Origin of the sequence: Microbacterium sp. Mcb102, from assembly GCF_024519805.1 — a bacterium.
GTDB lineage: Bacteria > Actinomycetota > Actinomycetes > Actinomycetales > Microbacteriaceae > Microbacterium.
On the sequence record NZ_JALJRG010000001.1, the window covers coordinates 235,901 to 293,267 of the forward strand.

The following is a 57,367-nucleotide window of genomic DNA, read 5'->3' on the forward strand; positions in this document are numbered from 1 at the left end:
TATCGTGCGGATCTGCGGGGTTATCGTTCCGCGGTGGATGTGTTGTATCTGCAGTCTTTGAGGATGGCGGAGCATTTGCCGGTGGCGAATCGGGGTCAGGTGCGGACGTTGCCTCCGGGGGCGGAGCGGGTGGAGGTGGGGTCGCCTGTTTCCGGTCCGGTGTCGTTGTTGTATGTGGGCGGCATCGGTGATGCCTATTACCGGATGCATGAGGCTTTTCGGGGTGTGGGTCTGGCCGCTGATGCGCGTCTGGTGGTGTGTACGCGTGAGTCGGAGTGGCGGGATGTCGAGGCCGGGTACGCGAGTGTGAGGGGGCCGGAGTCGCAGGTGGTGCATCGGTCGGGGGAGCAGCTGGACGAGTTGTATGCGGATGCGCATCTCGGGGTGCTGTTCATGGAGCCGGTCGCGTATCGCGATTTCGTGTTGCCGTTCAAGTTGTTCGAGTACGTGGGGCGGGGTAAGCCGGTCGTGGCGACCGAGGGGACGTTGGTCGGCGATTTCGTGACGGAGCATGGGATCGGCTGGGCGGTGCCGTATCGGGCGGAGTCGTTGGCGGAGCTTCTGGATCGGTTGGATGCTGATCCGGAGGAACTGCATGCGATGCAGGAGCGGGTGCGGGTGTTGCGGGAGTCGCATTCCTGGGAAGCGCGCGCGCAACAGGTCGCAGACGATCTCACCCACCCGGCCGGGGGAACGACGGGACGGGCCCGCTGATGTCTCCGCTGATGATCTTCCACGTCCCGTATCCGTTGAACCCCGGTGCCACGAGTGCGAGCGGTATCCGACCAGTCCGCATGAAGCAGGCCTTCGAAGCCATCGGTTTCGAGGTGTTGGTCGTCTCGGGCTACTCACGCGAAAGACGGCGGCGCATCGCGGAGGTCAAACGCAGGATTCGTGCGGGGGACCAGCCGGCATTCGTGTACAGCGAATCCTCCACGATGCCCTCGGCGCTGACCGACCCGCGCCATATTCCGCTTCGTCCGTTCATGGACGAGCGTTTTCTGCGATGGTGCCGCACTCGCGGGATGCGGGTCGGTCTGTACTACCGGGACGTCTACTGGCGTTTCCCCGAGTATGTGCAGAACGTCGGACGCCTCCTTTCCACTGCGACCAAGACCCTCTATCGTGCGGATCTGCGGGGTTATCGTTCCGCGGTGGATGTGTTGTATCTGCAGTCTTTGAGGATGGCGGAGCATTTGCCGGTGGCGAATCGGGGTCAGGTGCGGACGTTGCCTCCGGGGGCGGAGCGGGTGGAGGTGGGGTCGCCTGTTTCCGGTCCGGTGTCGTTGTTGTATGTGGGCGGCATCGGTGATGCCTATTACCGGATGCATGAGGCTTTTCGGGGTGTGGGTCTGGCCGCTGATGCGCGTCTGGTGGTGTGTACGCGTGAGTCGGAGTGGCGGGATGTCGAGGCCGGGTACGCGAGTGTGAGGGGGCCGGAGTCGCAGGTGGTGCATCGGTCGGGGGAGCAGCTGGACGAGTTGTATGCGGATGCGCATCTCGGGGTGCTGTTCATGGAGCCGGTCGCGTATCGCGATTTCGTGTTGCCGTTCAAGTTGTTCGAGTACGTGGGGCGGGGTAAGCCGGTCGTGGCGACCGAGGGGACGTTGGTCGGCGATTTCGTGACGGAGCATGGGATCGGCTGGGCGGTGCCGTATCGGGCGGAGTCGTTGGCGGAGCTTCTGGATCGGTTGGATGCTGATCCGGAGGAACTGCATGCGATGCAGGAGCGGGTGCGGGTGTTGCGGGAGTCGCATTCCTGGGAAGCGCGCGCGCAACAGGTCGCAGACGATCTCACCCACCACGTCGCCTAGGATCGACCTGTGAGAGTGCTGGCCGTCACCCCGTGGTTCCCGAGCGAAGTCCGACCGGGCCTCGGCCTCTTCAATCTTCGCGACGCTGAGATGCTCGCGCTCGATCATGAGGTCACGGTCCTTCATCTCCACGACCCGTCGTTGGGCGGCGACGCCGGCGAATGGGACGCATCTCCCGGCATTCATGTCGTGCGCATCCCCTACCACTACACCCGTCCCTGGACGATTCCGCGTGCGCTGCGGACGCTGCGTCGGTTGGCAGCGGGTGCGGATGTCGTGCACACGATGGCTTTTCCTGCGCTGCTACCGGTTCAGCTCGCGTCGTTGCCCAAGCCCTGGGTGCACACCGAGCATTGGTCGGGACTGCTGAAAGAGCCGACCACCGTGCGCGGGCGGGTCGGCCATGCAGTGCTGCGCAGAGGTCTTCGTCGTCCTGACACGGTCGTCGCTGTCGGACACCGATTAGCCCAGATCATCGAGGCCATCAGGCGCGAGCCGGTGCCGGTGATCGAGAACTTCGTTCGGATCGCAGAGCCCGACCGCATCGCCGAGCAATGGGACGCGAGCTCGGGGGGTCCGCTGCGAATGGTGGCGGTGGGGGGTCTGGTGCCGTGGAAGGGGCCGATCCAGGCCGTCGAAGCGCTCGCGGCTCTCCGATCTCGTGGGTTCGACGCCCGTTTCGAATGGGCAGGCGTTGGTCGACTGCATGACGCGGTCGAAACGCGGGCGGCGGAGCTGGGCGTCAGCGATCACATGCGTCTCCTCGGCCATGTTTCGCCGGAGGCCCTGGCCGCCGTGCTCCCGAGGGCGCATCTTTTCGTGATGGCGAGCGAGTACGAGACTTTCGGGATCGCTTACGCGGAAGCACTCGGGCACGGTCTCTCCGTCATCGCGAGCGGTAGCGGAGGTCACCTGGCTTTCCTGCCCGACGAGGCCTCTCGCGTCGTCGAAGAGCGTACGGGGCTTTCGCTCGCCGGTGCGGTTGCCGACCTCCTGGGAGACCCCGACCGCTGGACGCCTTCACAGATCTATGACTACGCCAGGCAGAGGTTCTCGCCTGAGGAGCGTCGCAGTTCGTATCGCGAGATCTATCAGCAGCTTGGCTGACGCCGCCCATCCGGTGCACGACAGGCGGGAGAATCAGCTCACGCTCGTCACCCGGTGACTGAAGGCAGCCAGGACGCACGCACCGAGACGCCCGTCGGCTCGCACCAGCCGTCGAGGATGCGGACGCCCGATGGTGTACGTTCGCCAGCCGAGATCGACGCGAGCAATCCGCGGATTCGGCCTGCGGCGTCATCTCCGTCCACCTCGCACCAGTCGAGCGCGTAGTCGCGGAGCGCGTGCCGATCCATACCGGGTGCGTCGGCGACGAAGCGTCGGATATCTTCGGCGTCCTCCAGCGGCGGATAGATGCTGTCGTTCGCGAGGAACGGGTAGTGGGATGGTTCGCCGGCCAGGCGCAGCTTCGCCGCCGGGATACCCAGTGCGGACGCCTCCCAGGCCACGCCGCTCGCATGCTGGATCATGAAGGGCGCGCCGCCCAGGAGCAGCTCCACCGTCGGCTGGGCGCTGAGGGTCCAGTCGTGAGGCAGCATCTGCGACAGCGACGAGCGGTCCGAGCGAGGGTGCGGCGCGACGACGAGGCGCCCCACGTCGGCCGCCGCAACCAGGTCGATGATGCGGCGGATCATGGCCGGCGGGTTCGGGGACAGCGCCAGGACTCCGGGACGATCGGTGGCGAGGGTGGGCAGTCCGCGATCGAGGATGTTCGTCGAGGGGTTCCCGGCGACATCGAGCGCAGACCGGTCGACGCCGTACTGCGTGACGTAGTGGGCGGCCTCGGCCACTCCGCGAAGCGCGGCGAAAGCTGTCGGGAGGTCGCTGTACTGAGGGTTGTCTCCCGCCGGAGCATGCGGAACATAGACGACAGGCACGCCTTGACTCTGCGCGGCGAAGACCAGACTGCGTACCGACGGCTCATGCTGCGTCGCGACGACCAGGGCGTCGAACCCGGTGAGATCCGCGGCAAGGTAGGAGGACAGTCGATAGGTCGTCAACGCGACCTGGTTGCGCCACGAGCCGATCGCATCGTCACGGCCGATCTCCTCGAGGATCCGCGAGCCCCACTCGGTGACGGTGCGAGCGGCCCGCCGGGAGCTGAGCATGCTCGCCCCCCATGCGCGGTATGACTCCAGCCGGACGTCGAGGCCCGGCTGCCCGGCGAACACGGGCGCGAGAGTGCGCGCCTGGTTGTGAGTCGTCGTGACCACGAGGTTGCGGCCGTACCGGGTCACCTTCAGTCGCTGCCAGGGCCGCGCGATGCGAGCGGCGAAAGGCCGTCCGTGTGATCCGGCGGGCCACGTCGCCGCGAGGTCGAGCTTCGGCAGCAGGCACCAGCGAATCGCTGCGGGGTCCATCGAGTGCACGTTTCTCCTCTTGGCTGTCTGGTCTCCACGAACGACTCTAGCCACGATGCCCGAGTGCCTCTCATCCTGCACTCGAAGCGGTAGGCTCTCAGCAAGCAGAGCGCGGGTCGTGGTCCTCCGACGGGTACTTTCACGCCCGCGCTGAGAAGCAGGGAGCCGGGTTCGCGTGGGAGAGCTGGTACGACGGTGGAGGTTGTTGCAGCGGCTGTTGCGCACGCGCTATTGGACGTGGAAGACGACCCGCTGGATCGCCGACCGCGGAACGAACGTCCGTGTGAATGCGCGGAGCAACTTCTCACCGCACACCCACCTCGGGAACAATGTCCACTTCAACGGCATGTCGGTTCGTGGCAGTGGCCGCGTGGACATCGGTGACAACTTCCACTCCGGACCCGAGTGCATCATCATGAGCGACATGCACAACTATGAGGGCGGCGCCCTGCCGTACGACGCTACTGTTGTTCAACGCCCGGTGAGCATCGGCCGAAACGTCTGGTTCGGTGCGAGGGTGATAGTCCTGGGCGGCGTGACGATCGGGGACGGCGCGATCATCCAGGCGGGAAGCGTCGTGGTGTCGGACATCCCGGAGATGGCCATCGCCGGGGGGCACCCGGCGCGGGTGTTCAGTCACCGTGACGAAGAACACTACCGCGCTCTCGACGCCGAGCGGCGCTACTCGTAGCCGGGGCGCCCGGCAACGAGAGGGTAGGATCGGGGAAAGAGATGAGCACCCACACCCCCCAATCCTTCGACGACACCTGGCTCGTGGTCGCGCTGTACAACGAAGCTGAGGTCATCGAAGACGTCGTCCGTTCTGCGCGCGAGCGCTTCCCCAACATCGTGTGCGTCGACGACGGGAGCGCAGACGAATCTGCCGCTCGTGCGCTCGCCGGCGGTGCGATCGTGGTCCGACACCCGATCAATCTAGGACAGGGAGCCGCGCTCCAAACGGGGTTGCAGTTCGCGTTGTCGCAACCGGGAGCGGAGTATTTCGTCACCTTCGACGCAGATGGTCAGCATCGGGTCGATGATGCGACGCGTATGGTCGAGCGGCTGCGCTCCGAGCCACTCGACATCATCATCGGCTCCCGCTTCCTGGACAAGCGGACCGAACTCGGCTGGCTCAAGCGCGTCGTTCTGCGCACGGCGGTCTTTTTCGAGCGGTTCTCGACCGGGGTCAAGCTGACGGATGCGCACAATGGCCTCCGTGCCCTGAACCGTACCGCTGCGTCGCGCATCACCATCACGCAGAACAGGATGGCGCACGCGAGCGAGATCATCGCGCAGGTCGGTCGAGCAGGGCTGCGCTACGACGAGCAACCGGTGCAGATCGTCTACACCGACTATTCGCGAGCGAAAGGCCAGTCGCTGTGGAACTCCGTCAACATCCTCAGTGAGCTGTTCATCAAGTAGGGACCCATGGATCAGTTCGTCATCAAGGCGCTCCTCATCGGAGCCTTCGTCATCTTCGCGTTCGTTCTCCTCCGGCCGAGCGGATCGGCGCGGGGGCAGGCCCTGAGAACGATCGCTCTGCTGCTTCTCCTGGTGGCGGCGGTCGTGGCAATCGCCTTCCCGCAGGTCCTCAGCGTGCTGGCCGCCAGTGTCGGGGTGGGGAGAGGCACCGACCTCGTGCTCTACGGCCTCCTGGTCGTCTTCGTCGGCAACTCCCTCGCAGCGGCGCGTCGACGGCGTGCACACGACGTGCAGATTACCGAGCTGGCTCGTCAGATCGCGCTTCAAGACCCGCTGTATCCTGCCGGCCGCCAACGCTGAGTCGTCGCGTTCTGCGATACGATTTGGCCGTGCTTCTGACCATCGGGATTCCTACTTACAACCGCGCAGAGGACGTCAGGAAGACGGTCACGGAGATTCTGGCGCATCCGGACGCCGATCTGGTGGAGATCATCGTCATCGACGATGGCGGGACGGACGGCACCTTCGAGAAGCTCTCAGCGGACTCCGGGATCGCGGAGAGAGTCCGTGTGCTCGAGAATCCCGAGAACCTCGGGTACGCCGGAACGTTCGCCCGCCTCTTCCGCGAGTGCACGACGGAGTACCTCATGCTGACGGCCGACGATGACCGTGTGCTGATGGAGAACCTGCGGCCTCTGCTCGAGTACCTCCGCCGGGAGAAGCCTGTGTTCGCCTCGCCACAGTTCCTTCGGGAATCACGTGTGTCGCGCGGGCGGACGAGCACAGGTCCCATTTCGCCCAGCGAGTTCCTGCCGGCCTCCGCACACGCTCCGGGGCTGGTGTACCGGGTCGAGGAATGTCTTCCAGCCTTGGACGAGTTGTCGGAGCGCGTCGACGCCGAAGAGGTCGACGCGCTCGTCTATCCGCAGGTGCAGGTCGTGATGCGACTTCTGATCGACGGCGGGCGCTGCGAGTGGCTGGCGCTGCCGACCGTCGCCGAGGACGCCTATCGGCCCTCGGGCATCCGGGACGCGTCGGGGGGTGCGTACTGGTCGCTCGAGTCGCGCTGGAAGCAGCTGAAGTCGTACGACGTGCTGCTGTCGCGTTGGGCCGAAGATGACACGACCGGGCGCGCGCGGGAGATGCTCGCGGCGCAGCGGAGCCGTGCGTTCCATCTGATCGCGAGCGCCATCCGAATCGAGGATCCGGTCCTGGGCGACGCATTCGACGCGGGAGCTCGACAGCGCTATCGGCGAACCCTGCGCAGCACGATCGCCGCTCTGCCGATCGTGGCCCCGGCGATACGGTGGATCGGAGGCTCGAGGCGCCGTCCGTGACCGACGCCGCCCTCGGCGGCCATGGACGCCGATCACCTCGACCTTGACGATGCCCCGCGAATCGAGTCTCCGCTCGCACGCGCCACGATGACCGCGCTGGCCGAAGCTCCCAGCCAGACGCCGATACGATGGACGGCATGGATCTTCTCGTCGTCGGGTCGGGTTTCTTCGGCCTCACCATCGCTGAGCGCGCCGCTGAAGCCGGCCGCAAGGTAACCGTCATCGACCGCCGCCCTCACATCGGCGGCAACGCCTACAGCGAGGCGGAGCCCGAGACCGGCATCGAGGTCCACCGCTACGGTGCGCACCTCTTCCACACCTCGAACGCGACGGTGTGGGAGTACGTCAACCGCTTCACCAGCTTCACGAACTACGTCCACCGCGTCTACACGACGCACAAGGGCACGGTCTTCCCGATGCCGGTTAACCTCGGCACGATCAATCAGTTCTTCCAGTCGGCGTACACGCCCGACCAGGCGCGTGCACTGGTCAAGGAGCAAGCGGGCGAGTTCGATGCCAAGACGGCCGCGAACTTCGAGGAGAAGGGCATCGCCCTCGTCGGGCGCCCCCTCTTCGAGGCCTTCTTCCGCGACTACACCGCGAAGCAGTGGCAGACCGATCCGCAGAAGCTCTCGGGCGACATCATCAGCCGCCTGCCCGTGCGTTACACGTACGACAACCGCTACTTCAACGACACCTGGGAGGGCCTTCCCACCGACGGCTACACCGCGTGGCTGGAGCGCATGGCGGACCACCCCAACATCGAGGTCAAGCTCGGCGTCGACTACTTCGACGACGCGCAGCCGCTCAGCAAGACGGCGACCGTCGGTCAGCTCCCGGTCGTCTACACCGGACCGGTCGACCGCTACTTCGACTACACCGAGGGGGCGCTGAGCTGGCGGACGCTCGACTTCGAGCAGGAAGTGCTGAACGTGGGCGACTTCCAGGGCACGAGCGTCATGAACTACCCGGACATGGATGTGCCGTACACCCGCATCCACGAGTTCAAGCACTTCCACCCGGAGCGCAAGGACGTCTACGCGCAGGACAAGACGGTGATCATGCGCGAGTTCTCGCGTTTCGCCGAGCGCGAGGACGAGCCGTACTACCCGGTGAACACCCCGGCCGACCGGGAAGGGCTGCTGGCCTACCGCGAACTCGCCAAGGGGGAGAAGGCGGTCCATTTCGGCGGCCGGCTCGGTACGTACCAGTACCTCGACATGCACATGGCCATCGGCTCGGCGCTGTCGCTCTGGAACAACACTCTCTCCTAGACTCGACATCGTGAGTCACGCTGCTGTCGGGGCGCCCGGGACGCCCCGGCGCTATCTGCATTCGTTGTGGCTGCTGTCCGCCCGCGACCTGAAGGTCCGGTACGCGACGAGCTCCCTCGGCTACCTGTGGTCGATCCTCGATCCGCTCGTCATGAGCGCGATCTACTGGTTCGTCTTCACGCAGGTCTTCAACAGGAGCGTCGGCGAAGATCCGTACATCGTCTTCCTCATCGTCGCGTTGCTGCCCTGGGTGTGGTTCAACACCTCGGTGTCCGACTTCACCCGGGCGTTCAAGAAGGATGCGCGGCTCGTGCGGTCCACGGCGATCCCGCGCTCGATCTGGGTGAACCGCATCGTGCTCAGCAAGGGGATCGAGTTCCTGCTCTCGATTCCGGTGCTCGTCCTCTTCGCCGTGTTCAGCGGCGCTCATGTGAACTGGATGCTGCTCTGGTTCCCGGTCGCGGTACTCCTGCAGATCATGCTGCTGGTCGGACTCGGGCTCCTGGTCGCCCCGCTCTGCGTGCTGTACTCGGATCTCGAGCGCACCACCGCGCTGATTCTCCGCGCCCTGTTCTACGCGTCGCCGGTCATCTACAGCTTCCGTGATCTCCCGGCGCCCTTCGACACCATCGGGGCGTTCAACCCGCTCGCGGGCATCTTCACGCTCTACCGGGTCGGTTTCTTCCCCGACCTGTGGCAGACCGCGCCGGTGGTCATCAGCGCCGTGATGTGTGTCGTCATCCTCGCTCTCGGTCTGTGGACCTTCCGAAGCCTCGAACGACCTGTGCTGAAGGAGCTGTGATGTCGGCGGCGATCGAAGTGCAGGGTCTCGGAGTCCGGTTCCGCCGGAACCGGAGGGGCCGACGCAGTTTCAAGGACCTCTTCTCCGGTTCCTCGCGACGTTCGCGTCCCGGTGAGTTCTGGGCGCTCCGTGATGTGTCCTTCACCGTGCAACCCGGGGAATCGATCGGCGTGGTGGGACGCAACGGGCAGGGCAAATCCACGCTGCTCCGCCTGGTCGCCAAGGTTCTGCTCCCCGACGAGGGGACCGTCTCGGTGAACGGCGGCGTCGCCCCCCTGATCGAGATCACCGGCGGATTCGTGGGCGACCTCACCGTGCGTGAGAACGTGCGGCTGACGGCCGGCTTGCACGGGATGTCCCGCGACGAGGTATCCCGTCGCTACGACGACATCATCGCGTTCGCGGAGCTCGCCGGCTTCGAGGAGACGCCCTACAAGCACCTCTCGAACGGGATGAAGGTCCGGCTCGCGTTCTCCGTCGTGTCCCAGCTCGACGAACCGATCCTGCTGGTGGACGAGGTGCTCGCCGTCGGCGACAAGGCCTTCCGCGACAAGTGCTACAAGCGCATCGACGAGCTGCTGGCCGAGGGACGGACGCTGTTCTTCGTCAGTCACAACGAGCGCGATCTCCGACGGTTCTGCACCCGCGGACTCTACCTCGACAAGGGCGCGCTGGCGCTGGATGCGCCGATCGCCGAGGTGCTGGACCGCTACAACGCCGACTACGCGGTGTAGCGATCAGCGCTTCGACGAGCTGATCGACGGTCCGCTCAGAGACCCACCAGGCTCCGGAGGGCGGTGACGGACTTCCGTGCCGCATCCACGGCAGCGGGGACACCGGAATCGTTCGTGATCGCCGCCTGGAGCTGTGTGAGACGCTGGGCGTAGTCCGTCACACCGTCGTACCACTTCGAGGCGATGGATGAAGGCGCCTGCGCATCCGACAGTCGCTGCGCGTCCTGCTGCAGGGTGTCGACGACGGGGAGGGCGTCCTGCCCGCTGGCGCCCGCGATGATGTCGAGCCCGCGGGGTGCGGAGTTCAGCCACCCGCTCACCTGCCCCCGGAACACCTCGACGGTGGGGTCGGTCGCCGGGGGAGGCGTGAGGGCCGGTGTCGGCTCCGGCTCGGGAGCGGCGGTGGTCGTCGGCATGGCCGTCGGCGTCGTCGTCGGAGTCGGAGTCGTCGACTCCGACGGCGTCGGCGATGCGGACTCAGACGGCGCGGGGGAGTCGCCCCGCGGCAGGAGGAAGAACAGCAGCAGGCCCACGATCGCGAGGGCGGCGACGGAAAGACCGACGATGAGCCAGATCCGTCCGGTCCGCTTCGGCTGCGGCGGCAGAGGCGCCCAGCGCAGCTCCGGCTGCGGTTCGTCCATCGTCACGCCTCCAGCGGCGGCATCGGCTGCCAGCTGCGGTCCCGGCCGGCCTTGCCGCCGTCACGGATGCCGCGGAAGAGGTTGCTCGTGCCGCGCACGGTCCGCTCGACGAACACGAGCCGGATGAGTTCCTTGAAGAACGTCGCCGCGGTACCGAGGCCGAAGAGCACCGGGTTGTAGACGCCGTGGAAGCGGTAGTACTGCTTGATGAATCCACGGTTGCGCATGATGTAGTAGCGGTACGCGTTGCTGGACGCGTTCATGTGGCGGATGCCCATGTCCCACTGCTTGATCTCACGGGTGCGCCGCAGCACGAACTCGTCGACGATCACCGCGGTCGTCAGGCGAGAGGCCAGCCACCCGTACATCTGGTCGTCCCAGTAGATGAAGAACCGCGGGTCGGGCAGGCCGATCTGCTGCACGATCGAGCGATGGATGAACATGCCCTCGAAGCATCCGCTGTTCATCTCCTTGTAGCCCGTCTCGTCGAAGCCGGACGGGGCGAACGGAATGGGGATGCCCATGCGCTCGGCGATGCGGTACTGCCAGTAGAACTCGCTGCCGTCGTAGTCGAAGCGGCGTCCCTGGATGCTCTTGAACCGGCTGCTCCAGGCGCCCATCTTCGCGAGTCCCTCGGTGAGGACCTCGACGTCGTCGTCCATCATCCAGATCCACTCGGAGCCGAGCTCGTACGCGGTGCGCATGCCTTCACTGAAGCCGCCGGAGCCGCCGGTGTTCTTCTCGAGCCGTCGATACACGATCTCGGTGCCGATGTCCTCTCGGAACGACTCGACGACGTCGGTGGTGTCGTCTGCCGAGGCGTTGTCGATGATGACGACGTGGCCGGGCTTGGGGTCCATCGCCGTGATGCTCGTGAGCAGACCCGAGAGCAGGTGAGAGCGGTTGAAGGTGACGATGACGATCGTCGCCGCCGCCGGGTCGAATGCAGCGGGCGCCGCGGTCATGCCTTCTCCTCGAAGATCTGCTGCCAGGATTGGGGAGAGACGATATCGGGCAGCGCCTCGCGGTACTGCTTCTGCAGCTCCGGCCACCGCCGACGGAGTTCGGCATGCAGCTTCACCGTGTCACGCAGCATCCGGCGATACTTCGCGCGATCACGCGTGTAGATATTCTTGCCGGAGCCGTCGGCGGCACTCACCAGTGCGCTGTCGAACGCCGGGACGCGCCACCAGTGCGCGTCTTCCTTGCCGAACTCGACCTCGGGCTGGGCGATGTTCGCCGGCGACGGTCGGTGCAGGAAATGAGCGGTCAGCGTCTTGAGCGTGAACCACCGGAGCCGTAGCCCCTTGGGGCTGTCGAATTCGTTCTTCGGGAGCTGCTTGTACACCTGACGGCCGTGGCGCGAGTGCAGCACCTTGGTCGGGTCGCGGTGCACGACGGTCTCGGGATACTCGGCGGCGAGAGCGCGGGCCGCCGGCATCGCCGTCGCCAGGTTGTGGCGCATGTGCTCGGGGCCGGAGAGTACGTCACGCAGTGCCTGAGCCCGTAGCGCCACCGGGTAGTACTGCATCATCATGAGGTGCTTGAGGTCGACCCGGCGGCTGTGCAAGAGCAGACGCCCGCCGCGCGGGACGTTCGAGTGCAGCAGGCCGGCCACGATGCGGTTGCGTGCGTGGAAGTACGCCTGCCAGTCGATCGAGTCGTCCTTGTTCACCCACGACACGTGCCACAGTGCGACACCGGGCATCGACACGGTCGGGAATCCTGCCTCGCCCGCCCGGAGGCAGAACTCGGCATCGTCCCACTTGATGAAGGCGGGAAGCGAGAGGCCGACCTTGCGGATCGCGTCGAGGGGGATGAGGCACATCCACCAGCCGTTGTAGTCGGCGTCCATCCGCATGTGCAGGAGGCTCGACTGTCGCAGGTTCGACACCCCGAAGTCGTGCGGCATCTTCTCCTGGTAGAGGTTGCGCCACATGAAGGGTCCCTCGTCGACGACCTCGGCCCACCCGTGCAGCTTCGGGCGGTCGAGCAGGTCGAACATGTGACCGCCGACCAGCACCGGGTTGGTCGCGTACTGGCCAAAGACGATGGATCGGCGCAGTGATTCCGGCTCCAGGCGCACATCATCGTCGAGAAGCTGCACGAAGTCACTCTCCGGGCGCTGCAGGGTTTCGTGCATCGCCCGCGCGAAGCCGCCGGAGCCGCCGAGGTTGTCCTGTCGGATGACCTGGAGCGTGTCACCGAGCTGTGCGGCGACGTCGTCGTAGCCGTCCTGCTCCGCGACGAGCTGTGTGCCCTGATCGATGAGGAAAACGCGATCCACGAACTCGAGCGCGTCGGGCGACGACGCCAGAGCCCGCAGCGTCTCCACGCAGTAGTCCGGCTTGTTGTAGGTGGTGATGCCGAGGGATGCCTTGCCGGTGCGTGTCGGCGCCTGCTGCGTCGTCCATTCCGCGCCTTCGAGGACCGCGGGCTTCTCGTCGGCCACGATGTCGAACCAAATCCAGCCGCCGTCGCTGTACTGGGTGAGGTCGAGGTCGAACGAGGTCGAAGCCTCGCCCGTCACCTCGCGGGTCGCCACGCGCTGGCGGATGCCAGACCCGTTCGAGCGGTAGACGAGGATGGTCGCGGGACCCGTGGTGCGCACCGTGAGCTGCACCTCTCGAACGCTCGTCCAGTGCTGCCAGTACGACGCGGGGAAGGCGTTGAAATACGTCCCCAGCGACACGCGACGGCCGGCGACGATCCGGGCGCGGTGTCGCCCGAGGATGTTGCCCAGGTGCGCGCGATTGGACACGCGGACGGGTTCGTCCTCGATGACCGACCACGTCTCGGGGTCGGCGTAGAGCGGAAGAAGATCGGGGTCGCGATCAAGTGGGAAGACGACGTTCTGAAGGACGTGGGCCACTGGGGGTTCTCCGATGTTGATGCCGCAGGCCGCCGTCAGAGACAGCGCGGGATTCGACGAGCAGTGAGTAGCCTACCGTCGATGACCTTCGCATCTGCGGAGAGCCGTACTGTGCCGCTCCCTACGCGCTGGGTAGACTGACCGCGATGAAGGTACTGATCACCGGCGGTGCCGGCTACATTGGCTCAACCGTCGCGACGGCATGCATCGAGGCCGGAATCGACGTCGTCATCCTCGACGACCTCTCCACGGGGCTTCGATCCTTCGGCGAGGGCCGCAACCTCTACGTCGGCGACATCGCCGACGGGTCGGTGGTGGAGGCGCTGCTCGCGGATCATCCGGACATCGACGCCGTGATCCACTGTGCTGCCCGCATTGTGGTGCCGGAGTCGGTCGCCGACCCGCTCGGGTACTACGACGCCAACGTGGGCAAGACGATCGCGCTGCTGCGGCGTCTGCGCGACGCCGGCATCCCGCGCATCGTGTTCAGCTCCTCGGCATCCGTCTATGCCGGTGAGACGGGCGACGGCGTGGACGAGGGCGGCGCGCTCGCGCCGTCGAGCCCGTACGCCAAGACCAAGGCGATGGTCGAGCAGATCCTCGATGACGCCGCGACGGCGGGGGACTTCCGCGCGATCGCGCTGCGCTACTTCAACCCGATCGGTGCCGACCCGCGGCTGCGGACGGGCTTGCAGAACCCGACGCCGTCGCACGCGCTGGGAAAGATCATGCAGGCGCGCGTGGCGGGGGAGGCCTTCACCATCACGGGCACGGATTGGCCGACCCGCGACGGCTCCGGTCTTCGCGACTACATCCACGTCTGGGACCTCGCTCTCGCGCATGTCGCGGCCGTGCAGAAGTTCGATGAGGTCGCCACGCCGGACGACCCCTACCAGGTGATCAACCTCGGCACGGGAGACGGCGTGACGGTGCGCGAACTAGTCGCGGCATTCGAGCGGGTGACGGGCGAGCCGCTTCCGGTGACGGAGACCGACCGCCGCCCCGGCGATCAGGCCGGTGCGTTCGCGATCGTGGACCGCGCTGCGGCGGTGCTCCAGTGGCACGCCGAACGGTCGGTCGACGACGGGGTCCGCGACGCGATCGCCTGGGCGCAGAAACTGCGCGCCACGCTCTGACACCGCGCCACTCTCTGACGCCGCGCGGGGCGATTGCCTCGGCTATTCCAGCGAACGCAGAGTCGAGATCGCGCCCGTGTGGGCAGCGTCGATGTTCTCGCGCCAGGAGCGCGACTGCCCTGCGCGCAGCGCACACAGCACGAGCATGAACCACCCGGCTCCGACCAGCGTGAAGCTCTCGAACATCGAGTCGACGGCGAGAGTGACGAGGATGATCGGCGTCCACGCGTAGACCACGGACCGCCGGACGCTCGCGACCAGCCAGGATCGGATCAGTGCGACCCCGCCGAGGAGCAGGAAGAGCACCAGCCCTGCGGCCCCGAGCTGGAGCAGCACGTCGAAGAACGCGTTCAGCGCGCTCTGGTGATGGTCGTCGAGTTGGAAGTTGATGTAGGTGAACGGGTACTCGCCGCGCGCCCAGTCGCCGAACCACCCCCAGCCCTGGATCGGCTTGAGGGCGACGAAGTCGAGGATCGTGTTCCAGAGCGACGCGCGCATCGAGAAGTCCGATCCGGCATCGAGCAGGGCGATGATCTGATGGCGCAAAGCGAACGCGATCGTCAGTGCGAGCGCCACCAGGACGCCGAGCATCCACTGCACGAGGTTTCGCCGCGCCGGCGACGTGTGCCGCACGATGGTGAGGGCGAGCGTCACGATGCCGACCGCCACCGCGAGCACGAGCACGGTGGGGGAGGCCGACAGGAACGCCAGGGACCCGGCGAGGCCGACCGAGACCACCGCGAGGGGAGCGTTCACCGACTGCGTCCGCCACTCGATCACGAAGGTGATCAGGGCGATCACCGCGACGAATCCGAGCATGTTGCGGCTGCCGAACAGGCCCTGCACCGGGCCGCCGGCGGCGAGGTCGCCCTGGATCGCGAGGAAGGTGAAGGGCACGTCGAGCAGGATGCCGGAGAGGATCTCCACCCCGAGGGAGAGGGCCAACAGTGCACGCAGGGTGTCGCCGATGGCGCGCACGGTCTGCAGTGTGTCGCGGATATGGCCGATGGTGATCGCGAGGAATGCGTACCCGAACAGCGACATCCATCCGAAGAACGTGTCCGAGCGGTCCGTCGTCCACACCATGCTCACCAGCGCCCAGCCCAGGAAGGCGAAAAGCGACGAGGGAGCGATGCGCAGCGGGGAGAGCTCGTCGCGGCGCACCCAGAGGATCGCGGCGCCGAGCACGCACAGCACCGCGATGATCGTGGCCAGGGTGACCGTCGAGGTCATCCGTCCGATCGCGTACGAACCGAAGATGGCGGTGAGCGCCGTGAGCGTGAAGGCTCGCGCGAGCTCCACGGAGCCGAGCAGGCGGACCAACGGCCGGACCGGTGTCACGGAACCCGCCGTTGCCGCGTGCCGCGTTCGAAGACCAGGTCGCGTTCCCCGACGCCCACCAGCGGCACCGACTTCAGCTTGAAGGACAGGAGCACCAGGAGCATCCACCCCCAGAGCATGATCGGCGTCGACTCCGAGAAGCCCTGGACCAGCAGCACCACAGTGAACAGGCTCGGAAGCAGGGTCAGTGGAGAGAAGGGACGTCGGGCGTGGAGATCCCAGCGGGGCCGGTCGACCGCGAAGAACCAGGAGCGCCACAGCAGGCTCAGGTACGCGATTCCCATCAGGATCACGCCCAGCACGCCGAGCTGGAACAGCACGTCGAGCCACATGTTGTGCGCGTGGAACACGGTGATGCCGTGATCCACGATCCAGTGGTCGAAGGCCGGGTCCGTCGGGATCCACGGGCTGGAGAACCCGTTGCCGAACAGCGGGTGCTCCCGCACCCGCTCGAGCACCTTCGACCAGATCAGGTCGGAGCGGCCGGTGAGGTCGGAGCTGCGCCCGACGAGACCGAGCAGCGGCTCGCGCAGCAGCCAGACCACGGCGGCGGCCAGTGCCGTGCCGCCGATGGCCGTCACGTAGATCCGCGTGCGGGCGCCCGGCGTGCGGGCACGGCGCATGAGCAGCGCCACGACGAGCACCAGCGCGGCGGCTGCTGCGCACGCGAGGGCGGTGACCGACGACGTACGCAAGAGGAAGTACGCCGCGAGCAGCATCCACAGGGCGAGCGTCGTGCGCCAGCGGGCGCGAGCGGCGAACAGCACGCCGAAGGTGATGATCGCGAACAGCGAGATGATCGCCAACAGGTTCGCGTTGCCGACGATGCCCTGGATCCGTCCGCCGTCGAAGAGGTTGTCCCTGACCCAGTACCACTGCGGGTCGATCTCCCCCTCCGGCACGGTCGCGAAGTTCGGCAGCAGCGGCCCGTGCAGGACGAGTGAGACCCACAGCTCGATCGCCAGCGAGAGCCCGAGGATCCACTTGAAGGCGGACGAGAGGGCCCGGATGATCTCGTGCCAGGTGAGCACGTGGGCGATGAACAGCCCGTTCACGGTGACGGCCGCCAGCAGCACCCAGGTGATCAGCGTCGGTCCTCGCCATTGGGACCACGCGACCGAGACCAGGGCGAGTGTCGCGTATCCCATCGCCGTCCACGGCAGGCGACGCCAGCGGAACGGCTGCGGGCGGTTCCGGGCGAGCATCGGGATACCGATGCCGAGCGTCGCGAGAGTGAAGACGACGAGGGTGACGGCGGCGCCCTCCATGCCGATGAGGTTGTACACCGCGGTGTGCGCGAAGGTCACGATGAGCACGAGGATCACATAACCGCGCAGCAGAAGGTGCCCCGTCGACTCGCGCTCCGGCGCCGAGGGCGGGGCTGTCACCGGGTGCTTGGTGTACTGGGCCATCGCGTTCAGGCTACCGCGCCGCGCTCGGCGCGTGCCTGAACGCCGCAGCGCGGCTCTACGCTGGTGGCATGCTGCTGAGCCTCACGAACGCACCCCGCGACTACGCCTGGGGATCCGACTCCCTCCTCGCCGGACTCGAAGGGCGCACGCCGACCGGTGCCCCCGAGGCGGAGGTGTGGTTCGGGGATCATCCCGGCGATCCCGCGGACGTCGCGGGTGGCGGTACCCTCGATCAGATCACCGGCGGCACGCTCCCGTACCTGTTGAAGCTGCTCGCCGCGGGCGGGCCGCTCTCGATCCAGGTGCATCCGACGATCGCGCAGGCGCGCGACGGCTGGGCGAGGGAGAGCGGGCTCGCCGCAGACGACCCGCAGCGCAACTATCGCGACGACAACCACAAACCCGAACTCATCGTGGCTCTCAGCGAGCGGTTCGAATCGCTGAGCGGCCTGCGCCCGGTGAAGGACACGCTCGCTCTGCTGGACCTGCTGGACGACAGCGACGGCGTCGCACAGCTCCGCGCCCGTCTCGGGGGCGGAGCCGATGAGCTGCGGGATGCCATCGGGTGGTTGCTCGGAGGCGACGTGCAGCGAGAGGTCGACGAGATCATCGCCGCGGTGGTGCGGGCAGCGGAGCGAACCGACACGGGGGAGTGGGGCACGACGCTGAGTGCCATCGCGGGCGTGGCGGCGAACTACCCGGGCGATCCTGGGGTGGTCGTGGCGCTGCTGATGAACCATGTCGTGCTGCGACGAGGAGAGGGCGTGTTCCTGCGCGCCGGCCTTCTGCATGCCTACCTCTCGGGTCTCGGCGTCGAGATCATGGCGGCGAGCGACAACGTGCTTCGCGGCGGGCTGACTCCCAAGCGCATCGACGTCCCCGAGCTGCTGGCGATCCTCGACCCGACGCCCGGTGAGGTCCCGGTGCTGCGGCCGGCGGAGGGCGACGCGGTCACGGTCTATCCGGTTCCCGTACCCGACTTCGCGCTCAGCAGGGTCACGGTGGAGGGCGCTCCGATCACGGTCGAGGTCTCGGGACCGACGATGGTGCTCGCGACCGCAGGGGCCATCACGGTCACCTCTTCGTCCGGCGAGGAAGTGCAGGTCCCCGTGGGAAGCGTGGCTTTCGCGGGCGGCGACGAGAGCATGCTCACCGTGTCCGGCGAGGGCGAGGCGTTCGTGGCCGGACCGGGGCGCTGAACGCCGCGCGCTCGCCGCGCCGCGACACGCCGATGGATCGTCATGAACCTTCAAGACCGTATTGAGGGTTTACGATCCGCGACTTGACCGGAGCGAATGACACGGGTGTAATTAGTCATGCGCACGGCCCGCCGGGGGGCGGAGACAGGGTTGGAGATCGAGATGACGGGATACCGTTCCGACGTACCGGAGAATTGGTTCGTCGATCCGATCAACCTCGGTGTTCCCGGGGTGCGACGCACGGACGCCGCCGACGACGACAACGCCCTCGCCTGGCAGGCCGACGCCCTCTGCTCGCAGACGGATCCTGAGGCCTTCTTCCCGGAGAAGGGCGGATCGACCAGAGACGCCAAGCGGATCTGCACCACCTGCGACGTGCGTGGCGAATGCCTCCAGTACGCGCTCAACAACGATGAGCGCTTCGGCATCTGGGGCGGACTCTCCGAGCGCGAGCGCCGCAAGCTCAAGCGTCGCGCCAGCTGATCGGCGTCGCGCCAGCTGATCGGCTGAGCCGGTCGCCGCGGGCTGCGGCCGCATCGCTTCGCAGGCGCGCCGCGTCCACTGCTCCAGGGCAGGTCTTGACACGCATAGGCTGACGACGTCATGCCAGCCCGAGTTCACGCAATCATCGTCGCGCGCCCCGGATCCTCGTCCCGCGCGCAACTCCTCCGCACTCTCGAAGCCGTTCGCTCCCAGACCTCGCCCGCCGAGGCGGTGACGCTCGTCATGTGCGGCGATGCATCTTCCCTGCGCGAGAGCGAAGCCGTCGCGGCCGTCGTCGAGGGGATCATCGAAGCTCGCACGACGACCTCGTTCGCTGAGGCGGTGGAGCTCGCGCGTCCCCGTGTGAACGCAGGCTCCGCGATCTGGCTGCTCGCGCAGGACACGGCTCCGCATCCGCGGGCGCTGGAGCGGCTCCGGGGAACGCTCGAGCGTTCGCCCTCCGCGGCGATCGTCGCGCCCAAGCTCGTCGCGACCGACAACGATCGGGAGATCGTCTCACTCGGTGTCAGCATGACGACGTTCGGTCGCTCGGTCGAACTCGCGGCAGGGGAACTCGACCAGGGACAGCACGACCGCATGGACGACGCGCTCGGTTCCGACGTGCGCGGCGTCCTCATCCGCGGAGAGGTCCGCGACGCGCTGCGACCCGATCCCGCGCTCGCCGGCGCCGACGAAGGCCTCGATCTGGGCGTCCGTGCGCGCCTGGGCGGCGGTCGGCTCGTGCTCTCACCGAGTGCGCGGGTCTCCGCGGCGCCGGGCGGTCCCGCCGCGCTGCCCTCCGGCCGATCCCGTCGCGCCTACGTCACCCGGCTGGCGCAGTTGCACCGGCGACTCGCATACGCCCCCGCGGGCGCGGTGCCGCTGCACTGGCTCAGTCTGCTCCCGCTCGCGCTGTGGCGCTCCATCACGCATCTCGTCGGCAAGCGGCCGGAAGCGGTGCTCCCCGAGTGGGGGGCGGCCCTCACCGCGATGCTGCGCGTCGGTGCGGTCGCGCGGTCCCGCTCGCGCATCCGCGCCTTCCGCTCTTCCACCTGGGCGGGCATCGCGCCGTTGCGGGTGACGTCGTCCGATCTGCGCCGGCGTCTCGATGACGGGCATGGCAGTGAAGGCGGTGCCGTCAGCGAACTCCGTTTCTTCTCCGGCGGCGGTGCCTGGGCCGTGCTCGCGGCGCTCGTCGTGAGCATCGCCTCCTTCACGACCCTGCTCGCGTGGCCGGCCCTCGGCGGCGGCGCGCTCCTGCCGCTGCGTCAGACCGTCTCGGCGCTCTGGAGCGATGCGGCGTGGGGCGCTCGCGGCACGGGGATCGGCCTCGTCGGCCCGGCAGACCCGTTCGCCGCGGTCGTGGCTGTGCTCGGCTCTCTGTGGCCGGCCGGACCGTCGTTCGTGATGGTGCTGCTGTGGATTCTCGCGCTTCCGCTCGCCGTCCTCGGAGGCTGGTTCGCTGCGACGCGAGTGACCGACCGGTCGGGGCTTCGTATCTTCGCCGGTGTCGCGTGGGCGCTGGCGCCCACCTTCCTCACTGCGCTCGTCGACGGCCGCCCGAGCGCCGTGCTGGTGCACCTCCTGCTGCCATGGCTCTTCCATTCCGCCGTGGTGGCGCACCGCTCCTGGGGTGCGGCCGGAAGCGCCTCCCTCCTGCTCGCCGCCGTGATCGCCTGCGCTCCGTCGTTGGCGCCCGCACTCGCGCTGCTGTGGGTCGTGGCGGTGGGTATCGTGCTCGGCACCGCGCAGTTCCGTGGGGCCGGACGTCTGCTGTGGCTCCTCGTGCCGACGGCCGCACTGTTCGCTCCACTCGTCTTCTGGCAGCTCGCACACGGGACGCCGTTGGCGATCCTGGGCGATCCCGGACTGGTGTGGGCGGGACCACAGGCGTCCGCCGACGCCGCGGGTCGGCTGGCGCTCGCCACCGGATTCCCCACCATGGACCTCGCGGGGTGGTCGTGGTTCGTTCCCGCGCCGATCGCGGCGTGGGCTCCGGTGCTGTGTGCGCCGATGGCCCTGCTCGCCCTCGGCGCGGCCGTCGCCCCCCGGTGGCGCGCGGGCATCACACTGCTCGTCGTCGCTCTGGCAGGCCTCGCGACGGCGTTCCTCGCGGTCGGCATCACGGTGAGCTTCGCGCAGGGCACCGGAGTGGCGATCTGGCCCGGCGCAGGGCTCAGCCTGGCCTGGGTCGGGGTCGTGGGGGCCGCGCTCGTCACGCTGGACACCGCCATCACGCTTCCGAGGCTGCGGGTCCTCTCCGCCGTCGTCGCAGCGGTGGCGCTCGGAATCTGTGCCGTACCGGCGCTCAGCGCCCTCCACCTGGGTCGGTCGGTCCTCACGAACGGCCCCGAATCGACGCTGCCCGCCTACGTCGCCGCCCAAGCCGCCGGGGACCGTCCGCTCGCGACGCTCGTGATGACTCCGCAGAACGACGGAGGACTCGCGGTCGAGGTGGTCTGGGGGGCGAGCGAGACGCTCGGATCCCAGACCACGATGGTCTCGACCGCCGTCGAGCCGCAGGGGGACGACATCGCGACGCTCGCCGTCGATCTCCTCTCCGCCCGCGACTTCGATGCTCCGGGCGAGCTGGCTGCGAAGGGGATCAGCTACGTGCTGCTCTCGGAGCTGTCCGGGAGTGAAGGAGACAAGGCTCGCGCTCTGCGCACCGCGGCCGTCGCCTCGATCGATCAGCGTGCCGGCCTGGTTCATGCAGGCGAGAGCGATCGCGGAGTGCTCTGGCGTCTGGAGGCCGAGATCGCTGCGCCACCGACACTGACTTCCGCTCAGGAGGGAACCGCTCGCCTCGTGTTGACGATCCAGCTGCTGGCCGTCTTCGTGGCGCTGCTGCTGTCGATCCCGACCAGGGCTTCGCGTCGCGCGGCGCGAGCGCAATCCCGCATCGTCGGCCGCGCGCCGGATGAGCCGATGATCCTGCCTCGGCACGCGGAGGACCAGGTCTCGCTCGAGGAGCAGACGCCGGTCGGAGCGATCGAGGAGCCGCAGGACGAGGCCGCGCTGAACGACGAGGCGCTGGTTCCGATCGCCGAGCCCGATCCCATCGCCCAGGAGCCTTCGGAATCCGTCGACGCGGAATCCGACGGGATCGTCGACGAGAGAGCCGAGACGACAGGGGAGGGGGACCGATGAGTGGTTCGCGTGCATTCAAGGTCGCCGCGACGGGTGCTCGCCTCGCCACCGGAGTCGCCGTCATCGCCGCCTGCGTCGTCGGGATCGTCGCCGCGGTCCACGCACCGTGGCCGGTCATCCGGCATGATGCCGCCCGCGTAGACGTCACGCCGCTCCCCGGAGACAGCGTCCTGGTGTGCAACGGCGACCTGCGCGCGCTCGGACGGGACGCCATGGATCCGCTGGCGCTGAGCTCTGCGGGGTCGCCGACCCTCACGGCTGGCGGAACGTCGGGCGATCCGTCCTCGGCGGGTCTGACGGTGCAGGATCTTCCCGACGCGGGCGAGGTGCGCGTTCTCACGGGCGCTGTGGAAGGACGCTCAGCACCGTTGATCGCCGCCGCGGAGTCGATCACTCTCGCCACGGACGACCTCTCCGGATTCGCGGCCGCCGCCTGTGGAGTTCCCCGACTGAATTCCTGGCTCGTCGGCGGGAGCACCGCCACCGGCACCGAGGACATCGTCACCCTGACCAATGCCGCGGAGGTCCCCTCGACCGTGACGCTGTCGGTCTACGGCGAGACCAGAAGCGCACGCACGGTCATCGTGCCCGCGCGCACGCAGACCGCGCTGCCGCTCACGTCGATCGCCGCCGGCGACACCGCGCCCGTCGTCCGCGTCGATGCGACCGGGGCTCCGGTCCGTGCGGTGCTGCAGTCGTCGCTCACCCAGGTGCTCGACCCCGCCGGCATGGACCTGCAGGACGCGGTGCCCGGCGCGCAGCAGAAGCTGGTGCTCACCGGAGTGGAGGTGTTCGCCTCTGACGGGGACGACGACGAGATGGCGGTTCTGCGCCTGCTCTCGCCCGGCGCGGACGCACGTGTTCAGGTCCGGGTCGTCGCGGAGGGTGCCGGTTCTGCAGCGGACGAGTTCACGGTTCCGCTCGAACCCGATCTCCCCGCTCAGGTCTCGCTCAGCGGTCTCGAACCCGGCCGTTACACCGTGGAGGTCGATTCGGAGGCACCGGTCGTGGCCGCGCTGCGCCAGCAGGACGGCTTCGGCCGTGATGCCGACTTCGCGTGGGTCACCCCGGCACCGGAGGTCGACGGCGAGGTGGTGTTCGCGGTGCCGTCGGGCCCGCCGGGCCGACTCCAGCTGGCGAACTCGTCGGATGAGGACGCCACGGTGACGATCGAGCCGCTTGACGGCGGAGCATCCCAGGAAGTCCTGATCGCCGCAGGCGCGACGGCCGGGATCGATGTCGAGCCCGGTGCGACCTATCGGATGGAGTCGACGGGCCCGGTGCACGCCGCGGTCGCGCTCACCGCTTCGGGCGCGCTCGCCGTGCTGCCGGTGCAGCCGAGTGCCGGTGTCGAGAAGGCGATCGCGGTCTACCCCTGATCAGTTCCCGGGGGTGAAGACCCCGCGAGCTCAGTGCTCGTGGCCGAGGTCCCACGGCTCACGGCCGACGTACTCCGCGGCGGCCCGGAACACGGCGCTCTCGATCGCCATCCGGCGGTGCGGAGCGTCGTCGTGCCCCGGGGGCAGGAGCCGCTCGATGGGCAGCCGGAACAGCACGATGCGCCGATTCTCCCGATCGAGGTACCAGCGCGGTACCGCATCGGCAGCGTCGAATGCGGGAATCGCCCCGATCTCGAACCTGACGTCCTGCAGCTCTGGCCACGTCCCGCGTAGGAACTCGACGGCAGTGCCCACGGTCAGGTCGAAGCGATCGAGACGGCCGTCGAGCGGCGCGAGCGGCGGGCGCACGACTTCGCTGCGACCCAGACGCCCGTGGCGGCCGTGTCGCGCGCCGCGCCGTGGTGCGGCGGGGGCGTGAGCGGTGCGGCGACGGGGCATGTCGAAAGTCTAGGCCGTGCCGACGTGTGCGGCGCGGCATCCCCGGCTCGGATGCGCGCGACCGTACGCTGGCGGAGATGGACGGACGACTGTGCTCGAAGGTCGGCTGCGCGCGAGAAGCCGTGGCCACCCTCACTTACGACTATGGGGACAAGATGGCGGCGCTCGGTCCGCTCGGCGCCGCGAACGACCCGCAGGCGCATGATCTGTGCTCCCCGCACGCCGATCGGCTCTCGGTGCCCGCGGGCTGGCTCGTCGTGCGGCACGAGGCGCTTCGGGCCTGAGGAAGGCCCCCGACACGCGGTCACCTTTGCTATACCCGGAAATCATTTTTTGGGTACGCTGACTCCAGGCGTGCCAGGGCGGCGCTGCCGGAAAGGCACTCGTGATCGTCTGGCGTCGCTGGATCTTCCCCCTGCTTCTCGTCGTGGTCATCGGCGCGTGCGCCGCAGCACTCGTCAAGATCGCTTTCTTCCCTGACCGGGCCGAAAGCATGGTCAGCCCGGAAGCGACGATCACCGACCCGATCGTGGCGGTGGAGCGCGGATCCGTCGTGAACGCGCTGAGCCTGACCGGCAACGTCGCGCGCGATGAGATCTTCGCGGTTCGCAGCGAGATCGACGGCACGGTCACCGCCGTCCACGTGAGTGAGGGCGCCGCGGTGTCGGCCGGCCAGAAGCTGTTCACCATCCGTCAGGAAGATCCCCGCAAGGACATCGATGTGCTCGCGCCCGAGGCCGGCGACGTGTCCGAGATCGCGCTCGTGAAGGGGCAGCCGACCTCGGTGGGCACCGAGATCTTCAGTCTCACCCCCGCGCGGTACCACCTCCTCGCGACCGTCGACCCTGTGCAGCTGTACCGCCTCGTCAACGCGCCGACCGAGGGCACGGTCACCATCACGGGTGGTCCGGCACCGTTCGCCTGCACCGGCGTCCGTGTGCAGGTGACGGCAGAGGGCACCGCGAGCGTGCGCTGCGCCATCCCCGCCGGTCAGACCGTGTTCGCCGGACTCCCCGCGACGATGGACCTGGCCCTCGGCCAGGTCGAGGACGCGCTCGTGATCCCGGTCACCGCCGTCCAGGGCGGCGCGGGCTCCGGGAACGTGTGGGTCGATGCGGCCGACGGGGCAGAACCCGAGGAGCGCGCGGTGAAGCTCGGTGTGAACGACGGGACGATCGTCGAAGTCACCGAGGGTCTGGAGGAGGGCGAGAGCATCCGTCAGTTCGTCCCGGGCTTCGTCGCCCCGGTCGAGGAGTTCTGCTACGAGGTCTCGCCGGGCGTGGAGCAGTGCGACAGCGGGATGAGCTGGTGAGTCTGGTCGCTCTGGAGGACGTCACCAAGAGCGTCCTCCTGGCAGACGATTCGCGGCTCGAGATCCTCCGCGGCATCACGCTCGAGGTCGGTGCCGGTGACCATGTGTCGATCGTCGGCCGCTCCGGCTCCGGCAAGTCGACGCTGCTCAACATCCTCGGGATGCTGGACTCGCCGACGTCGGGCTCGGTGTCGTTCGAGGGACGGGAGGTTCGTCGCATGCGGTCGGGGCGTCTGGACCGGCTGCGCGGCGACAACGTCGGCTTCGTCTTCCAGCAGTTCAACCTGCTGCCGGGGCGCACCGCACTCGACAACGTGATGATGCCCCTCGGCCACGCGAAGGGGAAGGTGTTCTGGAACCGTCGGCAGATCGCCGCGGACATGCTCGAGCGGGTGGGACTCGGGCACAGGGTCGGGCAGATCGCCGACAAGCTCTCCGGCGGTGAGCAGCAGCGGGTCGCGATCGCCAGGGCACTGGTGCGCAGGCCCGTGTTGATCCTCGCGGACGAGCCGACGGGCGCGCTCGACATCGACACCGGCGCATCCGTCATGTCGCTCCTCGACGAGGTCGCCACGGAGACGGACGCCGCGCTGGTCACCATCACGCACGACCTCCACGTCGCGGCCCGCGCGCGCCGGCACTACCGCCTGGATGCCGGACGCCTGGAGACCGCGGACCTCAGTCGCGCGTTCGAAGCCTCGACCCTCGCGGCTTCCGTGCCCTCCGCTCCGGCACCGCCCGTGACCGTGGCGCCGGCACCGCCCGTGGCAGCGGCGCCCGCATCCGAGGTCGTGTCGTGACCGGCTTCCTCGGCGCGCTCTCCGACGCGTGGGCCGAGATCCGCGTCCACAAGCTCCGGGTGCTGCTCAGCCTGATCGGCATCGCCGTGTCGGTCGGAGCACTCACGGCAGTCGTGGCGATCTCGGAGTATCAGCGACAGTTCCAGGCGGAGCAGTCCGACCGCTGGGGAGGGCGCGCGGCCACGATCGTCGTAGCCGCGAGCACGGCCGACGGCACCCCTGTGGACGCCGATGACTTCGACGCCCGCTTCAGCCGGGTCTCGGAGCGATTCGGCTTCAGCCACACGGCGCGCATCGCGCAGGGGGTCATGCTGGATGCGCAGCTGCCGGAGGGCGTCACTCCGGTCCCCGCGCGCATCATGGATCCCGCCTATTCGCAGATCCACCGCGAGCAGCTTCTCGAGGGGCGCTGGTTCCTCGACTCCGATCTGGAGGCCATGGCCCCGCCGGTGGTCATCACGGAGGCGCTGTGGGAGCGTCTGGGACGCGTGCCCCTGACGCAGCATCCGACCGTCGTGTTCGATGGTCCGGCCGGAGGCACCTATCAGGTGATCGGCATCGTTCCTCGGCAGGGCTTCGGCGACGAGGAGCTGCGGGTCGACCTGCTCTACGATGCGTATCGCTCTCGCGTGGACGCCCTGCCGCCGGATGCGACGACCCAGTACGAGGTCTGGGTGGGCGCTCAGCAGGCTGACCAGATCGGACCGGTGCTGGCGATGGATCTGCGCGCAGGGCTGCCGGAGGGGCAGACGGTCTCGGTGAGCCGCACCGACTGGGCGGCTCAATCGGGCGCCATGGATGCGCAGGCCACGTTCGAGATGATCACGGGCGGAATCGCCGCCCTGATCCTCGCGCTCGGGGCCCTGAGCCTGATCAACATCCAGCTGGTCGCCATGCGTCAGCGCGTGCGTGAGATCGGGGTCCGACGTGCTTTCGGCGCCAGTTCGGGGCGGGTGTTCTTCGCCGTGTTCCTGGAGAGTCTCGTCGCCACGACGGTCGCCGGAGTGATCGGGATCGCGATCGTCGTCGCGGTGCTGCGCTCGGACTGGATCGTCACCTCGATGTTCTACGGCATCCAGGACGTGCCGCCGTTCCCGATGCGGGCTGCACTCATCGGACTCGTCGCCTCGGTGATCGTCGGCGCGGTGTCGGGTTTCATCCCCGCTCTCGTCGCGCTGCGGGTCAAGGTGATCGACGCGATCCGCTTCTGACGCACACACCGGGCGGGTGGCGTCGGGTGGAAGAATGTGAGGATGCCTGAGCTCGAGTACCGCGTCGCCGACCTGTCCCTCGCCGAAGCCGGCCGTCACCAGCTGCGCCTCGCCGAGAACGAGATGCCGGGATTGATGTCCCTCCGGGAGGAGTTCGGTGCGGCGCAGCCGCTGAAGGGCGCCAGGATCGCCGGCTCGCTGCACATGACGGTGCAGACGGCGGTGCTCATCGAGACGCTCGTGGCGCTCGGGGCGGAGGTGCGGTGGGCGAGCTGCAACATCTTCTCCACGCAGGATGAGGCGGCTGCCGCCGTCGTGGTCGGCCCGAGTGGCTCGGTCGACGCCCCAGCGGGGGTGCCGGTCTTCGCCTGGAAGGGGGAGACGCTCGAGGAGTACTGGGCGTGCACCGACCGCATCTTCGACTGGTCGTCGACGGGATTCGACGGTCCGAACCTCATCCTCGACGACGGCGGCGACGCCACGCTCCTCGTGCACAAGGGCGTCGAGTTCGAAAAGGCGGGCGTTGTCCCGGCGACGACGGACTCCGACTCGCACGACTACTCGGTCATCCTCGACCTGTTGCGCAGGTCGCTCGCGTCGTCGACCGATCGCTGGACGAAGCTCGCGGCCGGGCTCATCGGGGTGACGGAGGAGACCACCACCGGCGTGCATCGTCTCTATGAGCTCGCCGCCTCCGGGGAGCTGCTCTTCCCGGCCATCAACGTCAACGACTCGGTGACCAAGAGCAAGTTCGACAACAAGTACGGCATCCGTCACTCCCTCCCGGATGGGCTGAACCGCGCGACCGACGTGCTCATGGGCGGCAAGGTCGCCTTCGTGTGCGGGTACGGCGATGTGGGCAAGGGGGCAGCCGAGGCTCTGCGCGGACAGGGTGCCAGGGTGATCGTCAGTGAGGTCGATCCGATCTGCGCGCTGCAGGCGGCGATGGACGGGTTCCAGGTGGCGCGCCTGATCGACGTCGCGGGCGAGGTCGACATCGTGGTGACCGGCACCGGCAACCGCGATGTCGTCACGACCGAGCACCTTCTGGCGCTGAAGCACCTTGCGATCGTCGCCAACGTCGGCCACTTCGACAACGAGATCGACATGGCGGGCCTCGAAGCCATCGAGGGCGTCGAGAAGGTCGAGATCAAGCCGCAGGTGCACGAGTGGCGTCTGCCGAGCGGACGCAGCGTCCTCGTGCTCAGCGAGGGGCGCCTGATGAACCTCGGCAACGCCACGGGGCATCCGTCGTTCGTCATGAGCGCCTCATTCACCAACCAGGTGCTCGCCCAGCTGGAGCTCTACACGAACATCGCCGCCTACCCCACGGGCGTGTACGTCCTGCCGAAGGCGCTCGACGAGAAGGTCGCACGCCTCCACCTCGACGCACTGGGAGTGCAGCTCACGACTCTCAGCGACGAGCAGGCGGCGTACATCGGTGTTCCGGTGGACGGACCGTACAAGCTCGAGCACTACCGCTACTGAGCGATCGCGAGACTGAGCATCCCGCCAGCCGGATCAGACGCCGACGCGCCGGCCGGTGAGCCGCTCGGCTCGATGGTCGGCGTTCTCCAGCGCGCGTCGCTCCCGCTCCCGGCGGAGCACCGTGATGCCCACCAGTACCTGTTCCGGCGGCGCGGAAGGCATCGGGGAGACGAAGGGTGTGGCCTCGGCGAGCAGGTCGTGCGCCACCCGCGCTCGAGCGGCGGGGACCATCCGCGGCGCGCTCACGAGGAACTGCGAGATCCGGCGTGCGAGCCGGTCGGGCATGCGCGCCACATCGGCGATCTGCGCCCAGCCTTCGAGGGCAGGGGGCAGCACTGGGATGTGGGAGGGGAGTGCGGGCGTGCGGACGCGCTGGCTGTAGGTGCCGGCGACCAGGTCGCCCAGACGCTGCGATCGCGCCGTGAAGGCGCCGGTGAGCACGGCGACGCCGCCGAAGGTCATGTAGATCTCGAGGACGCCGAGAAGCGCACGGATGAACGCGTGCCGGAACCCGGCCGCACCGCCGTCCACGCGGACGATCCGCCCTCCGACGGCGAGCTTGCCGAGGCTGCGGCCCTTCAGGGCGACCTCCATCGTGATGGGCAGCACCACGAAGCTCACGACGATCGCCGCGACCGTGGCGATGCGGTCGGTGGCATCGCTGAGCACCCCGGCATCGAGCAGCCAGATGCGCAGGAAGAGCCAGAGGATGAACACCGCATATCCGAGGAGCATGTCGATCGCGGCGCCCAGCGCGCGGAGGAGGAAGCCGACCGGCTGCACGTCGATCGCGACGGCCTCGCCGGAGAGCACCTCGTCGGAGACGTCGATCGGGACGGACATGAGTACAGTAAATCAGGTGGATGCCGATGCGCTGACCGATGCTCGCCGTGCGGAATGGGAACGGCTCGAGGAACTCAGCCGCGCCCGGCTCGACGGCGCCGGGGTGGACGAACTGATCGTGCGGTACCGCGCCGCCTCTGCAGATCTCGCCGAGCTGAAGACGTCGGTCGGCGACTCTCCGCAGGGTGCCTACCTCTCCACGATCCTGGTCCGCGCCCGGCTGCGCCTCACCGGAGCCTCCGACAGCATCCTGACCCAGACCGCGCGGTTCTTCCGTCTGCAGCTTCCGGCCGCCCTGTACCGGTTGCGGTGGACGACACTGGTCATCGCTCTCGCTTTCATCGCCGTCGCGGTCGGCACAGCGGCGTGGATCGCGAGCGACCCGGCCCTCATCGCGACGCTCGGCCCACCCGACCAGCTCGAACAGTATGCCGATGAGAGCTTTACCGGTTACTACACCGAGAACCCCGCTGCCGAGTTCATGGGCATGGTCTGGACGAACAATGCCTGGATCGCCATGCAGTGCGTGCTCTTCGGCGTCACGGGGATCTGGCCGGTGTACATGCTCGTGCAGAACGCCATGGGCCTCGGTACGTCGGGCGCGGTGATGGCTGCGCACGACAAGGCCGATCTGATGGTGCTCTACATCCTTCCGCACGGCATGCTCGAGATGACCTGCATCTTCGTCGCAGCGGCCGCCGGTCTGCACGTGTTCTGGGCCTGGGTGGCTCCGGGGCACCGTACCCGTGGGGAAGCGCTGGCCGAAGAGGGGCGCTCACTCGCGACGGTCGCTCTCGGCCTCGTGTTCGCCCTGTTCCTCGCCGGACTCGTCGAGGGTTTCGTCACCGGTTGGGGGCTGCCGTGGCCGGTGAAGATCGGCATCGGCGCTGCCGCCCTGGCCGTGTTCCTCATCTACATGCTCGTCGTCGGCGGCCGGGCGCATCGCCGCGGCGAGACGGGCGACCTCGTCGAGTACGAAGCCGGGACGCCGCGCCTCATCGCCGGCTGACTGCGGAAGGCCCGCAGACGGCAGCGGTCAGAGCCGGCCGGCCGCCTTCAACTCGAGGTAACGGTCGGCGATGCGCGGCGGGAGCTCCTCGGGGTCAGCGGCGATCGCCTCGCCACCGGCTCTGCGGATCGCATCCGCGACGTTCTCGGCGTCACGAAGCGTCCGCTCCGCCGCGGCAGCGAGATAGACCTCTTCGCGAGAACCGCGTTCGCGCGCCAGCGCAGCGATGCCGTCATCGGTGACCGATCCGACGAGCACCGTGGTCGCACGTGACGCGTTCGGGAAGGCGCCGAGGAACCCTCGAGCGGATTCTGCCGCGTCCTGCGCGGTCAGCACGACGATCAGAGAAGGCCGCGTGGTGAGAGTGCGCACGGCGGCGAAGGCACCGTGCCAGTCCGTGTCCACCAGGCGCGCGTGTACGGGCGCCATGGTGTCGCTCATCGCCGGCAGGAGTGCCGTGCCGTCCACGCCGGTGACCCGGCCACGCACCACGCGGTCGTACAGCAGCAGGTGCACGTGGTCGCCCGCGCGGGAGGCGAGCGCAGCCAGCAGCAGCGCCGCTTCGAGAGCGGCATCGACGCGGGTGCCGTCGCCCACGCGTGCGGCCGCTGTGCGACCGGTGTCGATGATGATGACCACATGCCGGTCGCGTTCGGGGCGCCAGGTGCGCAGCATCGTGGTGCCGGCGCGGGCGGTCGCGCGCCAGTCGATCGAACGCACGTCGTCGCCGCGGACATACTCCCGCAACGAGTCGAACTCGGTGCCTTGGCCGCGGACCTGGATGCTCGTGTTGCCGTCCAGCTCGCGCAGTCGCGCCAGGCGCGAGGGCAGGTGCTTTCGCGAGGTGAAGGCGGGAAGCACCCGGATCGCGCCGCGGACCGGATGCCGTGCCTGCCGACCGGCGAGGCCGAGGGGCCCGCGGGAGCGGATCATCACGAACTCGCTCACCAGTTCGCCGCGTCGGCGGGGGGTGAGGGGGATGGCGACGCGGCCTCGCTCGCCCGGGGCGACCTGCAGCTGCTGTCTCTCCGCAGGAGCACCGGCCGTGGGCTGCCAGGCGTCGCGGAGCACCGCGTGCAGCGCCCTGGTGCCGTGGTTGTGCACGGCGACACTCACCGGGACCTGTTCGCCGAGTCGGGCGCGCTTCGGCACGCGGCGACTCACGGTCACCGACCGGGCGCTGGCGGCGAGAGAGACGTCCACGACCACCAGCAGGATGCACAGGCCGATCCAGGCGCCCAGCACCGCGTACGCCGGGTAACCCGCGAGCCCGGCGAGGACCAGCGGGACGATGCCGACGGCGAGAGCGACGGCGAGACGACCGGTGATGAACACCTAGATCGGTACCCTGGTCTGCTGCACCACCGAGGTGAGCACCGCGTCCGCGGAGACGCCCTCCATCTGCGCGTCGGGCCGCAGCTGGAGCCGGTGCCGCCATACGGGCACCAGCATCGTCTGCACATGATCGGGGGTCACCGCGGTGGAGGCGTTCAACCACGCCCAGGCCTTGGCCGCGGCGAGGAGGCCGGTCGACGCACGCGGGCTGGCACCGAGTTCCACGGAGGGGGACTGCCTCGTCGCTCGCGCCAGATCGACGACGTAGCCGAGCACGTCGTCGGTGACGTCCACCGAGGCGGCTGCCTGCTGCGCCGCGCGGATCTCGTCCGCAGAGACCACGGCCTCGACGCCGGTCAGCTCACGCGGGGAGAAGCCCTCGGCGTGCCGGCGGAGCACCGACACCTCGGCATCGCGTTCCGGCATACCGACGACGAGCTTCATCAGGAAGCGATCCAACTGCGCTTCCGGCAGTGAGTACGTGCCCTCGTGTTCGATCGGGTTCTGCGTCGCGGCGACGAGGAAGGGGTCGGGCAGCGAGCGGCTGATGCCGTCGGCCGAAACCTGGCGCTCCTCCATGGCTTCGAGGAGGGCGGCCTGCGTCTTCGGCGGCGTCCGGTTGATCTCGTCCGCGAGCAGGATGTTCGTGAAGACCGGGCCGGCACGGAAGTCGAACTCACCCGTGCGTGCGTCGTACACGAGGGAACCCGTGACGTCGCCCGGCATCAGGTCCGGCGTGAACTGCACGCGTTTCGTGTCGAGGCCGAGGGCGCGGGCGAACGAGCGGACCACCAACGTCTTGGCGACGCCGGGCACTCCTTCCAGGAGCACATGGCCGCGTGCGAGCAGCGAGACGAGGAGGCCGGTGACGGTGCCGGCCTGGCCGATGACCGCCTTATCGACCTCGGTGCGCACCCGGTGCATGGCCTGACGAAGCGCGGCGTCGTCGGTGGAGTGGTTCTCAACGGTCACGTGGTTCCCTCGGCTTCTGTGGGATGGATGGTCGGTCGGCGGGTGCTGGTCTCCACGGCCGCCTCGAGCTCATCGAGACGCCGAGCGAGGTCGACCAGGGCGGCGTCGTCGGTGGGAAGAGGTCCCGCCAGCAGCGTCTGCAGTGTTCCCCGAGGGATCCGGAGCCGGTCGGACGCGGCGTCGGCGACCTCGTCTGCGCCGGCATGCACGGCCAGGCCCAGTCGGCGGGCGAGGCGCCGCTGCGCGCCGTCGCGAAGGGCCTCTGCAGCGTGCGCGGCGTCGGCCGCTCTGGCCGTGAGGCGTGCACGACCGTGCATCGTCTCGGACGCGCGCACCGTCACCGGCAAGGTCTCGGCGACCAGGGGCCCGAAACGCTGACCGCGCCAGATCGACGCGGCGACCCCGGCGAGCAGCAGCAGGAGGATCGCCGGAGTGACCCAGGGCGGTGTTAGGCTCCCCAGCGTGTCGACCGACTTGCCCTCGATGTCGGAGTCACTGAAGCTCGGGACATACCAGACGACCCGCTCGGTCTGCCCGAGCAGCGCGAGCGCCAGGGCGGCGTTGCCGTTCTCCGCCAGGTACGCGTTGCTGAAGAGCCTGGTGCCCTCGACGACGGCGACGCGGTCACCGCCGCGGTCGTCGATGAGCACGGCGGCGCCGTCGGCATCGCCGAAGCACCCCTCAACTTCGGCGGCGGGCGCGAAGAGTCGATCGGCCCGGATCGTGCCGACCTCGGCGAACTCCGGGACATCGCATCCTGCCGTCACGGCCGCGCGTGTGCCCGGGGCGTTCTCGCCGATGCGCAGTGCGCTCATCAGGTGCGAGCTTGTCGAGAGGAAGACGACGCGATCCGCCGGTTCCATCAGCGTCTCCAGGGCGCCATCGGTCAGCGTGTACGGGTTCGCCATCACCAGCGTGGTTCCCCCGTCGACGGCGGCACGTGCCTCCGCCCGTGATCGGTGGATGTCGACCTCGACCCCCTGGTCACGCAGGATCTCCGCGAGGGCGAGGGCGCCGGAGTCATCACGCCCTTCGGGATCGAGAGCTCCGTGTTCGCCCGGCGGTGCAGCACTGACGCGGATGGCGACGAAGACGACGAGCACGACGAGGACGACGAGGATCAGCCAGCCGACGATGGACTTCGTCCTGCGCGGTCGGCGCTCGGCCGTCGCCGGGACACCGCTCTGCTCGGTTGCGGTCATGCGGGCACCGCCTCGAGCCGACGGGTGCGGAGACGCTCGTCGGTTGCCGCGAGGTCCTGATAGATCTCTTCCGTCGCCGGGCGGCCGAGGTAGCGGACGTCGTCGAACGCCACGGCCGCGCGGCGCAGGGCCGGGGCCTCGTCAGCGAAGACGGCGGCGGCGTCGCGGGCTATCGACTGCGCGGTGGCACCGGGAGCAGGGTCGATCAGATCGCGTTCCAGCAGGCTGCGCGCGATCGCGCGGTAGCGGAGGATCGTCGCCGTGTTCCAGTCGCCGGCACGGGCACTGCGCTCGGAATCGGACCGGAGCTGCGCTGCCGTGCGGTCATCGGACTCGCCGAGGAGGTCGCCCCGTGCACGTCGCACGGCACGGGAGCTGCGCGGCCGACCCCAGATGACGAGGGCCGCGATGAGAGCCGCCACGATGAAGACCGTCACGATGATGAGGGCGGACGGGCCGATGTTCGCCCCGTTTTCCGAGCTGAACAGATCGGCGAGGAAGCGGCCGATGTCCCGCGCGACCAGATCGAACCACGTGGGCTTCGCATCCGCATACCGCGGGTTGGCGAGCTCGTCTTCCGCCCATCGGCGTGCCTCATCCCCGTCGGGGATGAACAGGTCGTCGAACCGGGAGATCATGCCGTGTCGTCGCTGCCGGGAGCAGCCCAGCCTCCGTCAGCGGGGCCGGGCGTCGGGCGAGGCGTGACGGCACTCGCCGCAGGGGGCGGCGGCGGAGGGAACGCCCCGGGTGCGTCCGCGACCGGCGCGGGTGCTGTCGTCGTCACGCCGTTCTGCTGCGGCGCGTGCGGCTGCTGCCCGTACGACTGTCCGGGGTACGGCTGCGGCTGCGGTGCGTATGCCTGCGGTTGCTGCGGATACGACTGTCCCGGGTATGGCTGCGGGTAGGCGCCCTGTGCCATCAGAACGTGGTCCGGCACCTGCCGGGGCGGGGGCGCCGAGGTGACGGCTCGCGCGGGATCGACGATGAACGGGTCGGCCAACTCATCTTCCGTCTTCCCGAGATCTCGGTGCTCGACATACGCGATGAGTGTCTGGTCGAGTCCCTCGTAGCGCATCCGGCAGTCGAGATAGACGAGTGCCGACCCGGTGCTCTGTACGACGAGGGTGATCGCCTGGATGACGAGGAGCAGGATCTGGGGTGCGAGGAAGGCGAGGACAAAGCCGACGATGGCGCTCGGATCCTCAGCGCCCGTCGGCGCGATGACCGACCCGAGAAGGCTGCTCAGCAACGTGGCCGGGATGCTCACCACCTGCGCCGCGACGCCCATGATGGCGCTGATGAGGAAGGTCACTCCGAACGCGACCCAGAAACGGCCCCGGGTGAGTCGCCACGATCGTACGAAGGCGTCGCGGAACCGTGCGCGCTCAAGGACGAGAATCGACGGCACCAGCAGCAGCTTCGTCGTCAGCCAGACGGACAGCGGGATCGCAGCGAGTCCGAGGACGACGATGATGAGGACGACGACCCCGATGAGCTCGACGCTTCCGCCCGCGCCGCCGGCGACGAAGGCGGCGATGATGGTCACGGCGATCGCGAGGACACCGAACAGCGCGATCACGGAAAGCGACGCGAAACCGGCGAGACGCCAGAAAGCCGGCGCCATCCGGCGCCAGAGCATTCGCAGCGTGGCCTTGACCCCGACGGCGGCGTAGCCGATCTCCGCGGCGACCACGCCCTGCATCATGGCCGTGAAAGCGATCGATGCCAGTCCGACGCCGAGGCCGGCGATGAGGTTGATCCCGATGGTCCCTGCCAGCACCGCCTCGAAGTCGGGGGAGGAGGGGGAGACGGTCTCGAGGCGCGAGAAGGTCGTGAAGAAGACGACGCCCATCACCGACGCCGTGACGACGGTCGCGACGAGCTGGATCACGACGGCGAAGCCGAACAGCACCTTCGGGTTGTGTCGCAGTGCCGCGAAGGCCCTGCCCAGCAGCATCCCGAACGTCAGCGGATGAAGCGGGATGATCCCCTTCTTCGGCGCGGGCGTCCACATCTGGCCACTCAAAGGCACTCCCTCCATGGTGGCTCCATCGTGTCACACCGCACACGTGGTGCGCAGACCTGGGGTCGGCGGGACTCGGTGCCATAAGGTAACAGTTATGACCTCACGCATTCTCGTGGTCGATGATGACACAGCGCTCGCCGAGATGATCGGCATCGTGCTGCGCACCGAGGGTTTCGAGCCGGTGTTCTGCGCGGACGGTGCGCGTGCCGTCGACGAGTGGCGCTCGCAGCGGCCCGATCTCGTGCTGCTCGACCTCATGCTGCCCGGCATGGATGGGATCGAGATCTGCACACGCATACGCGCGGAATCCGGCGTCCCGATCATCATGCTCACGGCGCGCAGCGACACCGCAGACGTCGTCCGCGGACTCGAGGTGGGCGCCGACGACTACATGGTCAAGCCTTTCAACCCGAAAGAGCTCGTGGCACGGATCCGCACTCGTCTGCGTCCGACGCCGCAGACCACCAGCGAGCAGCTGCGGGTGGGCGACCTCACCGTCGACGTCGACGCCCATGAGGTGCGCCGGGGCACGGCGCCCATCGCCCTCACTCCGCTGGAGTTCCAGCTGCTGGTCGCACTTGCCTCCAAGCCGCAGCAGGTTTTCTCCCGCGAGATGCTCCTGGAGCAGGTGTGGGGGTACCACTACAAGGCCGATACCCGTCTGGTGAACGTGCACGTGCAGCGCCTCCGCGCCAAGGTCGAGCTCGACCCGGACAACCCGAAGATCGTGATGACGGTGCGTGGCGTCGGCTACCGTGCCGGGAGCGTCGGCTAGGAGCACGATGGCCGCGACGACAGCGACCACCACGACGGTCGCTGTCCTGCGCGACTGGCGAGGCTGGCCGACGATGCTCGGCACTCTGTGGCGACGCTCGCTGCGCTTCCGCACCCTCTCGATCACGCTGCTCGCGACATCGCTGGCGATCTTCATCACCTGCGTCACGATGGCGCTCGTGATCCAGAACGACCTCTTCATCTCGCGCAAGACGGTCGCCCTCGAAGACGCGCGCCGCGCGGTCGACCAGGCCCAGCGCATCCTCGACGTGGCCGAGGTGGGAGACGATCCCGCGGCGCTCTCGAGTCTCTGGGCCGGCATCCAGGACACGCTCGCCCGCACCTCGAGCACCGATCAGCTCGCGGGCTACAAGATCGACACGGGTGCGGACACCGCACGACTGAACGGATTCGAGGCCGGGCTGAACGAGAGCCTGCTGAGCCCGAACCTGCGCGCACGTGTGGTCAAGCTCGACGATCGCCAGGCATGGCAGTCGGTCGCGCTTCCGGTGGAGGACGGCCCCCCAGTCCCCGGCATCGTCGTGGGGCAGCAGTTGCAGGTCCCCGAGGCCGGACCCTTCGAGATCTATTTCGCCTACGACCTCGGCGATGCCGATCAGACCCTCGTGTTCGTCCAGCGCACACTGTGGATCGCTGGGATCGGGCTCGTGGCCATCGTCGCCGCGATCTCGTGGATCGTGCTGCGGGCGGTGGCTTCCCCGATCGTGCAGGCCGCCGAGACGAGCGCACGACTCGCTGCGGGCGAGCTCGGGGTGCGTATCGACGTGCACGGCGAGGACGAGCTCGCCGTGCTCGGTCGGTCCTTCAATGCGATGGCCGACAGCATCGAGGCGCAGATCAAGGAGCTCGGCGAGCTGTCGATGGTGCAGCAGCGGTTCGTCTCCGATGTCTCGCACGAGCTTCGCACTCCACTCACCACGATCCGGCTCGCCGCCGACATGCTCAACGACCAGCGCGGGGAGTTCGATCCCACCACTGCGCGCACCGCCGAGCTGCTGCACACCCAGGTGCAGCGGTTCGAGACACTGCTCTCCGACCTGTTGGAGATCAGTCGGTACGATGCGGGCTCGGTGCAGCTCGAGTTGGAGGCGACGAGCCTCGCGCATCTGGCGGAGGACATCATCGATCAGATGCGACCGCTCGCGGAGGGACACGGCACGGAGCTGAGGCTGGTCGCCCCCGGCGGGTATTCGCCGGTCGACATGGACCCGCGGCGTGTGCGGCGAGTGCTGCGCAACCTGATCGGCAACGCCATCGAGCACGGTGAGGGGCGCCCGGTCGTCATCACGATCGACAGCAACCAGCATGCGGTGGCAGCGGGCGTGCGGGACTTCGGGATGGGGATGGAGCCGGACGACGCGGAACGGGTGTTCGACCGATTCTGGCGCGCTGATCCCTCTCGTCAGCGGACGATCGGAGGGACCGGACTGGGGCTGTCCATCGCGCTCGGCGACGCCACGCTGCACGGCGGTACGCTCGCCGTCTGGTCGGAGCTGGGCGTCGGCACGAACTTCGTCCTCACCATCCCCCGTCACGAGGGCGTGCTGGACGGCCCGAGCCCCGTCCCGATCGAACCGCAGGAGCCCCTCGCCGAACTCGGGGATGCGACCCAGCCGATCTCCCTGGCCGAGCCTCCTCCCGAGCTCTTCGACGAGAGTGACAGATCATGAATCCGACGAGGTGGACGAGGACGCTGCGCGGCGGCGCGGTGGCCCTCGTGGCGCTCCTGCTCTCGGCCTGTGCCGGGCTTCCGACCAGCGGTGGGGTCTCGGTGGGGCTCGAGCTCGGCGAGTCCACGCAGGATGTCGACTTCCTCCCCGTGGCCTCCGGACCGATCAAGGGCGCCGGTCCCGAGGAGATCGTCGAGGGATTCCTCGAAGCGGGGATCACGACGTCCGACAACTGGGCGACGGCGCGGGAGTTCCTCGCTCCCGACCTGCAGCGCACGTGGCGGCCGGCGGCGGGGGTGTCGATCGACACCGGAACGGACACGCGTACCATCACCTCGACCGTTCCTCCCGCGGACGTCGAGGATGCGGACTCGGCCGACGTCCAGGTTCTGCTCGATCTGGTCGCCAGCGTCGACGATGCCAACACCTATTCGGAAGCGCTCGGAGCCTCCACCATGCCGTTCACGCTGCAGCGCATGGAGGACGGCGAATGGCGCATCACGGAAGCGCTCGACGGGATCGTGATCGATGAGCCGCGGTTCGAGAACGTCTTCGAGGGGTATCCGCTCCAGTACTTCGACCTCACCTGGTCGCGTCTGGTGCCCGACATGCGGTGGTTCCCGCGGCGGCAGAGTCCGGCGACGACGGTGACGCAAGCCCTGATCGGCGGTGCTCCCAGCGATTGGCTCGACCCGGCCGTGCAGAACGCCTTCCCTGCCGACGTGCAGCTTGCCCAGGATGCCGTCCTCATCACCGGGCAGGTGGCCGACGTCGCCCTCACCCGTCCGGCGACCGCGCTCGACGAGACCACGCTCTCTCGCATGCGCACGCAGTTGCAGGCCACTCTCCGGGCCGCGGGGGTCGCCGTCACCCGCGTGCAGTTCACCGTGGACGGCCGTAGCGTCGACGCCGGGGTCGTCGACGTCGTGGAGCCGTCGGCGGAGATCGGCACGCTCGTGCTGCAGAACGGCGCGTTCGGTCGCATCGTGGGGGACGAGATCTCCCCGATCGCCGGGATCAGTACCGAGATCGCTGCGATGCCGGAGCCCATCGCATCGATCGATGTGGCACTCGACGACTCCATCGCGGCCGTCCAGCTCGGTGACGGGCGGTTGTACCGGGTGGGCGACGGAAGCCGCAACGAGTTCGATGCGCCACCGGGGCTCATCGAACCGTCCCTGGATCCATACGGTTACACCTGGACCGTTCCTGAAGGAGACCCGGCGGCCCTGCAGGCCTGGGGGAGCGATATCGCCGCGCACGCGATCGGGAATGCATGGCCGACGGCGTCAGCGATCTCGGACCTGCGCGTCGCCGGAGACGGCAGCCGCGTGGCAGCGGTGGTCACCGTCGGCAAGCAGCGCTGGGTCGTCGTGGCCGCCGTCGTCCGAGACTCGGCGGGACTCCCGGTGGAACTCGGAGATGCCAAGCAGCTGGTGCAGATCGACGAGCCGGCGACCGGTCTGGTGTGGCTGGGGCCGGATCGGCTGGGTGTGCTGGTGGATCCGGTCAGCCCCCGGCTCATCACCCAGACGGTGGGCGGACCCGGCACGTCGGAGGCCGCTCCGGGCGACGCCGTCTCGGCCGCAGGTGCGCGGACCACTGCCGGCGTTCGCATCCTCGGCGCGGGCGGGCAGCTGTTCGCCCATGCGGGGTCGGCGTGGCGCGAGGTGGCGTCCGACGTCTCGGTGCTCGCCACGCGCGTCGGAGAGTGACTCTTCCTGCACACCAGGGGACTGGTCGCGGTTCTCGGCGGCAGCGGCTTCTTCGTCTGCATGGTCGAGGGCGCGGCCCCAGAATCGTCGGATGCGGACATCTTCTCGTCTCCTCGGTGTCGGAACGGAGTTGGCGGCGTTCCTGCTGGCGGCGACGTGCGCAGGCTGTGACCAGCCGGGAACGCTGCTGTGTCCGCGGTGCCGGTGCGACCTGACACCGCGCCCGCGATCCTCGCTGACGCCGGGAGGTCTGCCTGTGCACGCCGCGCTCGAGTTCGAAGGGGTCGCGGCACGCTGCATCCGCCGGCTCAAGGGTGAGGTTGAGACGTATCTCGCGCGGCCGCTGGCCACGGCGCTCGCGACGGTGCTCTCCCCATTCGTGACGCCGATGACCTGGATCGTGCCGGTCCCCACCGCGCGAAGAGCGTTCCGCCGCCGTGGCTATCGCGTCCCCGAGCTGCTGATCCGTCGTGCACACGCACAGCCGCAGCCGCTGCTCGCGGTCGTGGCCGCAGCGGCCGACCAGCGTGGCCTGGGTGCGCGTGAGCGCGAGGAGAACGTTCGCGGCACGATGCGTGCACGGGGACGGGGAGGGGGCGCCGAGGTCGTGCTCGTCGACGACGTCGTCACCACCGGTGCCACGCTCGACGAGGCAGCCAGGGCGCTCCGAGCGGCCGGCTTTCGCACTGTGGTGGCGGTCGCGCTCGCCGCCACGCCGCATCGATCGGGATTCTGAGGAACCTCATCGAGAACGCACCGGCGACACAGGGTCGCAACCCCGTGACATCCGTCGACGGTCGGACTACGGTGGGGTGACACAAGGCGACCACGGTCCGCCCTTGGCCGGGAGGACCGGGACAAGGAGGCAGCAATGGAAACAAGCATCGTTGGCGTCGGAGTGGGTATCACCGATCGCTTCCGAACCGTTGTCGAAGAGAAGATCGCCAAGGTCCAGATGTTTGCGTCACGGGCGCAACGGTTGGACGTCAAAGTCACCCACCGCGTGTATCGCAACGGCCGCATCCCGGACGAGACCGTCGAGCTGACGCTGGTGGGCAAGGGACCGGTCGTCCGCGCGGAGGCGACGGACGGCGACAAGTTCGTGGCTCTCGACCTCGCCATCGACAAGATGTCCGAGCAGCTTCGTCGTGCGAAGGAGAAGCGTGTCGATGGCCGACAGCACCCGCGCGGCGCCCACTTCGAGAAGGGCAGCGGATCGCTGGAAGGCATCGACGTCCAGCCGGCATCCGCGGATGTTCTTCATGCCGTCGCGACGGGCAACGTGCCGGTGCAGCAGCCGGAAGACGAGACCTACTCGCCCGTCGTCATCCGCACGAAGAGTTTCGACGCCGAGTGGATGACTGTGGAAGAGGCGGTCGATCGGATGGAACTGGTCGGACACGACTTCTTCCTCTTCGTCGATGTCCGCACCGACCACCCGAGCGTCGTGTACCGACGCAAGGGCTGGGACTACGGCGTGATCGCACTGAGCACGCAGGCGCCGCCGTCTGAGGCGCTCGCTTCCTGACGGAGTCGCAGAACGGCCCGGTCCCTCGCGGGGCCGGGCCGTTCTGGCGTCTGAGGACGCAGGTGCGGGTCGTCAGTCGAAGATGCCGTCCAGGAGGCTGCCGATCACGAGTCCGCCGAGGATGCCGGATGCGAGGTCGCCGCCGCCACCACCGCGCCGCGGCCCGCCGCCCCAGCCGCCACCGCCGCCCCAGTCCTGATCGCGCGGACGCGAGGAATCGATGTCGCGCTGGGCGAGCTGGAGAGCCTCGGAAGCGAGGTGCGCGACCCGACGGGCCTGCACCAGGGCGGCTTCGCGCGTGTCCTCCGCTGGCAGGAGATCGGAGACATCGACGCGGAGTCGCTCGGCCTCGGCCAGGCGCGTGCGGGCGTCGGCACCGATCCAGCCGCGGTGGCCGGCGATGAGGCCGCGCGCGACGCCGAGCTGACGGTCGGCGTCGTCGATCGCATGCTGCACCTGGGCGAGGCTGGGAAGTGGATTCTCGGCGCGGTGCCGGGCCTTGGCGATCGCCTCGTCCAGCGCGGAGTTGGCGTCGCGCAACTGGGACAGCTCGGCGAACGGGTCATTGGGCTGACCGGCCGGTGTGAGAGCGGCGAGGGCGGCTTGGAGCGCGGCCACCGCTTCGGCGACGGCCGGCACCGACGGGGCGTTGCGTGCCGCGATGAGGTCGCCGCGCGAGTCGGCGACGACTTCGGCGAGGGTGGATTCTGCTCGGAGTGCCTCGATCTCGAAGTCCTCGACCGCATCCAGAAGCGCGGATGCGCGCCGGGTGGCCTCGGTCGCTGTCTCGAGGGCGACATTCGCCTCTTCGTTCTGTTTGGCTGCACGACGGCGTTCGGAGATGTCGGCGCTGTGGGTGGCGAAGCGGATGAGCTGCTCGGCCTCGGCGGCGCTGGCGGTGATCTGGTGCATCGCGGAATCGGCGTAGCGAGCCGAGAGGCGTGCGACGGCCTCGTTGGTCTGGGGGATGCGGGTGCTGAGCGCGGCGGCATCCGCCCGCACCTGCGCGATGATCTCGGGTGCTCGGCGAACCTTGGCGACGGATTCGGCGAGGACGGAGGTCTTCTCGTCGAGAAGGTCCTGAGCCCAGTCGCAGAGCTGCAGGATGCGCGCATTCCGCGTGCGCAGCTCCTCGGCCGTGTCGGGGATCTCGTCATGGTTCAGCTGGTGGAGCTGGAATGCCTCGCGCAGATGGGTGCGCACCGCGGTGAGAGCCGTGCGCAGGTCGGCGGTCAGCGATTCACCCAGCTCGGCCTCGGCGAAGGAGAGCTCGTCCGACGTCGTGCGAATCCGCTCGTCGGCGCCGACCAGCGCCTGCTCGGCGCGACGTGCGAGATCGGCGTCCTGTGCGGCGAGTTCTTCCTGTTCGCGTTTGCGTCTGCCCCAAATTCCAGCCATAGGTCGATCCTAGTTTCTCGCGTACCGGCGGTGGCTGAGCATCCGCTCCGGGCAGGCGCTGTTCGCTCAGGGCACGTCAGGCGATCGCCGTACGTCGCGTGAGCTCTGCGCGCCGTGGGGGGATGAGCCAGCTGACCGCGGCGATCGCGAGAGGCAGGGCGACCGCAAGCAGGGCGAGCACGCCCCAGGGGATGTCGGGGATCAGAAGAACGCCTCGCGACTGGATCGCGAACCCGATCGGGGGGAGCACCCCGGCCACCGCACCCGCGAGAGTACCGAACCCGGCGATGATGAGTCCCTGCCAGAGGCCGACCCGGCGACGGAGCCCGTTCGTGCCGCCGATCGCGGAGAGCGTGGCGTCGTCGGGGCGGCGCTCGAACCGCGCCAGGCTCAGGGCCACCCCGCTCGCGCCGAGGACGAGGACACCCACGGCGCTCAGGATCGGCACGATCCACAGCGAGTCGTCGGGCGGGCCGTTCTCGAAGTACGGGGAGAGGATCCAGTCTGCTGTGCCCAGCGCATCGGCGTTCTCCTGCACGCGGTCGCGTACCTCCACCGGCACGGGGGCGTCGAACGCGGCGATCACCATGCTGGGACGCGTCGCCATCTCGAACTCCGCCGCCGTCTCCGGGGCGACCGCTACCGCGACGGCTTGGTGGGGGAGCTCGAGTGCGATGGCGTCGACCTTCCGCTCCCAGAGCGGCTCGCCACGTGATGGTCCGTCTTCCCATGCGGTCCAGATGTTGTCGGGCGCCTTCCCGTCGTAGACATCCCGGGCGCTCCAGGCGCCGACGTCGATCGTGCCGTCGGTGACGTACTGCGGGTCGGTGACGATCGCGGCGCCGTCTCGGTAGGCGGCGCGCTGTGCGGAACTCACCGTGACGCCGAGGGACTCGTCGAGCTCGTCCACCGAGACCACCGCGATCGGGTTCGGTCGGTTCTGTCCGTTCGCCGTGAACGAGTTCTCGACCTCCGGGTCGAAAAGATGACGGTCCGGCATCACGGCGATGACCCTCGTCTCGTCCGCGGGGATGTCGAGGGAGTTCGCGTAGCCCCACACCTCGGGCTGGCGGGCGATCACGGCCGTGCCGGACGCCCCCACGCTGTCCGCGAGCGCGATTCCCGCGTCGGTCGCCTCGGAAGCGACGGAGGAGTCGACGGTCGACTCCGCTCCGGTCGGCTGGATCGCGATGGCGAGGGTGCCGACCGGAGCCTGGTAGGCCCAATCCCGCGCGGTCCACGCGTTCTGCATGGAGGTCTGGCTCATGGCGAAGACCGCGACGAAGACGGTCGCGGCGATCGCAGCGAAAGCGGGAACCGTGCGTGAGGAGTTCGCCGCGGCGTCGCGGGCGGCGATGCGAGCGGCGACGCTGACGAGCGAGAGCGCTTTGGCGGTGATCCACAGCAGCCAGCGACCGGAGAGCAGGATGCCGATCTGCACGAGGATCGGCCCGATGACGATGCCGAACGGAGGAATAGCCCGCAGCGGCGAGTCCCACGGCAGATCCGTGACCTCGATGGCGAGGATCGCGAACGCGCTGCCGATCGTGAGCGCGACGCCGAGGATCAGCAGGATCGATCCCCAGATCGGTCGCGACGCACGGGGTCTCTGCGGACGACGCGCGCCGCGCAGCGCACTGAGGGTGTCGGTGCGGGCGACCGTGCGTGCGGGAAGCACTGCGGATGCGGTTCCCACCAGCACCGAGAAGGTCAGGATCCCCGCCAGGATCAGCCACGGCACGTGGAAGCCCCAGAACTGGGTGGCCGATCCGTCGGCGAGGAGTGCCATCGTCACCGCGGCCGCCCCGACGCCGAGGGCGAGACCGAGAATGCCGGAGATGAGGCCCAGGGTCGTGCCCTGGAGCAGGATGACCCGGCGGAGGTCGGCCGGCGCGGCTCCCACGCTCGCGGCGACGGCGAGAGACCGCTGCTGGCGGCGTGCGGCGACCGCGAAGGCGGCGCCCGCCAGCATCACGACGACGTACGCGGCGAAGAGCCCGCCGGCGATGAGCACGATGAGCACCGTCCACAGGGCGCCGTCGTCTGCTCCGGACCACCCGCCCCTCGTCTTGTCCGAGAGGACCGGCGGCTCCTGGATCACCGACCGCGAGTAGGCGACCACACCGTCTTCGTTCAGCTTCTCGACCTCCGGCCAGCTGAGCGACAGGTCGGGGAGATACCAGCGGGCGTCGCCCGAGAGTCCGGCGCTCGCCGGCAGGAAGAGCGCGGAGGTCGCATCGGAGAGGACCGCCGAGTCCAGGGTTCCGACGACGGTGTAGCTGCGGTCGCCGTCGGTGACGACGACCTCGTCACCGATCGCGATCCCGAGCCGCTCGAGTGCAGCCGGCGTCGCCATGATCTCGCGGCCGGACCGCGGGGTCGCCCCGTCGAGAAGCTCGTACCGTCCCTCGAATCGCTCATCCCAGACCTCGCCTCCCCACGCGGGCATCCCGGTCACGCCGTCGGGAGTCTGCACACGCACGGTGGACTCGACGACCCGGATCGCCTCGGTGCCGGACGGCAGCACAGTGGTCGGATCGGCGATCGGCGTCCCCTCGGGGGTATTGCCGGAGTTATCGGGATATCCCGTCCACGTGGGGTCGATGGGGGACTGCCAGAATCCGCTGTCCGGTATACCGCCCACCGAGACCCATGCCTCCATCCGTCCCAGTTCCGCGGTCACGCGTTCCTGCGGGGTGCCGATCATGCTCGCCCCTATGACCGCGTAGGCGGTCATGGCTGCGATCGGGAGCAGGACGAGCGTGCCGATGAGGGCGCTCGACAGCAGGGTGCGGCGCAGCTGCCGGTGCGCAAGCCGGGCGGCGACGCGCCAGCGGGCGCGTCTTCCCGGACGTCGGACGGACGAGGAGGGACGGTCGGACGTCCTCGTCTCCGGTCGGTCGACGGTCGCGGTCATCGGCCCGTCCCGCTCAGCAGCACCTCGGCGTCGTCGCGCCGGGTCTCGTCGACGATCCTCCCGTCCCGGAGAAACACGATCCGGTCGGCGAATGCCGCATGGCGCGCCTCGTGCGTGACGAGGATGCCCGCCGCACCCGCATCCACTCGTCCGCGGAGCATCCGGAGCACCAGTTCGCCGGTGACGGAATCCAATGCGCCCGTCGGCTCGTCGGCGAGGATGAGTCGTCGTCCGCCGACCACGGCGCGAGCGATCGCGACGCGCTGCTGCTGACCTCCGGAGAGATCGTCCGGATAGGAATCGAGCTTGTCCGCCAGGCCGACGGACTGCAGGGCGTCCTTCCCCGCGCGGCGGGCGACCCGCGTGCGGAAGCCGTCGAGTTCCAGCGGGAGTGTCACGTTCTCGATGGCGGTGAGCGTGGGGATCAGATTGAAGTCCTGGAAGACGAAGCCGAGGGAACGTCGACGCAGGCGGGCGACCTCCGCGGCGCTCTGCTCGCTGAGGAACGCGCCCTCGATGACGACTTCACCGGTGGTGGGTCGAGCGAGACCGCCGGCGATGGCGAGCAGAGTCGACTTGCCGGAGCCGGAGGCACCCATGACGGCGACGAGCTCCCCGCGGCGAACCTCCAGGTCGACACCCGAGAGTGCCGACACCGCCGTCGCGCCGTTCCCGTACTGCTGCGTCACCCCGACCAGTCGCAGGACCGTCTCGGCGCTCACAGTGAGGGAGCCGCATCTGCGAAGGGAGCACCAGCTTTCGCGGGCCGCCCGCGCTTGGGGCGCTCGGTCGCGAGTTCGAGCGCCATCGCCTGTCGCGGGTGCAGGGCGAGGCGCTGTTCCGTGTGGTCGAGCCACCGCACCTCGGCCTCCGCGGCGAAGATCATCGAATCGACGACCAGCGCCCAGGAGAGCTCCTCCGGACCGTCGGCGTCACCGCCGGCGTACTTCGCCCGCTGCAGGGACTGCAGCTGTCGCAGCGACGCCGTGCGCTGCGACTGGATGACCGCTGCGACGTCGACTCCGGGAAGCGTCGCGGCCACGGCGAGCTTGATCGCGAGCTCGTCCCGCGTCGCCTGCGTCCGCACCACGGGGGAGGAGAGCCACTGCGCGACCTCGGCGGAGCCGGCATCCGTGATCTGCCAGTACACATGACCCTGCTCGTCGGCATCCCCGCGCTCGACGAGGCCGTCACGCTCGAGACGCTCGAGCGTGTTGTAGATCTGTCCGACGTTCAGCGGCCAGGTGGAACCGGTGCGACGGTCGAATTCGTGCCGCAGCTGATAGCCGTAGCAGGGGCCCTGATCGAGGATCGCGAGCAGGCTCTGACGTACCGACATGGTGGGCTCCCTGGTTGTCGAGATGAATGCAATACCGAGTATATGCATACTCGGCAACTATTCGGATCTTCTCGTGGAAGGCTCGTGCAGGCGACGTGCAGGTCACAGGCCGGTAACATGGCAAAGCATGCCTGGCGTCGGGTTCACCGGCGGCCGGCGATTTACCCACTGACAGGGAGATGACATCCGTGGCCAATCCTCTTGAGAAGCTGCTGCGTGCGGGCGAGGGGCGGGTCATCCGCCGCCTGAATCAGGTCGTCAAGGCAGTGGGAGCGCTGGAAGAGGAAATCTCCAAGCTCACCGACGACGAACTGCGCAATGAGACCGTCGAGCTGCGCGCGCGCTTCGAGAAGGGCGAGACGCTCGACCAGCTCATGCCCGAGGCCTTCGCCGCGGTACGAGAGGCAGCCAAGCGCACGCTCGGCATGCGCGCCTACGACGTGCAGATCATGGGTGGTGCCGCGCTCCACCTCGGCAACATCGCCGAGATGAAGACCGGTGAGGGCAAGACTCTCGTCGCGACCCTGCCCGCGTATCTGAACGCGATCGCCGGCAAGGGCGTGCACGTCATCACGGTCAACGACTTCCTCGCGAGCTACCAGGCCGAGCTGATGGGGCGTGTGTTCCGTGCCCTCGGCATGACCACGGGCATCATCGTCTCCGGCCAGACGCCCGCGGTCCGCCGGGAGCAGTACGCGGCCGACATCACGTACGGCACGAACAACGAGTTCGGCTTCGACTACCTGCGCGACAACATGGCGTGGCGCAAGGAAGACCTCGTCCAGCGTGAGCACTTCTTCGCGATCGTCGACGAGGTCGACTCGATCCTCATCGACGAGGCTCGTACGCCGCTCATCATCTCGGGCCCGTCCTCGGGCGAGGCGAACCGCTGGTTCGCCGAGTTCGCGAAGATCGCCCGCACGCTCGAGGTCGGCGAGGACTACGAGGTCGACGAGAAGAAGCGCACGGTCGGCGTGCTCGAGCCCGGTATCGAGAAGGTCGAGGACTACCTCGGCATCGACAACCTCTACGAGTCGGCCAACACCCCGCTGATCTCGTTCCTCAACAACTCGATCAAGGCACTCGCGCTGTTCAAGAAGGACACCGACTACGTTGTGATGAACGACGAGGTCATGATCGTCGACGAGCACACCGGCCGCATCCTGGTCGGACGCCGCTACAACGAGGGCATCCACCAGGCGATCGAGGCCAAGGAGGGCGTACCGGTCAAGGCCGAGAACCAGACTCTCGCCACGGTGACGCTGCAGAACTACTTCCGTCTCTACGACAAACTCGCCGGTATGACGGGTACGGCCGAGACCGAGGCCGCGGAGTTCATGTCGACCTACAAGCTCGGCGTCATCCCGATCCCGACCAACCGGCCGATGATCCGCAAGGACCAGTCCGACCTCGTCTACAAGAACGAGACCGCCAAGTTCGCGCAGGTCGTCGAGGACATCGCCGAGCGTCATGCCGCCGGCCAGCCGGTGCTGGTCGGAACGGTGAGCGTCGAGAAGAGCGAGTACCTCTCGCGCCTGCTCGCGAAGAAGGGCGTCAAGCACGAGGTCCTCAACGCGAAGAACCACGCACGCGAGGCCGAGATCGTCGCCCGCGCCGGACGTCTGGGCGCCGTCACCGTCGCCACGAACATGGCCGGCCGAGGCACCGACATCATGCTCGGCGGAAACGCCGAGTTCCTTGCGGTCCAGGAGCTCAAGGGCAAGGGGCTCGACCCCGTCGAGACGCCCGAGGAGTACGAGGTCGCGTGGGATGAGACCTACGAGTCGATGAAGAGCATCGTCGCCGAGGAGGCCGAGAAGGTCATCGAGGCCGGCGGGCTCTACGTGCTGGGCACCGAACGACACGAGTCGCGTCGCATCGACAACCAGCTCCGTGGCCGTTCCGGGCGTCAGGGCGACCCCGGTGAGAGCCGCTTCTACCTGAGCCTGACCGACGACCTGATGCGTCTGTTCCAGTCGGGTGCCGCGGAGGCGATCCTCGCCCGCACGAACTTCCCGGACGATGTGCCGATCGAATCGGGCCTCGTCTCCCGAGCGATCCGCAGCGCCCAGTCCCAGGTCGAGTCGCGCAACGCCGAGATGCGCAAGAACGTCCTCAAGTACGACGACGTCCTGAATCGTCAGCGCGAGGCGATCTACGCCGACCGTCGACACATCCTGCAGGGCGATGACATCGCCGACCGCGTGCAGCACTTCATCGAGGATGCGATCAGCGGCGTGGTCCGCGACCACACCGGTGAGGGGCACAACGAGAGCTGGGACTTCGACGCGCTCTGGACCGAACTCAAGACGCTCTACCCGGTCGGCGTGACGATCGACGAGGTCGTCTCGGAGGCTGCGGGGCGCAAGGGAGGGATCACGGCGGACGGACTCACCCGCGAGCTGCTCTCCGACGCGAAGATCGCATACGAGGCTCGCGAGGAGGCGCTCGGCGAGGCTGCGACGCGCGAACTGGAACGTCGCGTGGTGCTCCAGGTGCTCGACCGCCGCTGGCGTGACCACCTCTACGAGATGGACTACCTCAAGGACGGCATCGGCCTGCGCGCGATGGCTCAGCGCGATCCGCTCATCGAGTACCAGCGCGAGGGCTACGCGATGTTCCAATCGATGATGGGGCAGATCAAGGAGGAATCCGTCGGGTACCTCTACAACCTCGAGGTCGAGGTGCGTCGGGCCGGAGATTCCCAGACCGCCGAGGTCGAGGCCAAGGGGCTCGCTTCCGACGGGGGAGAGCAGCGTCTCGAGTACTCCGCAGCGAACGATGCAGGCGAAGTCGAGGTCCGCAACGATCGCGGTCAGGTCCAGCAGGCGGCCACCGATCGTGTCCGTCAGGCGGCGGCTCGCGCTCAGGCCCCGCAGACCGAACCGGAAGAGGCGCCACGAGGCGCCTTCGGGCAGCGCACCGATGCGGAGGCTCCGGCCGCCGGCAACCGCGAGCAGCGTCGCGCCCAGGGCAAGAAGAAGAAGTAGCTCCCGCGCAGAGGAGAGGAGGGCCAGTCCGGGTGGATTGGCCCTCCTTTCGTCGCTGTAGGCTTGGTCGATGACACCAACGCGCAACTTCGACCAGTCGTCGAAGCTCAAGAACGTCCTGTACGAGATCCGCGGAAACGCGCTCGTCGAGGCGGCGCGTCTGGAGGCCGAAGGCCACAAGATCCTCAAGCTGAACACCGGGAATCCGGCGATCTTCGGCTTCGATGCTCCTCATCAGATCGTGCACGACATGCTTGCGTCGCTTCCGTCCGCGCATGGCTACAGCGACAGCAAGGGCATCATCTCGGCCCGCCGCGCGGTCGTGAGCCGCTACGAGCAGATCGAGGGCTTTCCCCGTTTCGACCCCGACGACGTCTATCTCGGCAACGGCGTCTCCGAGCTCATCACCATGACGATGCAGGCGCTGCTGGACGAGGGCGACGAGGTGCTCATCCCGGCCCCGGATTACCCCCTCTGGACAGCGATGACCAGCCTCGCCGGCGGCACGCCCGTGCATTATCTGTGCGATGAGGATGACGAGTGGCAGCCCGATCTCGAGGACATCCGCTCGAAGATCACGCCGCGCACCAAAGCTCTCGTCATCATCAACCCGAACAACCCCACCGGCGTCGTGTACTCGCGCCAGATCCTCGAGGGGCTCGTGCAGATCGCTCGTGAACATGAGCTCCTGCTGTTGTCGGATGAGATCTACGACCGGATTCTGTTCGACGGCGCCGTGCACATCCCCACCGCGACCCTCGCTCCCGATCTGCTCTGCCTGACATTCAACGGGCTGTCCAAGACCTATCGTGTCGCGGGCTACCGCTCGGGCTGGATGGTCATCACCGGGCCGCAGGGCCACGCCAAGGGATTCATCGAGGGCATCACGCTGCTGGCGTCGACGCGACTGTGCCCGAACGTTCCCGCCCAGCACGCGGTGCAGGCCGCGCTGTCGGGCGTACAGTCCATCGACGCGCTGATCGCCCCGACCGGTCGCCTGCACGAACAGCGTGACATCGCGTGGGAAGGCCTCGAGTCGATCCCGGGGGTCTCGTGCGTCAAGCCGCAGGGAGCACTGTACGCGTTCCCGCGTCTCGATCCGAACGTGCATGAGATCCGGGACGACGCCCGCCTGGTCTACGACCTGCTCGTCTCGGAGCACATCCTCCTGGTGCAGGGGACGGGTTTCAACTGGGCGACCCCGGACCACCTCCGACTCGTCACGCTCCCCGAGCCCCGAGTATTGAGCGAAGCCGTCGAGCGACTCGGGAACTTCCTCGCGAGCTACCGGCAGTAGCGGGCTCCGCGTCGACGGGAGACAGCGTCGCCGCGAGCCCTCGAATGCCGGCGACGAGCGTCGAGCGCGGTGTGACATCCGTCATCGGGCGGGCATGCAGCAACGAGGCATCGGCAGCGCGCTGGTCGAACGGGAGGAATGTGACGTCCGTGATTCCCGCGAACCGCTCGAGCGTGCGTCGCACCTGCCCGCGGGCATCGATCCCCAGCGGTCCCGGCCGGACCTGATTGACGACGACCGACACCGGCGTCGGCGCGGTGAGCCGGCGGACTTCTGCGTGATCCCGGAGGAATCGGCTGATACCCAGAGGATCGGCTGCGGCCACGGCGACGATCAGGTCGGCTTCGCTCAGCGTCGCCGACGTCGCGGCATGGCGTCGAGGGCCGGCGATATCGTAGGTCACCTCGTCGTCTGCATCGAAGGCTCCCGCCACATCGACGACCGTCTCTTCCCGCCACTCCCGACACGCGCCCAAAGCCATTCGGAGACGGGCCGCCCCCAGCTCCGGCCACCGGCTCGGGCGGTTTATACCGGCAAGCACCTCGACCGCCTCGCCGCCGCCGGTGGCGACCGTCGTGGCGAGTCGAGTCAGCTCCGTCGCGTCGAGGGTGCCTCGCTCGGCACGACGGCAGGCCGCAGCGATCCCGGGTGCGTCGTCGCTGAGCCCGAGCAGCAGCGCGAGTGATGGAGCGACCGTATCGGCGTCGACCAGGGCGGTGGTGCGGCCGGACCGTGCGAGTTCCACCGCGAGCTCGATGGCGATCCTGGAGCGGCCCGGTGCGCCGTGCGGCCCCCACACGGCGATGACCCGGTGCGGATGGCGTGATCGAGGTGCGCTCACGTGGTCGGCATCGGCGCGCAACGCCGCCGCCACCTCCCAGCCGGCCGCCTCGGGCGGCAACGCGGCAGACAAGCCGAGTCGTCCGAGCAGGCGGCTGTCGGCACCCCCGAGTGGGAGGATGCGGACTCCCGCCCGATCGCAGGTGGAAACCAGCTCGGCCGTGAGTACTGCACGTGCGGCCGTCACGATGATCGCCTCGGCGTCACGAGGGAGCTCGAGATCGGCGGCGGGCAGAGGCAGGATGGCGAGGACGGTGACTCCCTCCATCTCCAACTCCGCAGCCAGTTCGCTGGCGCGCGGTTCCGGGATCGCCACGACGACAGCCGTCACGAGCCGGCCCCGACCGGGAGGACGGAGAGTGCTGCGCCTCCGGTGATCGCGGCGAGCACATCGGCTGTATCGCTCCTGTCGATCACGAGTTCGAGCCTGGCCGCGGTATCTGCCAGCATGCCGTTCGACTCGATCACGTCGCGGACGACCACATCCGTGACGAGGATTCGCGGAGTGTCGTACGTGCGCCCGTCGTCGAGCGGTGGGGCGAACCAGACGTCGACCACCGAACCGGCCTGTACCTCGCCGGGGATCCCGGTGCTGCTCTCGACCACGATGGTGGTGCTGCGGTCTCGGTCGGCATCAGCCAGCGCAGCCGTCGGCACGATCTCGCCCTTCGTGAGTGTGCGCGCCGCGACCTGACCGGGCTGCAGATCTTCGGGGCCGAGGTAGTCGTCGCCGGACAGGCCCAGCCCGACTTCGATCACCTGGAAGTCGCCCGCACTCAGCCTCTCGCCCTGCACGATGGTGCGGTCGGCTCGGAGCACCGGCCGCGCCTGGTCGGATCCGGTGACGATGAGCCACACTGCGGTGATGGAGAGCACGACCAGAACGATCCCGACGAGGAAGCGGGTGTCGCCCCAGAACGCACGCCGAGGGCGAGAGAGGGAAGCCATGGCGATATCGTCACAGAAATCCCGGATGTGCTCCGCCGGTTATCCACAGGACCGCGGAGCGCCTGATCCTCCTGATCCCGTCGTGGAGAATGGGGGGATGGCACCCCCGACCCGGCCCGCGTCGCGATTCCTCGCCCCCGCACAGGTGGCCGAACTCCTGAGCATCGGTGTGGACGAGGTGATCGACCTCCTCCATGAAGGAAGGCTCCGCGGCGCGCAGCTCGGATCGCCGCCGCGCTGGCGAGTCGAGGAGTCGAGTCTCGAGGGCTACCTGGCAGAGGAATCGGAGAACGCCCGCCGCATGGCGTTGTGGAGACAGTCGCAGGTCGCGAGCTTTCCGGAGGTCTGGGGCACCTCCTCGGCTCACCGCAGCTGATCTCCCGGGGTGCGCACGGCGACGAGCGTTGAGAACGGGATGATGCGGAAGCCGTGCACAGCTCCGGCGAGACGCGCCTGCCCCGGATCATGCAGCGCCAGATCGAGGTGATCCGCTGCTGCACGGTCGATCGTGCCGTGGGCGTCGTCGCCGACGTGCACGCTGATGTGCACAGGGACCCGTCGTCGAGCGAGATCCCGCAGCACGAACCCGAGTGTCATCCGCTCGCGAAGCGGGTGTACCTCCGTCGCAGAGTCGTCGAGGCTCGCCAGGATCATGCCGTGGTCCGTCGTGATGCCGGCGACGGCGTGCAGAGGGAGGATCAGTGTCGATGCTGCCGTGCCCGTCGTGTGGCGGGAGCCGCCGACATCGCGTGAGGCCACGGCGAGCCAGTCTGCTCCGAGTGCCTGGAGTGTGACAGGCAGCCGTCGTCCGTTCACGAGGTCGATCGTCGCGTCGGTGCCGGCGCTGCACAACGTCCGGAGGCGGCCGCGCAGGTCCAGCTTCGCGATCCGTAGTCGCTCGGACTCGGCGTCGAGCACGGCCCGCTCCGCCTCCCAGTCCGACGCCAGCTGGCCTTCGAGGTCTTCGAACAGACGATCCCAGTGCACCCGACAGAGCGTAGGCGACGGCCGGATCTCACGTACGAGTTATCCACATAGTTGCTCGATGCGCCCCCGCCGGGGGACGACGCGGTGCTGTACTGACGGACTTCCAGACCTCCCCGACCGAGAGTTCGACATGATGCCTCACGAGTACTTCGCCGCCCAGCCCACGCCGACCAGCGAACTTCCCGATCCCGCACCGCTCCTGCGGAGTCTCACCACCGGCGTCCTCGAGGCTCTCGCCGGGATCCGGGAGGTCGATCAGCTCGCTCGATGGCTCAGTGAGGATGCCTACCGGAGCCTGGTCACCAGAGCCAACCTTTCGGCGAGAGCGCGAAGCGCACGGGGTGTCGCTCCGGCACGACCGGCGTTCGCGATCAGGTCGCTGCGCGTGGCCGAGCCGACCGACGGCGTGATCGAAGCCGTCGTCGTGGTGGCGGGGCCGGGGCGTACGCGCGCGGTCGCCATCCGGCTGGACGGCATCGATCGGCGTTGGCGTGCGACGTCCCTGGCCATCCTCTGACGGATCTGACCGTAGGCTGGTGGGGTGTCAACCCTCAGTGATCTCGCCCATGCCCAGGGTCTCCTGACCGACAGCGACGTCGAGTGGCTGCACCGACTCGCCGGTGACGGGCAGCTCCTCGCCGATCTTGCGTCGGCGGACATCGTCATCTGGATTCAGACGGAGGACGGTACCTTCATCGCGGTCGCTCATGCACGGCCGAGCGGGGCAGCGACGCTGTTCTACCGTGACATCGTCGGTGAGCGGGTGCGACCGCAGTGGCGCACGCAGGTCCAGGGCGCCTTCGAGTCGGCCGAGATCGTGGACTCGTCGTCGCCGGACTGGTTCGAGGAGACCCCGACCAGGGTGCGCGCCGTGCCGATCGTGAGCGAACGACGCGGCGCAGATGCCGGGCCCACCGTGATCGGCGTGGTGACCAGGCACACCAACCTGGGCGAGTTGCGCACTCCGTCTCGCCAGCAGATCACTTTCGACGAGTGCGCGAACGATCTGTTCCGGATGATCGCGGACGGCAGCTTCCCCGACCTCACTGCACCGACGTCACCGCGTCGGGGCGCTCCGCGCGCGTCGGATGGCCTCATCCGGATCGACGTCGACGGGATCAGCACGTTCGCCAGCCCGAACGCACTGTCTGCGTTCAACCGCATGGGGTTCGATGACGAGCTCGAAGGGGAGTCCCTCGCCGAGGTCACCACTCGGCTCGTCCCACCCTCCCGGCAGGTCGATGAATCCCTGCCCGTCGTGGTGACCGGCCGCGCTCCCTGGCGGACCGACATCGAGGCGCGAGGCGTCACGGTGTCGTTGCGCGCGATCCCGTTGAAGGACCATGGGACGCGCATCGGCGCGATCGTGCTCTGTCGCGACGTGTCGGAGCTGCGGCATCAGGAGCAGGAGCTCATCACCAAGGACGCGACGATCCGCGAGATCCACCATCGTGTGAAGAACAACCTCCAGACCGTGGCGTCGCTCCTGCGTATCCAGGCGCGCCGCACCCATTCCGATGAGGCCCGTGATGCCCTCACGCAGGCGATGCGTCGCGTCGATGCGATCGCGGTCGTCCACGACACCCTCGCTCAGGGCCTCACGCAGAAGGTCGATTTCGACGAGGTCTTCCACCGGGTGCTCAAGCTCGTGGCCGAGGTCGCCTCGGCGCCGAACACGCGCGCGCGCACGCAGTCGACAGGGCGGTTCGGGGTGCTTCCGAGCGAGTACGCGACCCCCCTCGCTCTCGCGCTCACCGAAGTCGTCACGAACGCCGTCGAGCACGGTCTCGCCGGCCAGGAGGGCATCGTCACCATCGACGCCGCCCGGACCGAGGAGAACCTCCGCGTCACCGTGCGCGACACCGGTCTCGGTCTCCCCGAGGGTCGGATCGGTCAGGGCCTCGGTACACAGATCATCCGTACCCTCATCCAGGGGGAGCTGGGCGGCACAATCGAGTGGCACGGAAGCGATGGCGAGGGCACAGAGGTGGTCATCGACATCCCTCTGCGCTGGCTCGATCGCTGACCGGCCGCACGCAGGGCAGACGAAAGCGGCCTGAGACCTCGTCTCAGGCCGCTTTCGTGCAGGTTCAGGAGGCGCGGCGTGCGCGTGCGGCGCGACGCTTCAGAGCGCGGCGCTCGTCTTCGGAGAGACCGCCCCACACGCCGGAGTCCTGGCTGGTCTCCAGGGCGTACTGCAGACAGATCTCCGTGACTGTGCAGGTGGCGCAGACGGTTTTCGCCTTCTCGATCTGATCGACGGCCGGGCCGGTGTTCCCCACGGGGAAGAAAAGCTCGGGGTCGACAGTCAGGCAGGCGGCCTTATCGCGCCAGTCCATGGGGGCTCCTCGGTGTGGATTTCAAGAGATGTCGCGATGCGACCTCTCGGATTCGGGCAGCAGTTCGGGTTCGGCTACCCTGGTGATGTGCGGACGGGATGCCCGCGATTTGTGATGCGAGCGTGATTGCTCGCCCCACGCCGCTGTGGGAGCACATGACTTTCTCTATTCTGTTACATGAAAACCCCGAAATCAAGGGTTTTGTTCTCTTTCGATGCTTGGGAGATGCTGTGCGCGCACCTGGAATCGCTCTCGCTGCAGCGGCGGTGCTCGCCGCGGAAGCAGCGGCACTCCTCGTCTTCGCGGTGATCGAACTGGTGGGGCTCGGCGCCGGTGACGCGGCGTCGTTGCCGACCGCTGTGGCCCTGATCGCACTCACCCTCATCGGCGCCGCAGCGTTGGTGGCCTTCGCTATCGGCGTTCGCAGCGGCAAGTCCTGGGCGCGGTCCGGGGGAGTGGTGTTCCAGGTGCTCGCGGTAGCCCTGGCGCTGGCCTCCCTCACGCTGCAGCCGGTGTCGTGGGCCTTCACCT

53 protein-coding genes (1 of these 53 only partly in view) are annotated in these 57,367 nt (G+C 68.4%); 32 read left to right on the top strand and 21 right to left on the bottom strand.

Going from position 1 to position 57,367, the window contains the following annotated elements; genetic code table 11:
* The 3 genes from OC372_RS01120 to OC372_RS01130 all read left to right on the top strand — a co-directional run.
* Window positions 1–714, top strand: a 714-nt coding sequence (locus OC372_RS01120; protein WP_262000688.1) for a glycosyltransferase, incomplete at its 5' end; no start/stop codon positions are given.
* Window positions 715–794: 80 nt separating this feature from the next.
* Entirely contained in the window at window positions 795–1,814 is a 1,020-nt protein-coding gene (locus tag OC372_RS01125; RefSeq protein ID WP_262000689.1) for a glycosyltransferase, read from the top strand.
* 90 nt (window positions 1,815–1,904) lie between these two features.
* Complete coding sequence (locus OC372_RS01130; protein ID WP_262001218.1) at window positions 1,905–2,921, top strand: glycosyltransferase family 4 protein; 1,017 nt, start codon at window positions 1,905–1,907, stop codon at window positions 2,919–2,921.
* Between the two features lie 47 nt (window positions 2,922–2,968).
* Here the strand turns inward: OC372_RS01130 and OC372_RS01135 are convergent, their stop codons facing one another.
* Window positions 2,969–4,234: a hypothetical protein gene (locus tag OC372_RS01135; RefSeq protein WP_262000690.1), complete on the bottom strand. Its 1,266-nt coding sequence runs from the start codon at window positions 4,232–4,234 to the stop codon at window positions 2,969–2,971.
* A 217-nt stretch (window positions 4,235–4,451) separates the two neighbouring features.
* On the opposite strand from OC372_RS01135, the gene OC372_RS01140 reads away from it, so the two are divergent.
* The 7 genes from OC372_RS01140 (at window position 4,452) to OC372_RS01170 (ending at window position 9,803) form a co-directional block, all read left to right on the top strand.
* Entirely contained in the window at window positions 4,452–4,925 is a 474-nt protein-coding gene (locus tag OC372_RS01140) for an acyltransferase (protein WP_262000691.1), read from the top strand.
* A 41-nt stretch (window positions 4,926–4,966) separates the two neighbouring features.
* Window positions 4,967–5,656: a glycosyltransferase family 2 protein gene (locus tag OC372_RS01145; RefSeq protein WP_262000692.1), complete on the top strand. Its 690-nt coding sequence runs from the start codon at window positions 4,967–4,969 to the stop codon at window positions 5,654–5,656.
* Between the two features lie 6 nt (window positions 5,657–5,662).
* Window positions 5,663–6,016, top strand: a complete 354-nt coding sequence (locus OC372_RS01150) for a DUF2304 domain-containing protein (protein ID WP_262000693.1) — start codon at window positions 5,663–5,665, stop codon at window positions 6,014–6,016.
* A 29-nt stretch (window positions 6,017–6,045) separates the two neighbouring features.
* Complete coding sequence (locus tag OC372_RS01155) at window positions 6,046–6,993, top strand: glycosyltransferase family 2 protein (protein ID WP_262000694.1); 948 nt, start codon at window positions 6,046–6,048, stop codon at window positions 6,991–6,993.
* A gap of 137 nt (window positions 6,994–7,130) precedes the next feature.
* A complete protein-coding gene (glf, locus tag OC372_RS01160; RefSeq protein WP_262000695.1) occupies window positions 7,131–8,267 on the top strand; it encodes a UDP-galactopyranose mutase in 1,137 nt (378 codons plus the stop codon).
* 10 nt (window positions 8,268–8,277) lie between these two features.
* Window positions 8,278–9,069 carry an ABC transporter permease gene (locus tag OC372_RS01165; protein ID WP_262000696.1) on the top strand — a complete coding sequence of 264 codons (792 nt, stop codon included), beginning with the start codon at window positions 8,278–8,280 and terminating at the stop codon, window positions 9,067–9,069.
* Complete coding sequence (locus OC372_RS01170) at window positions 9,069–9,803, top strand: ABC transporter ATP-binding protein (RefSeq protein WP_029261990.1); 735 nt, start codon at window positions 9,069–9,071, stop codon at window positions 9,801–9,803. Before OC372_RS01165 ends, OC372_RS01170 begins: the two co-directional genes overlap by 1 nt.
* Window positions 9,804–9,838: 35 nt before the next feature.
* On the opposite strand, the gene OC372_RS01175 is transcribed toward OC372_RS01170, so the two are convergent.
* Genes OC372_RS01175 through OC372_RS01185 form a run of 3 tightly spaced genes read right to left on the bottom strand, consistent with a single transcriptional unit; the run spans window position 9,839 to window position 13,316 of the window.
* Window positions 9,839–10,444 (bottom strand): hypothetical protein, encoded by a 606-nt coding sequence (locus OC372_RS01175; RefSeq protein ID WP_262000697.1) that lies wholly within the window; start codon window positions 10,442–10,444, stop codon window positions 9,839–9,841.
* 2 nt (window positions 10,445–10,446) lie between these two features.
* The gene (locus OC372_RS01180; protein WP_262000698.1) at window positions 10,447–11,409 is read right to left on the bottom strand and encodes a glycosyltransferase; all 963 of its coding nucleotides are present in this window, start codon (window positions 11,407–11,409) and stop codon (window positions 10,447–10,449) included.
* Complete coding sequence (locus tag OC372_RS01185; protein WP_262000699.1) at window positions 11,406–13,316, bottom strand: glycosyltransferase; 1,911 nt, start codon at window positions 13,314–13,316, stop codon at window positions 11,406–11,408. The genes OC372_RS01180 and OC372_RS01185 overlap by 4 nt, the downstream gene beginning before the upstream one ends.
* A 146-nt stretch (window positions 13,317–13,462) precedes the next feature.
* On the opposite strand from OC372_RS01185, the gene galE reads away from it, so the two are divergent.
* A complete protein-coding gene (galE, locus tag OC372_RS01190) occupies window positions 13,463–14,452 on the top strand; it encodes a UDP-glucose 4-epimerase GalE (protein ID WP_262000700.1) in 990 nt (329 codons plus the stop codon).
* A 42-nt stretch (window positions 14,453–14,494) separates the two neighbouring features.
* On the opposite strand, the gene OC372_RS01195 is transcribed toward galE, so the two are convergent.
* Complete coding sequence (locus OC372_RS01195; protein ID WP_029261985.1) at window positions 14,495–15,793, bottom strand: O-antigen ligase family protein; 1,299 nt, start codon at window positions 15,791–15,793, stop codon at window positions 14,495–14,497.
* Window positions 15,790–17,205, bottom strand: a complete 1,416-nt coding sequence (locus OC372_RS01200; RefSeq protein WP_262000701.1) for an O-antigen ligase family protein — start codon at window positions 17,203–17,205, stop codon at window positions 15,790–15,792. Before OC372_RS01200 ends, OC372_RS01195 begins: the two co-directional genes overlap by 4 nt.
* Window positions 17,206–17,273: 68 nt before the next feature.
* Between OC372_RS01200 and manA the strand changes: the two genes are divergently transcribed.
* The 4 genes from manA to OC372_RS01220 all read left to right on the top strand — a co-directional run bounded on the left by manA (window position 17,274) and on the right by OC372_RS01220 (window position 23,416).
* The gene (gene manA / locus OC372_RS01205) at window positions 17,274–18,404 is read left to right on the top strand and encodes a mannose-6-phosphate isomerase, class I (protein WP_262000702.1); all 1,131 of its coding nucleotides are present in this window, start codon (window positions 17,274–17,276) and stop codon (window positions 18,402–18,404) included.
* A gap of 162 nt (window positions 18,405–18,566) precedes the next feature.
* Window positions 18,567–18,887 carry a WhiB family transcriptional regulator gene (locus OC372_RS01210; RefSeq protein ID WP_262000703.1) on the top strand — a complete coding sequence of 107 codons (321 nt, stop codon included), beginning with the start codon at window positions 18,567–18,569 and terminating at the stop codon, window positions 18,885–18,887.
* Between the two features lie 120 nt (window positions 18,888–19,007).
* Window positions 19,008–22,037: a glycosyltransferase gene (locus OC372_RS01215; protein ID WP_262000704.1), complete on the top strand. Its 3,030-nt coding sequence runs from the start codon at window positions 19,008–19,010 to the stop codon at window positions 22,035–22,037.
* Window positions 22,034–23,416 carry a DUF5719 family protein gene (locus OC372_RS01220; protein WP_262000705.1) on the top strand — a complete coding sequence of 461 codons (1,383 nt, stop codon included), beginning with the start codon at window positions 22,034–22,036 and terminating at the stop codon, window positions 23,414–23,416. The genes OC372_RS01215 and OC372_RS01220 overlap by 4 nt, the downstream gene beginning before the upstream one ends.
* Window positions 23,417–23,446: 30 nt before the next feature.
* On the opposite strand, the gene OC372_RS01225 is transcribed toward OC372_RS01220, so the two are convergent.
* Complete coding sequence (locus OC372_RS01225; RefSeq protein ID WP_231481666.1) at window positions 23,447–23,875, bottom strand: hypothetical protein; 429 nt, start codon at window positions 23,873–23,875, stop codon at window positions 23,447–23,449.
* 77 nt (window positions 23,876–23,952) lie between these two features.
* Between OC372_RS01225 and OC372_RS01230 the strand changes: the two genes are divergently transcribed.
* The 5 genes from OC372_RS01230 (at window position 23,953) to ahcY (ending at window position 28,686) form a co-directional block, all read left to right on the top strand.
* Window positions 23,953–24,159, top strand: coding sequence for a DUF3499 family protein (locus tag OC372_RS01230; protein WP_029261978.1), 207 nt, complete (start codon window positions 23,953–23,955; stop codon window positions 24,157–24,159).
* A 101-nt stretch (window positions 24,160–24,260) separates the two neighbouring features.
* The gene (locus tag OC372_RS01235; RefSeq protein WP_029261977.1) at window positions 24,261–25,187 is read left to right on the top strand and encodes an efflux RND transporter periplasmic adaptor subunit; all 927 of its coding nucleotides are present in this window, start codon (window positions 24,261–24,263) and stop codon (window positions 25,185–25,187) included.
* On the top strand, window positions 25,184–25,987 hold the full coding sequence (locus tag OC372_RS01240) for an ABC transporter ATP-binding protein (RefSeq protein WP_081859840.1): 804 nt from the start codon (window positions 25,184–25,186) through the stop codon (window positions 25,985–25,987). Before OC372_RS01235 ends, OC372_RS01240 begins: the two co-directional genes overlap by 4 nt.
* Window positions 25,984–27,198: an ABC transporter permease gene (locus tag OC372_RS01245; protein WP_262000706.1), complete on the top strand. Its 1,215-nt coding sequence runs from the start codon at window positions 25,984–25,986 to the stop codon at window positions 27,196–27,198. Before OC372_RS01240 ends, OC372_RS01245 begins: the two co-directional genes overlap by 4 nt.
* 42 nt (window positions 27,199–27,240) lie before the next feature.
* Entirely contained in the window at window positions 27,241–28,686 is a 1,446-nt protein-coding gene (gene ahcY / locus OC372_RS01250) for an adenosylhomocysteinase (RefSeq protein WP_262000707.1), read from the top strand.
* A gap of 33 nt (window positions 28,687–28,719) precedes the next feature.
* Here the strand turns inward: ahcY and OC372_RS01255 are convergent, their stop codons facing one another.
* Window positions 28,720–29,529 carry an RDD family protein gene (locus tag OC372_RS01255; protein ID WP_262000708.1) on the bottom strand — a complete coding sequence of 270 codons (810 nt, stop codon included), beginning with the start codon at window positions 29,527–29,529 and terminating at the stop codon, window positions 28,720–28,722.
* 16 nt (window positions 29,530–29,545) lie between these two features.
* Here OC372_RS01255 and OC372_RS01260 point away from each other — a divergent pair, with 16 nt between their 5' ends.
* On the top strand, window positions 29,546–30,538 hold the full coding sequence (locus OC372_RS01260; protein WP_105709667.1) for a stage II sporulation protein M: 993 nt from the start codon (window positions 29,546–29,548) through the stop codon (window positions 30,536–30,538).
* 27 nt (window positions 30,539–30,565) lie between these two features.
* Here OC372_RS01260 and OC372_RS01265 read toward each other — a convergent pair whose 3' ends face one another.
* The 5 genes from OC372_RS01265 to OC372_RS01285 are packed head-to-tail and all read right to left on the bottom strand — an operon-like array spanning window position 30,566 to window position 36,061.
* The gene (locus OC372_RS01265) at window positions 30,566–31,873 is read right to left on the bottom strand and encodes a DUF58 domain-containing protein (protein ID WP_262000709.1); all 1,308 of its coding nucleotides are present in this window, start codon (window positions 31,871–31,873) and stop codon (window positions 30,566–30,568) included.
* A complete protein-coding gene (locus OC372_RS01270; RefSeq protein WP_262001219.1) occupies window positions 31,874–32,797 on the bottom strand; it encodes an AAA family ATPase in 924 nt (307 codons plus the stop codon).
* Between the two features lie 44 nt (window positions 32,798–32,841).
* Complete coding sequence (locus tag OC372_RS01275; RefSeq protein ID WP_105709670.1) at window positions 32,842–34,047, bottom strand: DUF4350 domain-containing protein; 1,206 nt, start codon at window positions 34,045–34,047, stop codon at window positions 32,842–32,844.
* Window positions 34,044–34,685 (bottom strand): DUF4129 domain-containing protein, encoded by a 642-nt coding sequence (locus tag OC372_RS01280; protein ID WP_105709671.1) that lies wholly within the window; start codon window positions 34,683–34,685, stop codon window positions 34,044–34,046. Before OC372_RS01280 ends, OC372_RS01275 begins: the two co-directional genes overlap by 4 nt.
* Complete coding sequence (locus tag OC372_RS01285) at window positions 34,682–36,061, bottom strand: hypothetical protein (protein ID WP_262000710.1); 1,380 nt, start codon at window positions 36,059–36,061, stop codon at window positions 34,682–34,684. The genes OC372_RS01280 and OC372_RS01285 overlap by 4 nt, the downstream gene beginning before the upstream one ends.
* Before the next feature lie 106 nt (window positions 36,062–36,167).
* On the opposite strand from OC372_RS01285, the gene mtrA reads away from it, so the two are divergent.
* The 5 genes from mtrA to hpf all read left to right on the top strand — a co-directional run bounded on the left by mtrA (window position 36,168) and on the right by hpf (window position 41,781).
* Window positions 36,168–36,848, top strand: coding sequence for an MtrAB system response regulator MtrA (gene mtrA, locus OC372_RS01290; protein WP_029261966.1), 681 nt, complete (start codon window positions 36,168–36,170; stop codon window positions 36,846–36,848).
* 7 nt (window positions 36,849–36,855) lie between these two features.
* Window positions 36,856–38,538 carry an MtrAB system histidine kinase MtrB gene (gene mtrB, locus OC372_RS01295; RefSeq protein WP_262000711.1) on the top strand — a complete coding sequence of 561 codons (1,683 nt, stop codon included), beginning with the start codon at window positions 36,856–36,858 and terminating at the stop codon, window positions 38,536–38,538.
* Window positions 38,535–40,253, top strand: a complete 1,719-nt coding sequence (locus OC372_RS01300; RefSeq protein ID WP_262000712.1) for a GerMN domain-containing protein — start codon at window positions 38,535–38,537, stop codon at window positions 40,251–40,253. The genes mtrB and OC372_RS01300 overlap by 4 nt, the downstream gene beginning before the upstream one ends.
* Before the next feature lie 256 nt (window positions 40,254–40,509).
* Window positions 40,510–40,989, top strand: a complete 480-nt coding sequence (locus tag OC372_RS01305) for a ComF family protein (protein ID WP_262000713.1) — start codon at window positions 40,510–40,512, stop codon at window positions 40,987–40,989.
* A gap of 135 nt (window positions 40,990–41,124) precedes the next feature.
* Complete coding sequence (hpf, locus tag OC372_RS01310; protein ID WP_029261962.1) at window positions 41,125–41,781, top strand: ribosome hibernation-promoting factor, HPF/YfiA family; 657 nt, start codon at window positions 41,125–41,127, stop codon at window positions 41,779–41,781.
* Window positions 41,782–41,853: 72 nt separating this feature from the next.
* Here the strand turns inward: hpf and OC372_RS01315 are convergent, their stop codons facing one another.
* The 4 genes from OC372_RS01315 to OC372_RS01330 all read right to left on the bottom strand — a co-directional run bounded on the left by OC372_RS01315 (window position 41,854) and on the right by OC372_RS01330 (window position 47,435).
* Window positions 41,854–43,179, bottom strand: a complete 1,326-nt coding sequence (locus OC372_RS01315) for a hypothetical protein (protein WP_105709673.1) — start codon at window positions 43,177–43,179, stop codon at window positions 41,854–41,856.
* 76 nt (window positions 43,180–43,255) lie between these two features.
* Window positions 43,256–46,096, bottom strand: a complete 2,841-nt coding sequence (locus OC372_RS01320) for an FtsX-like permease family protein (protein WP_262000714.1) — start codon at window positions 46,094–46,096, stop codon at window positions 43,256–43,258.
* Window positions 46,093–46,818, bottom strand: coding sequence for an ABC transporter ATP-binding protein (locus OC372_RS01325; protein ID WP_029261959.1), 726 nt, complete (start codon window positions 46,816–46,818; stop codon window positions 46,093–46,095). The genes OC372_RS01320 and OC372_RS01325 overlap by 4 nt, the downstream gene beginning before the upstream one ends.
* Window positions 46,815–47,435 (bottom strand): PadR family transcriptional regulator, encoded by a 621-nt coding sequence (locus OC372_RS01330; protein WP_029261958.1) that lies wholly within the window; start codon window positions 47,433–47,435, stop codon window positions 46,815–46,817. Before OC372_RS01330 ends, OC372_RS01325 begins: the two co-directional genes overlap by 4 nt.
* Window positions 47,436–47,623: 188 nt before the next feature.
* On the opposite strand from OC372_RS01330, the gene secA reads away from it, so the two are divergent.
* On the top strand, window positions 47,624–50,425 hold the full coding sequence (secA, locus tag OC372_RS01335) for a preprotein translocase subunit SecA (protein ID WP_262000715.1): 2,802 nt from the start codon (window positions 47,624–47,626) through the stop codon (window positions 50,423–50,425).
* Window positions 50,426–50,495: 70 nt separating this feature from the next.
* Window positions 50,496–51,722, top strand: coding sequence for a pyridoxal phosphate-dependent aminotransferase (locus OC372_RS01340; RefSeq protein WP_262000716.1), 1,227 nt, complete (start codon window positions 50,496–50,498; stop codon window positions 51,720–51,722).
* On the opposite strand, the gene OC372_RS01345 is transcribed toward OC372_RS01340, so the two are convergent.
* Window positions 51,646–52,893 carry a CpaE family protein gene (locus OC372_RS01345; protein WP_262000717.1) on the bottom strand — a complete coding sequence of 416 codons (1,248 nt, stop codon included), beginning with the start codon at window positions 52,891–52,893 and terminating at the stop codon, window positions 51,646–51,648. The two genes, OC372_RS01340 and OC372_RS01345, sit on opposite strands and share 77 nt — an antisense overlap.
* The gene (locus tag OC372_RS01350; protein WP_105709677.1) at window positions 52,890–53,510 is read right to left on the bottom strand and encodes an SAF domain-containing protein; all 621 of its coding nucleotides are present in this window, start codon (window positions 53,508–53,510) and stop codon (window positions 52,890–52,892) included. Before OC372_RS01350 ends, OC372_RS01345 begins: the two co-directional genes overlap by 4 nt.
* Window positions 53,511–53,607: 97 nt before the next feature.
* On the opposite strand from OC372_RS01350, the gene OC372_RS01355 reads away from it, so the two are divergent.
* Complete coding sequence (locus OC372_RS01355; protein WP_029261953.1) at window positions 53,608–53,886, top strand: helix-turn-helix domain-containing protein; 279 nt, start codon at window positions 53,608–53,610, stop codon at window positions 53,884–53,886.
* Here the strand turns inward: OC372_RS01355 and OC372_RS01360 are convergent.
* Window positions 53,874–54,497: a hypothetical protein gene (locus OC372_RS01360; protein ID WP_262000718.1), complete on the bottom strand. Its 624-nt coding sequence runs from the start codon at window positions 54,495–54,497 to the stop codon at window positions 53,874–53,876. The genes OC372_RS01355 and OC372_RS01360 overlap by 13 nt on opposite strands.
* 130 nt (window positions 54,498–54,627) lie before the next feature.
* Here OC372_RS01360 and OC372_RS01365 point away from each other — a divergent pair, with 130 nt between their 5' ends.
* Window positions 54,628–55,014 carry an Rv3235 family protein gene (locus OC372_RS01365; protein WP_029261951.1) on the top strand — a complete coding sequence of 129 codons (387 nt, stop codon included), beginning with the start codon at window positions 54,628–54,630 and terminating at the stop codon, window positions 55,012–55,014.
* A gap of 24 nt (window positions 55,015–55,038) precedes the next feature.
* A complete protein-coding gene (locus tag OC372_RS01370; RefSeq protein WP_029261950.1) occupies window positions 55,039–56,523 on the top strand; it encodes a sensor histidine kinase in 1,485 nt (494 codons plus the stop codon).
* Window positions 56,524–56,587: 64 nt separating this feature from the next.
* Here OC372_RS01370 and OC372_RS01375 read toward each other — a convergent pair whose 3' ends face one another.
* Entirely contained in the window at window positions 56,588–56,836 is a 249-nt protein-coding gene (locus tag OC372_RS01375) for a WhiB family transcriptional regulator (RefSeq protein WP_017203224.1), read from the bottom strand.
* Between the two features lie 230 nt (window positions 56,837–57,066).
* On the opposite strand from OC372_RS01375, the gene OC372_RS01380 reads away from it, so the two are divergent.
* A protein-coding gene (locus OC372_RS01380) for a hypothetical protein (protein WP_036303399.1) crosses the window boundary here: on the top strand, window positions 57,067–57,367 show its 5' portion. 86 nt of this gene lie beyond the right edge of the window; only the first 301 of its 387 coding nucleotides appear in the window; the start codon lies at window positions 57,067–57,069; the stop codon falls past the right edge of the window.

Bases quoted from the DNA above. Each gene is read 5' to 3' on its own strand.
- OC372_RS01125 (WP_262000689.1), top strand. From the start codon at position 795: ATGAAGCAGGCCTTCGAAGCCATCGGTTTCGAGGTGTTGGTCGTCTCG.
- OC372_RS01130 (WP_262001218.1), top strand. From the start codon at position 1,905: ATGCTCGCGCTCGATCATGAGGTCACGGTCCTTCATCTCCACGACCCG.
- OC372_RS01135 (WP_262000690.1), bottom strand. From the start codon at position 4,234: ATGGACCCCGCAGCGATTCGCTGGTGCCTGCTGCCGAAGCTCGACCTC.
- OC372_RS01145 (WP_262000692.1), top strand. From the start codon at position 4,967: ATGAGCACCCACACCCCCCAATCCTTCGACGACACCTGGCTCGTGGTC.
- OC372_RS01150 (WP_262000693.1), top strand. From the start codon at position 5,663: ATGGATCAGTTCGTCATCAAGGCGCTCCTCATCGGAGCCTTCGTCATC.
- glf (WP_262000695.1), top strand. From the start codon at position 7,131: ATGGATCTTCTCGTCGTCGGGTCGGGTTTCTTCGGCCTCACCATCGCT.
- OC372_RS01170 (WP_029261990.1), top strand. From the start codon at position 9,069: ATGTCGGCGGCGATCGAAGTGCAGGGTCTCGGAGTCCGGTTCCGCCGG.
- OC372_RS01175 (WP_262000697.1), bottom strand. From the start codon at position 10,444: ATGGACGAACCGCAGCCGGAGCTGCGCTGGGCGCCTCTGCCGCCGCAG.
- OC372_RS01180 (WP_262000698.1), bottom strand. From the start codon at position 11,409: ATGACCGCGGCGCCCGCTGCATTCGACCCGGCGGCGGCGACGATCGTC.
- galE (WP_262000700.1), top strand. From the start codon at position 13,463: ATGAAGGTACTGATCACCGGCGGTGCCGGCTACATTGGCTCAACCGTC.
- OC372_RS01200 (WP_262000701.1), bottom strand. From the start codon at position 17,205: ATGGCCCAGTACACCAAGCACCCGGTGACAGCCCCGCCCTCGGCGCCG.
- manA (WP_262000702.1), top strand. From the start codon at position 17,274: ATGCTGCTGAGCCTCACGAACGCACCCCGCGACTACGCCTGGGGATCC.
- OC372_RS01210 (WP_262000703.1), top strand. From the start codon at position 18,567: ATGACGGGATACCGTTCCGACGTACCGGAGAATTGGTTCGTCGATCCG.
- OC372_RS01215 (WP_262000704.1), top strand. From the start codon at position 19,008: ATGCCAGCCCGAGTTCACGCAATCATCGTCGCGCGCCCCGGATCCTCG.
- OC372_RS01220 (WP_262000705.1), top strand. From the start codon at position 22,034: ATGAGTGGTTCGCGTGCATTCAAGGTCGCCGCGACGGGTGCTCGCCTC.
- OC372_RS01225 (WP_231481666.1), bottom strand. From the start codon at position 23,875: ATGCCCCGTCGCCGCACCGCTCACGCCCCCGCCGCACCACGGCGCGGC.
- OC372_RS01230 (WP_029261978.1), top strand. From the start codon at position 23,953: ATGGACGGACGACTGTGCTCGAAGGTCGGCTGCGCGCGAGAAGCCGTG.
- ahcY (WP_262000707.1), top strand. From the start codon at position 27,241: ATGCCTGAGCTCGAGTACCGCGTCGCCGACCTGTCCCTCGCCGAAGCC.
- OC372_RS01255 (WP_262000708.1), bottom strand. From the start codon at position 29,529: ATGTCCGTCCCGATCGACGTCTCCGACGAGGTGCTCTCCGGCGAGGCC.
- OC372_RS01270 (WP_262001219.1), bottom strand. From the start codon at position 32,797: ATGCACCGGGTGCGCACCGAGGTCGATAAGGCGGTCATCGGCCAGGCC.
- OC372_RS01275 (WP_105709670.1), bottom strand. From the start codon at position 34,047: ATGACCGCAACCGAGCAGAGCGGTGTCCCGGCGACGGCCGAGCGCCGA.
- OC372_RS01280 (WP_105709671.1), bottom strand. From the start codon at position 34,685: ATGATCTCCCGGTTCGACGACCTGTTCATCCCCGACGGGGATGAGGCA.
- OC372_RS01285 (WP_262000710.1), bottom strand. From the start codon at position 36,061: ATGTGGACGCCCGCGCCGAAGAAGGGGATCATCCCGCTTCATCCGCTG.
- mtrA (WP_029261966.1), top strand. From the start codon at position 36,168: ATGACCTCACGCATTCTCGTGGTCGATGATGACACAGCGCTCGCCGAG.
- mtrB (WP_262000711.1), top strand. From the start codon at position 36,856: ATGGCCGCGACGACAGCGACCACCACGACGGTCGCTGTCCTGCGCGAC.
- OC372_RS01300 (WP_262000712.1), top strand. From the start codon at position 38,535: ATGAATCCGACGAGGTGGACGAGGACGCTGCGCGGCGGCGCGGTGGCC.
- hpf (WP_029261962.1), top strand. From the start codon at position 41,125: ATGGAAACAAGCATCGTTGGCGTCGGAGTGGGTATCACCGATCGCTTC.
- OC372_RS01315 (WP_105709673.1), bottom strand. From the start codon at position 43,179: ATGGCTGGAATTTGGGGCAGACGCAAACGCGAACAGGAAGAACTCGCC.
- OC372_RS01320 (WP_262000714.1), bottom strand. From the start codon at position 46,096: ATGACCGCGACCGTCGACCGACCGGAGACGAGGACGTCCGACCGTCCC.
- OC372_RS01330 (WP_029261958.1), bottom strand. From the start codon at position 47,435: ATGTCGGTACGTCAGAGCCTGCTCGCGATCCTCGATCAGGGCCCCTGC.
- OC372_RS01340 (WP_262000716.1), top strand. From the start codon at position 50,496: ATGACACCAACGCGCAACTTCGACCAGTCGTCGAAGCTCAAGAACGTC.
- OC372_RS01350 (WP_105709677.1), bottom strand. From the start codon at position 53,510: ATGGCTTCCCTCTCTCGCCCTCGGCGTGCGTTCTGGGGCGACACCCGC.
- OC372_RS01355 (WP_029261953.1), top strand. From the start codon at position 53,608: ATGGCACCCCCGACCCGGCCCGCGTCGCGATTCCTCGCCCCCGCACAG.
- OC372_RS01365 (WP_029261951.1), top strand. From the start codon at position 54,628: ATGATGCCTCACGAGTACTTCGCCGCCCAGCCCACGCCGACCAGCGAA.
- OC372_RS01375 (WP_017203224.1), bottom strand. From the start codon at position 56,836: ATGGACTGGCGCGATAAGGCCGCCTGCCTGACTGTCGACCCCGAGCTT.